This window comes from Amycolatopsis sp. lyj-108 (assembly GCF_046549005.1).
Taxonomy (GTDB): Bacteria; Actinomycetota; Actinomycetes; order Mycobacteriales; family Pseudonocardiaceae; genus Amycolatopsis.
Map to the genome: position 1 here is coordinate 1 of NZ_JAJPWQ010000015.1, position 57,500 is coordinate 57,500.

The 57,500-nt window shown below is 69.0% G+C and carries 49 protein-coding genes (1 of these 49 running past the window's edge); 22 read left to right on the forward strand and 27 right to left on the reverse strand.

Translation table 11 applies throughout. From position 1 onward, the window contains the following. Nucleotides 1-436: 436 nt before the first annotated feature. The 7 genes from ACLJO0_RS38635 to ACLJO0_RS38665 all read right to left on the reverse strand — a co-directional run bounded on the left by ACLJO0_RS38635 (nt 437) and on the right by ACLJO0_RS38665 (nt 6,656). The gene (locus tag ACLJO0_RS38635) at nt 437-1,174 is read right to left on the reverse strand and encodes an SIR2 family NAD-dependent protein deacylase (RefSeq protein ID WP_410584533.1); all 738 of its coding nucleotides are present in this window, start codon (nt 1,172-1,174) and stop codon (nt 437-439) included. 15 nt (nt 1,175-1,189) lie between these two features. Continuing rightward, nucleotides 1,190-2,380 (reverse strand): L,D-transpeptidase, encoded by a 1,191-nt coding sequence (locus ACLJO0_RS38640; RefSeq protein WP_410584535.1) that lies wholly within the window; start codon nt 2,378-2,380, stop codon nt 1,190-1,192. A gap of 107 nt (nt 2,381-2,487) precedes the next feature. Continuing rightward, a complete protein-coding gene (locus ACLJO0_RS38645; RefSeq protein ID WP_410584537.1) occupies nt 2,488-3,354 on the reverse strand; it encodes a patatin-like phospholipase family protein in 867 nt (288 codons plus the stop codon). Between the two features lie 9 nt (nt 3,355-3,363). Next, nucleotides 3,364-4,026 carry a DedA family protein gene (locus ACLJO0_RS38650; RefSeq protein WP_125794814.1) on the reverse strand — a complete coding sequence of 221 codons (663 nt, stop codon included), beginning with the start codon at nt 4,024-4,026 and terminating at the stop codon, nt 3,364-3,366. 61 nt (nt 4,027-4,087) lie between these two features. Beyond that, complete coding sequence (gene lipA, locus ACLJO0_RS38655; protein WP_410584540.1) at nt 4,088-5,089, reverse strand: lipoyl synthase; 1,002 nt, start codon at nt 5,087-5,089, stop codon at nt 4,088-4,090. 37 nt (nt 5,090-5,126) lie between these two features. Next, nucleotides 5,127-6,083: an oxidoreductase gene (locus ACLJO0_RS38660; protein ID WP_410584542.1), complete on the reverse strand. Its 957-nt coding sequence runs from the start codon at nt 6,081-6,083 to the stop codon at nt 5,127-5,129. 42 nt (nt 6,084-6,125) lie between these two features. Beyond that, nucleotides 6,126-6,656 (reverse strand): hypothetical protein, encoded by a 531-nt coding sequence (locus ACLJO0_RS38665; protein ID WP_410584544.1) that lies wholly within the window; start codon nt 6,654-6,656, stop codon nt 6,126-6,128. Between the two features lie 132 nt (nt 6,657-6,788). Here ACLJO0_RS38665 and ACLJO0_RS38670 point away from each other — a divergent pair, with 132 nt between their 5' ends. Both ACLJO0_RS38670 and ACLJO0_RS38675 read left to right on the forward strand, forming a co-directional pair. Further along, nucleotides 6,789-7,406 carry a TetR/AcrR family transcriptional regulator gene (locus ACLJO0_RS38670; RefSeq protein WP_125787950.1) on the forward strand — a complete coding sequence of 206 codons (618 nt, stop codon included), beginning with the start codon at nt 6,789-6,791 and terminating at the stop codon, nt 7,404-7,406. Between the two features lie 24 nt (nt 7,407-7,430). Continuing rightward, nucleotides 7,431-8,366: an LLM class F420-dependent oxidoreductase gene (locus ACLJO0_RS38675; RefSeq protein ID WP_410584546.1), complete on the forward strand. Its 936-nt coding sequence runs from the start codon at nt 7,431-7,433 to the stop codon at nt 8,364-8,366. 81 nt (nt 8,367-8,447) lie between these two features. Here ACLJO0_RS38675 and lipB read toward each other — a convergent pair whose 3' ends face one another. The 7 genes from lipB to lpdA all read right to left on the reverse strand — a co-directional run bounded on the left by lipB (nt 8,448) and on the right by lpdA (nt 15,669). Further along, a complete protein-coding gene (lipB, locus tag ACLJO0_RS38680) occupies nt 8,448-9,191 on the reverse strand; it encodes a lipoyl(octanoyl) transferase LipB (RefSeq protein ID WP_410584548.1) in 744 nt (247 codons plus the stop codon). Nucleotides 9,192-9,201: 10 nt separating this feature from the next. Beyond that, entirely contained in the window at nt 9,202-9,816 is a 615-nt protein-coding gene (locus tag ACLJO0_RS38685) for a phosphatase PAP2 family protein (protein WP_410584550.1), read from the reverse strand. Continuing rightward, on the reverse strand, nt 9,813-10,697 hold the full coding sequence (locus ACLJO0_RS38690; protein ID WP_410584552.1) for a TIGR01777 family oxidoreductase: 885 nt from the start codon (nt 10,695-10,697) through the stop codon (nt 9,813-9,815). Before ACLJO0_RS38690 ends, ACLJO0_RS38685 begins: the two co-directional genes overlap by 4 nt. A 14-nt stretch (nt 10,698-10,711) precedes the next feature. After that, a complete protein-coding gene (locus tag ACLJO0_RS38695) occupies nt 10,712-11,212 on the reverse strand; it encodes an ArsR/SmtB family transcription factor (RefSeq protein ID WP_125794822.1) in 501 nt (166 codons plus the stop codon). A 22-nt stretch (nt 11,213-11,234) separates the two neighbouring features. Then, nucleotides 11,235-12,305 carry a serine hydrolase gene (locus ACLJO0_RS38700; protein WP_410584555.1) on the reverse strand — a complete coding sequence of 357 codons (1,071 nt, stop codon included), beginning with the start codon at nt 12,303-12,305 and terminating at the stop codon, nt 11,235-11,237. Between the two features lie 155 nt (nt 12,306-12,460). Further along, entirely contained in the window at nt 12,461-14,239 is a 1,779-nt protein-coding gene (gene sucB, locus ACLJO0_RS38705; protein ID WP_410584557.1) for a 2-oxoglutarate dehydrogenase, E2 component, dihydrolipoamide succinyltransferase, read from the reverse strand. Nucleotides 14,240-14,295: 56 nt separating this feature from the next. Then, nucleotides 14,296-15,669, reverse strand: coding sequence for a dihydrolipoyl dehydrogenase (gene lpdA, locus ACLJO0_RS38710; protein ID WP_125794825.1), 1,374 nt, complete (start codon nt 15,667-15,669; stop codon nt 14,296-14,298). 214 nt (nt 15,670-15,883) lie between these two features. Here lpdA and ACLJO0_RS38715 point away from each other — a divergent pair, with 214 nt between their 5' ends. Then, nucleotides 15,884-16,228: an oxidoreductase gene (locus tag ACLJO0_RS38715; protein ID WP_125787941.1), complete on the forward strand. Its 345-nt coding sequence runs from the start codon at nt 15,884-15,886 to the stop codon at nt 16,226-16,228. Between the two features lie 96 nt (nt 16,229-16,324). Here the strand turns inward: ACLJO0_RS38715 and ACLJO0_RS38720 are convergent, their stop codons facing one another. After that, nucleotides 16,325-17,308, reverse strand: coding sequence for an SMI1/KNR4 family protein (locus ACLJO0_RS38720; RefSeq protein ID WP_410584559.1), 984 nt, complete (start codon nt 17,306-17,308; stop codon nt 16,325-16,327). A 196-nt stretch (nt 17,309-17,504) separates the two neighbouring features. Here ACLJO0_RS38720 and ACLJO0_RS38725 point away from each other — a divergent pair, with 196 nt between their 5' ends. The 6 genes from ACLJO0_RS38725 to ACLJO0_RS38750 are packed head-to-tail and all read left to right on the forward strand — an operon-like array spanning nt 17,505 to nt 35,662. Then, entirely contained in the window at nt 17,505-20,054 is a 2,550-nt protein-coding gene (locus tag ACLJO0_RS38725) for a hypothetical protein (protein ID WP_410584561.1), read from the forward strand. 1 nt (nt 20,055) lies between these two features. Then, nucleotides 20,056-24,756, forward strand: coding sequence for a DUF6603 domain-containing protein (locus ACLJO0_RS38730; RefSeq protein ID WP_410584563.1), 4,701 nt, complete (start codon nt 20,056-20,058; stop codon nt 24,754-24,756). Between the two features lie 20 nt (nt 24,757-24,776). Beyond that, a complete protein-coding gene (locus tag ACLJO0_RS38735) occupies nt 24,777-25,931 on the forward strand; it encodes a Kelch repeat-containing protein (protein ID WP_410584565.1) in 1,155 nt (384 codons plus the stop codon). After that, entirely contained in the window at nt 25,928-28,954 is a 3,027-nt protein-coding gene (locus ACLJO0_RS38740; RefSeq protein WP_410584567.1) for a hypothetical protein, read from the forward strand. Before ACLJO0_RS38735 ends, ACLJO0_RS38740 begins: the two co-directional genes overlap by 4 nt. After that, nucleotides 28,935-33,851 (forward strand): hypothetical protein, encoded by a 4,917-nt coding sequence (locus tag ACLJO0_RS38745; RefSeq protein ID WP_410584569.1) that lies wholly within the window; start codon nt 28,935-28,937, stop codon nt 33,849-33,851. Before ACLJO0_RS38740 ends, ACLJO0_RS38745 begins: the two co-directional genes overlap by 20 nt. After that, nucleotides 33,848-35,662, forward strand: a complete 1,815-nt coding sequence (locus ACLJO0_RS38750; protein ID WP_410584571.1) for a hypothetical protein — start codon at nt 33,848-33,850, stop codon at nt 35,660-35,662. Before ACLJO0_RS38745 ends, ACLJO0_RS38750 begins: the two co-directional genes overlap by 4 nt. 349 nt (nt 35,663-36,011) lie before the next feature. Here ACLJO0_RS38750 and ACLJO0_RS38755 read toward each other — a convergent pair whose 3' ends face one another. Further along, the gene (locus ACLJO0_RS38755; RefSeq protein ID WP_410584573.1) at nt 36,012-37,514 is read right to left on the reverse strand and encodes a leucyl aminopeptidase; all 1,503 of its coding nucleotides are present in this window, start codon (nt 37,512-37,514) and stop codon (nt 36,012-36,014) included. A 133-nt stretch (nt 37,515-37,647) separates the two neighbouring features. On the opposite strand from ACLJO0_RS38755, the gene ACLJO0_RS38760 reads away from it, so the two are divergent. Together ACLJO0_RS38760 and ACLJO0_RS38765 are read left to right on the forward strand one after the other, a co-directional pair. Next, complete coding sequence (locus tag ACLJO0_RS38760; RefSeq protein WP_410584575.1) at nt 37,648-38,502, forward strand: hypothetical protein; 855 nt, start codon at nt 37,648-37,650, stop codon at nt 38,500-38,502. Next, nucleotides 38,495-39,121, forward strand: a complete 627-nt coding sequence (locus ACLJO0_RS38765; RefSeq protein WP_410584577.1) for a DUF402 domain-containing protein — start codon at nt 38,495-38,497, stop codon at nt 39,119-39,121. The genes ACLJO0_RS38760 and ACLJO0_RS38765 overlap by 8 nt, the downstream gene beginning before the upstream one ends. On the opposite strand, the gene ACLJO0_RS38770 is transcribed toward ACLJO0_RS38765, so the two are convergent. Further along, nucleotides 39,118-39,429 carry a hypothetical protein gene (locus tag ACLJO0_RS38770; protein WP_410584579.1) on the reverse strand — a complete coding sequence of 104 codons (312 nt, stop codon included), beginning with the start codon at nt 39,427-39,429 and terminating at the stop codon, nt 39,118-39,120. The two genes, ACLJO0_RS38765 and ACLJO0_RS38770, sit on opposite strands and share 4 nt — an antisense overlap. A gap of 117 nt (nt 39,430-39,546) precedes the next feature. Between ACLJO0_RS38770 and ACLJO0_RS38775 the strand changes: the two genes are divergently transcribed. Next, on the forward strand, nt 39,547-40,650 hold the full coding sequence (locus ACLJO0_RS38775; protein ID WP_410584581.1) for a branched-chain amino acid aminotransferase: 1,104 nt from the start codon (nt 39,547-39,549) through the stop codon (nt 40,648-40,650). A 173-nt stretch (nt 40,651-40,823) separates the two neighbouring features. Here ACLJO0_RS38775 and cobT read toward each other — a convergent pair whose 3' ends face one another. Next, nucleotides 40,824-41,900 (reverse strand): nicotinate-nucleotide--dimethylbenzimidazole phosphoribosyltransferase, encoded by a 1,077-nt coding sequence (gene cobT, locus ACLJO0_RS38780; RefSeq protein ID WP_410584583.1) that lies wholly within the window; start codon nt 41,898-41,900, stop codon nt 40,824-40,826. A 93-nt stretch (nt 41,901-41,993) separates the two neighbouring features. Here cobT and ACLJO0_RS38785 point away from each other — a divergent pair, with 93 nt between their 5' ends. Further along, nucleotides 41,994-42,662 (forward strand): 2-C-methyl-D-erythritol 4-phosphate cytidylyltransferase, encoded by a 669-nt coding sequence (locus tag ACLJO0_RS38785; protein ID WP_410585004.1) that lies wholly within the window; start codon nt 41,994-41,996, stop codon nt 42,660-42,662. Here the strand turns inward: ACLJO0_RS38785 and ACLJO0_RS38790 are convergent. Next, nucleotides 42,659-43,063: a hypothetical protein gene (locus ACLJO0_RS38790; RefSeq protein ID WP_125794838.1), complete on the reverse strand. Its 405-nt coding sequence runs from the start codon at nt 43,061-43,063 to the stop codon at nt 42,659-42,661. The genes ACLJO0_RS38785 and ACLJO0_RS38790 overlap by 4 nt on opposite strands. 170 nt (nt 43,064-43,233) lie before the next feature. Here ACLJO0_RS38790 and ACLJO0_RS38795 point away from each other — a divergent pair, with 170 nt between their 5' ends. The 3 genes from ACLJO0_RS38795 to ACLJO0_RS38805 are packed head-to-tail and all read left to right on the forward strand — an operon-like array spanning nt 43,234 to nt 45,051. After that, nucleotides 43,234-43,983: a GntR family transcriptional regulator gene (locus tag ACLJO0_RS38795; RefSeq protein WP_410584586.1), complete on the forward strand. Its 750-nt coding sequence runs from the start codon at nt 43,234-43,236 to the stop codon at nt 43,981-43,983. Next, nucleotides 43,980-44,831 (forward strand): phosphoribosylaminoimidazolesuccinocarboxamide synthase, encoded by an 852-nt coding sequence (locus ACLJO0_RS38800; RefSeq protein ID WP_125794840.1) that lies wholly within the window; start codon nt 43,980-43,982, stop codon nt 44,829-44,831. Before ACLJO0_RS38795 ends, ACLJO0_RS38800 begins: the two co-directional genes overlap by 4 nt. Continuing rightward, nucleotides 44,824-45,051, forward strand: coding sequence for a hypothetical protein (locus tag ACLJO0_RS38805; RefSeq protein WP_039795309.1), 228 nt, complete (start codon nt 44,824-44,826; stop codon nt 45,049-45,051). Before ACLJO0_RS38800 ends, ACLJO0_RS38805 begins: the two co-directional genes overlap by 8 nt. 62 nt (nt 45,052-45,113) lie before the next feature. Here ACLJO0_RS38805 and ACLJO0_RS38810 read toward each other — a convergent pair whose 3' ends face one another. Both ACLJO0_RS38810 and ACLJO0_RS38815 read right to left on the reverse strand, forming a co-directional pair. Then, complete coding sequence (locus ACLJO0_RS38810; protein ID WP_410584589.1) at nt 45,114-46,103, reverse strand: aldo/keto reductase family protein; 990 nt, start codon at nt 46,101-46,103, stop codon at nt 45,114-45,116. A gap of 55 nt (nt 46,104-46,158) precedes the next feature. Then, nucleotides 46,159-46,815 carry a DUF3043 domain-containing protein gene (locus tag ACLJO0_RS38815; RefSeq protein ID WP_410584591.1) on the reverse strand — a complete coding sequence of 219 codons (657 nt, stop codon included), beginning with the start codon at nt 46,813-46,815 and terminating at the stop codon, nt 46,159-46,161. A gap of 143 nt (nt 46,816-46,958) precedes the next feature. Between ACLJO0_RS38815 and ACLJO0_RS38820 the strand changes: the two genes are divergently transcribed. Then, nucleotides 46,959-47,336 carry a HesB/IscA family protein gene (locus ACLJO0_RS38820; RefSeq protein ID WP_125794843.1) on the forward strand — a complete coding sequence of 126 codons (378 nt, stop codon included), beginning with the start codon at nt 46,959-46,961 and terminating at the stop codon, nt 47,334-47,336. Nucleotides 47,337-47,422: 86 nt separating this feature from the next. Here ACLJO0_RS38820 and ACLJO0_RS38825 read toward each other — a convergent pair whose 3' ends face one another. Then, a complete protein-coding gene (locus ACLJO0_RS38825; protein WP_125794844.1) occupies nt 47,423-47,611 on the reverse strand; it encodes a hypothetical protein in 189 nt (62 codons plus the stop codon). Between the two features lie 141 nt (nt 47,612-47,752). Here ACLJO0_RS38825 and ACLJO0_RS38830 point away from each other — a divergent pair, with 141 nt between their 5' ends. Beyond that, a complete protein-coding gene (locus ACLJO0_RS38830) occupies nt 47,753-48,742 on the forward strand; it encodes a carbohydrate kinase family protein (RefSeq protein ID WP_410584594.1) in 990 nt (329 codons plus the stop codon). Between the two features lie 291 nt (nt 48,743-49,033). Here the strand turns inward: ACLJO0_RS38830 and ACLJO0_RS38835 are convergent, their stop codons facing one another. Next, nucleotides 49,034-49,687 (reverse strand): alpha/beta fold hydrolase, encoded by a 654-nt coding sequence (locus tag ACLJO0_RS38835; RefSeq protein WP_410584596.1) that lies wholly within the window; start codon nt 49,685-49,687, stop codon nt 49,034-49,036. Between the two features lie 56 nt (nt 49,688-49,743). Continuing rightward, nucleotides 49,744-51,678: an asparagine synthase (glutamine-hydrolyzing) gene (asnB, locus tag ACLJO0_RS38840; protein WP_410584598.1), complete on the reverse strand. Its 1,935-nt coding sequence runs from the start codon at nt 51,676-51,678 to the stop codon at nt 49,744-49,746. A gap of 193 nt (nt 51,679-51,871) precedes the next feature. Here asnB and ACLJO0_RS38845 point away from each other — a divergent pair, with 193 nt between their 5' ends. Both ACLJO0_RS38845 and ACLJO0_RS38850 read left to right on the forward strand, forming a co-directional pair. Beyond that, on the forward strand, nt 51,872-52,810 hold the full coding sequence (locus ACLJO0_RS38845; protein ID WP_410584600.1) for a cytochrome c oxidase subunit II: 939 nt from the start codon (nt 51,872-51,874) through the stop codon (nt 52,808-52,810). Between the two features lie 40 nt (nt 52,811-52,850). Beyond that, the gene (locus ACLJO0_RS38850) at nt 52,851-53,270 is read left to right on the forward strand and encodes a cytochrome c oxidase subunit 4 (protein WP_410584602.1); all 420 of its coding nucleotides are present in this window, start codon (nt 52,851-52,853) and stop codon (nt 53,268-53,270) included. 67 nt (nt 53,271-53,337) lie between these two features. On the opposite strand, the gene ACLJO0_RS38855 is transcribed toward ACLJO0_RS38850, so the two are convergent. After that, complete coding sequence (locus ACLJO0_RS38855; protein WP_410584604.1) at nt 53,338-54,231, reverse strand: DMT family transporter; 894 nt, start codon at nt 54,229-54,231, stop codon at nt 53,338-53,340. Between the two features lie 82 nt (nt 54,232-54,313). Between ACLJO0_RS38855 and ACLJO0_RS38860 the strand changes: the two genes are divergently transcribed. Then, entirely contained in the window at nt 54,314-55,276 is a 963-nt protein-coding gene (locus ACLJO0_RS38860) for a GlxA family transcriptional regulator (protein ID WP_410584606.1), read from the forward strand. Here the strand turns inward: ACLJO0_RS38860 and ACLJO0_RS38865 are convergent. Further along, nucleotides 55,273-55,662, reverse strand: coding sequence for a cupin domain-containing protein (locus tag ACLJO0_RS38865; RefSeq protein ID WP_410584608.1), 390 nt, complete (start codon nt 55,660-55,662; stop codon nt 55,273-55,275). The two genes, ACLJO0_RS38860 and ACLJO0_RS38865, sit on opposite strands and share 4 nt — an antisense overlap. Nucleotides 55,663-55,714: 52 nt before the next feature. Between ACLJO0_RS38865 and ACLJO0_RS38870 the strand changes: the two genes are divergently transcribed. Next, nucleotides 55,715-56,680 (forward strand): helix-turn-helix domain-containing protein, encoded by a 966-nt coding sequence (locus ACLJO0_RS38870; RefSeq protein ID WP_410584610.1) that lies wholly within the window; start codon nt 55,715-55,717, stop codon nt 56,678-56,680. A 79-nt stretch (nt 56,681-56,759) separates the two neighbouring features. Here the strand turns inward: ACLJO0_RS38870 and trpD are convergent, their stop codons facing one another. Further along, on the reverse strand, nt 56,760-57,500 hold the 3' portion of the coding sequence (gene trpD / locus ACLJO0_RS38875) for an anthranilate phosphoribosyltransferase (RefSeq protein WP_410584612.1). The gene runs 291 nt beyond the window's last position; 741 of the gene's 1,032 nt are visible here — the last part of the coding sequence; its start codon lies beyond the right edge, outside the window — the gene reads right to left on this strand; it ends in the stop codon at nt 56,760-56,762.

A 57,500-nucleotide genomic window follows, 5' to 3' on the forward strand; every position in this document is an offset into this window, starting at 1 on the left:
CCTGACAGCGCCGATGGTACTGCAACCGAAGGGTTGTGGGAGAGTAGGACACCGCCGGACTAACATTGAAAAAGAAACGGGCCCAGGCCGGTTGAGAACCCAGAGTTCTCCCGACCTGGGCCCGTTTTTTCATACCCAAAACCCGCGACACCCGTGACCAGACGGACGACACGGCATGGCGACTCCGCGACGTCGTGTCGTCCCTCTGAACACGCGAGTTACGCCCCTGATCACGTGAGTCACGGGTCCAGACACGCGAGTTACGTCCCTGATCACGCGAGTTACGCGACTGGACAGGTGACCAAACCCGGAACACACGTGACTGAACCCGTGACTCACGTGATCAGAGACGTAACTCGCGTGATTGAAGCCGTAACTCACGTGATCAGAGGCGTAACGGCTCTGGGGGCGGGAGTGAAGGGGGACGCCTCGGGGGTTAGGGGATCAGGGCGGGGAGGGTTTCGCTGAGGGGGCCGCGGACGACGGCGGAAGCCATGGAGTCGTAGGGCGTTTCGGAGCCGTTGCAGATCACCACGTCGGCGCCGGCCCGCGAAGCGACGCTCACCAGCGAGGCGGCCGGCTGCACGCTCAGGGAGGATCCGGCCACCAGCAGGAGGTCGCTCTCGGAGACGGCGGTTCGCGCGGCTCGGAGCAGATTTTGGTCCAGGTGCTGGCCGAAAGACACGGTGGCCGACTTCAGGATGCCGCCGCATAGCAGACAGGGCGGATCGGTCGCACCCGCTCGGACCCGCTCCAGCGTCGAGCGCATGTCCCGGTGATCGTCACAGGACAGGCAGACGGACTCGAACATCGTGCCGTGCAGTTCCAGCACCCGATCCGGCGCGAAGCCCGCCTTCTGGTGCAGCCGGTCGATGTTCTGGGTGACGACATGCGTCGGAGCCAGGCGTACGAGCGCGTAGTGCGCGGCGTTCGGTGCCGCGTCCCAGCCGGGGTGCACCAGCCGTGCCTGCCACGTGCGTTCGCGTACCTCGCGACTTTCTCGGTACGCCTGGAGGTTCGACATCTTCTCCGCGGTCGGATCGCGGGTCCACAGGCCCTGCGGGCCGCGGAAGTCGGGGATCCCCGAATCCGTGGAGATCCCGGCGCCGGTCAGTGCGACGACCCGGCCGGCGCCGGCCACGAGTGAGCGGGCGGTGCTCAGGGTGCTGGTCACCCGCCCATCATGCCTCTATTTGAGTGCGCTGCCCGCTTGCCAGTCCGCCCACGACTTCGACCAGTCGCCGTAGAGGTCCCAGACCGGCAGCTGCGGGCCGCCGGAGTTGGTCACCTCGACGACATCGCCGAGCCCCATGTTCTGGTAGAACCACTGGGCGTTGGCGGCGTTGAGGTTGATGCAACCGTGCGACACGTTCGAGCTGCCCTGCGCGCCGACGCTGTTCGGGTTCTCGTGGACGAACTCGCCGTCGTTGGAGATCCGCAGCGACCACTTCTCGTTCGCCTTGTAGTACCCCGGCTGGCCCTGGCAGACGCCGTAGGTGCACGAGTCCATCGTGTAGTTCTCGTGTTTGTCCGAAATGACGTGGGCGCCCAAATGTGTCGGCGTGGCGTCCTTGCCCATGGAAATGGGCATCGATTTCGCCAGCGCGCCGTTGTGGAAGATCTGCATCTGCTCGGTGTTGCCGTCGGCTTTCGCGACCCAGGAATCGTGCACTTTGTACGTTTCCGTGCGGTCGGTCGCGCCGTAGACGCCATTGCCGAAATCGACGCCGTAGATCGTCGCCGAAACCTTGAGCGTCGTCCCCGGCTGCCAGTACACCTTGGGGCGGTAGTGGACGTTCTTGTCGTCGATCCAGTACCAGGAGCCCTCCTGCTTCGGCGTGGACTCCACCGACAGCTTCTTCTCCACCTCGGCCTTGTTCTTCACCGGCTGGCCGAAGGCGAACACGATCGGCTGCCCGACGCCGACACCACCGGACGTGACCGCGGCGGGTGCCGGGATCAGGTTCGGGTTCGCCTGCTGCTTCGGGCTCAGCGTGGAGACCCTGCTCTGCTGCTCGACGGGCTTCCCGTCGGTGCCCTGGGCGTGCGCCACGATCTTGTAGGTGCTGCCGTAGCCGAGCGGCTCGGTGGTCTTCCAGCTGAGCCCGTCGCCCGCCAGTTCGCCCTTCACCTGGTTACCCTTGTCGGCGTTGCTGACGGTGACGTCGATCAGCTTGCCGTGCTCGGCCTTGACCGTCACCGGGGTCGCCGGATTGACGTTCGTCCCACCTGCCGGGTCGATGGTCACCGAAACCGGGTTCGTGTCCGACTTGGCGCTGGTGTCGGGTGAATTGGTGCCGCCCGAGGGCGAACAGGCCGCGATCACCAATATCGCGGCGAGTATTCCGGCCGTCGAAAGTAATGTCTTCTTGGCAAACATATGGGTCTCTCTTTAAAATGTGACCAGTTACGTCGCGCGATCAGCGGAAAGTTCTCTTTCAAAACTACGCGACGAAGAAGACGTGACCGATGCCGGATGGTTGCCTGTCAGGCAACGACGAGACCGGGCGCACCATAAAGTCCGGGGCCATCGACGCTCAATTCGCCCAAATAGGTCTTCGCGGCCGCATAAGCCTCGGCGGTGAGTGTCGTGGTGTGGCTGAAGTCCAAGGGGCTGACTCGCACCGGCTTCGGCCCCGGCACGTAGACCACGGGCACCTCGGCCGCGGCGATGGGCGCCTCCAGCACGGCCTGGTTCCGCATGCTGATCATCGCGGTGAACATCATCACCTCGGCGAAGGTCTGCGGGGTGCCGGGCATCTTGCCGGGGAAGGCGCAGTCGAGGACGACGAGCGACTTCGCGCCCATGGCGAGTGCCTGGCGCATCGGCACGTTGGCGACCAGGCCGCCGTCGTAGAGCATGCGGTCCCCGAACGGCACCGGCGGATAGATCCCCGGGATCGCGCAGCTGGCCAGCAGGGGCGCCAGAACGGGCCCTGAACGGATGAGCAGCGGTTCGGCGGTGTCGACGTCGGTCGCGACGACGCCCAGCGGCAGCGCGAGATCCTCGAACCGGACGCCCTCGCCGATGTGCTCGTCGATGATCGCGGCGAGGCCGGTGTTGGGGAACAGGTTGGTCTTGCTGTGCCGCAGGGTCCGCACCTGGCTGAGCACGCCGCCGGGGAACGCCTCGTGCCGCGTCATCCGCGACCAGATCCGGTCGAGCCGGGCGCCTGCCTCACCTTCGAGCGCGAGGACGGCGGCGTTCAGCGAACCCACCGAGGTGCCGACGACGAGGTCGGGCGCGATGCCGCTTTCGGTGAGGGCCCGCAGCATCCCGACCTGCATGGCGCCGAGACTGCCTCCACCGCCGAGGACGAAACCGATCGGCTGGGGCAGGTTCAAGGCGGCCATGCCCGGAATCTAGTCCTCCGCGCCGACCTTCGCCGGAGTGGCGTCTTCGACCGTGACGGCGAGCGCCTTCTTCTTCTTGTAGCGCAGCAGGAAGAACACGGCGACTCCCACCAGCACCCCGACGATCACCAGGCCGCCTGTGTTGAGCACGCCTTCGACCTTCTTGGCGGCCTCGCCGAGGGCGGCGCCGATACCGATGTGGATGGCCGACCAGCAGGCCGCGCCCGCCGCGGCGGCGGGCAGGAACTTGCGGAACGGCAGGCCCGACGTCCCGGACGCCGCTGGGGTCAGCGTGCGGATCACCGGGAGGAACCGCGCGAAGAACACCGCCCACGCGCCTCGCCGTTCGAGCACGCCGGTGGCCTTGTCCCAGGCGTCGAGGCCGTACTTGCGGATCAGCTTCGTCTCACGCAGGCGCGGGCCGAAGCGTTTGCCGATCGCGTAGCCGAGTGAGTCACCGAGTGCGGCGCAGACTGTCACGACGGCCCACAGGGTCAGGAACCGGGAGACCGACGTCGCCGTCGTGGCCGCGACCAGCAGCCCCGATTCACCGGGCGCGATGAAGCCGAGCCCGATGGTGCATTCGGCGAACACCAGTCCGCCGGTCGCCGCGACCAGTCCCGGTTCCGGGAGACTCTGCAGCCAATTGAGAAGATCAGTTACCAACGCCACCAGGTCACTTTACTGATTCGTGACCTGGTGGGTGGCGATGTCGCGGAGAGGGTGACCGGAGTCACCGTGCCAGCAGCGAGCTGGCTTCCTGCGCGGCGGGTCCTTCGGCGGCGAGATGGGCCAAGTTCTCCGACAGCGCTTCGCCGCGGTGGCGCTTCGTCTGCGCGAACAGCCGCCCGGCGCGGTACGAGGAGCGGACCAGCGGCCCGGCCATGACGCCGGCGAAGCCCATCGCCTCTGCGGCGTTCGAGTGCTCGACGAACTCTTCGGGCTTCACCCACCGGTCCACCGGGTGGTGACGGGGCGACGGACGCAGGTACTGGGTGATCGTCAGGATCTCGCAGCCGGCGTCGACCAGGTCCTTCATCGCGGGCGCGACCTCGTCGGGGGTCTCGCCCATGCCGAGGATCAAGTTCGACTTCGTCACCAAACCGGCCTCACGGGCCCGCGTGATCACTTCGAGCGACCGCGCGTACCGGAAACCGGGCCGGATCCGCTTGAAGATCCGCGGCACCGTCTCCACGTTGTGCGCGAGCACCTCGGGGCGGGAGCCGAAGACTTCGGCCAGCTGGTCGGGGTCGGCGTTGAAGTCCGGGATCAACAGCTCGACACCGGTGCCCGGGTTCAGCGCGTGGATCTGGCGCACGGTCTCCGCGTACAGCCACGCGCCGCCGTCTTCGAGGTCGTCACGCGCGACACCGGTGACGGTCGAGTAGCGCAGGCCCATCGCCTGGACGCTTTCGGCGACCTTGCGCGGCTCGGTGCGGTCCAGCTCGGCAGGCTTGCCGGTGTCGATCTGGCAGAAGTCACAGCGCCGGGTGCACTGGTCGCCACCGATCAGGAACGTGGCCTCACGGTCTTCCCAGCATTCGTAGATGTTGGGGCAACCGGCCTCCTCACACACGGTGTGGAGGCCTTCACGTTTGACCAGGCCCTTGAGCTCGGTGAACTCCGGACCCATCCGCGCGCGCGTCTTGATCCACGGCGGCTTCTTCTCGATGGGAGTCTGGGAATTCCGGACCTCGAGCCGCAACATCTTGCGGCCATCTGGGGCAGCACTCACCCCGTCACCCTACGCCCGCCGGAGCAGTGGTCGCCGCTCACGCGGGGTCGGGGGTGACGCCCGTCAACTTGGTGGTCACGTCCCACAACGCGGCGCCGAGCGATTCGCTCCTCGCGGCCGTCAGAGGGCGCACCTTGACCGGTGCGCCGCGAAGTCCGCCGAGCCCGCGAGGGCCGATGTAGTCGCCGCCTTCGACCTCGGGGGAGGTCGCCGCGAACAGCTGCGGGAGCGTGCCCTGGCGGGCGTTCTGCGCGATGAAGATCTCGCCGATCCGGTTGCCCGCGCCGACGAGCGCGCGCACCACCGGGTTGCGGTAGGAGCGGGCCATCCCCGAACCGAGTCCGGTCCAGGTGTAGCCGGGGTGTGCCGCCACGCTGACGACGTCCTCGCCCGCGGCGCGCAGCCTGCGGTCGAGTTCGAGCGCGAACACCTGATTGGAGAGTTTCGACTGGCCGTAGGCCGAACCCGGGTTGTACATCCGGCGTTCGAAGTTCGGGTCGGCGACGTCGATGCGCGCACCTGTCGCCGCGACACTCGACAAGGTCACGACACGCGCTCCCGAGCCATTGCGCAGCGACGGCATCAGCAGCCAGGTCAGCACCGCGTGCCCGAGATGGTTCGTGCCGAACTGGGTCTCGAAGCCGTCCTTGGTGTGACCACGCGGCGTCGCCATCACGCCCGCGTTGTTGACCAGGACGTCGAGTTCGCCGCCCGTCAGTTCCTGGACCTTCTTCACGGCTTCGCGGACCGAGTCGAGATCGGCGAGGTCCAGCCGGACGAGTTCGGGGGCTTCCCCGGTCGCGGCCGCGCGAACCTGCTCCAGTGCCTTGGCGCCACGTTCCGGTGACCGGCAGCCGAGCAGCACGCGGGCCCCCTTGCCCGCGAGCACCTCGGACATGCGCAGCCCGAGCCCGGAGTTCGCCCCCGTGACGAACACGGTCCGGCCGGTCTGATCAGGGATGTCGGCCTCGGTCCAGCGCGCGTGAGCAGCCATGTCGGTACCTAACTACATCGTCGGCAGCGTCGCTACGCCGGATCACGCACTCGGCGCGAGCAACCGGAGCAGGTGACCCATGGGGCTGCGGCGGCGGGCGGGTTTCGCGTGCCGTCCGTGCCGGAGCAGGGTGGCGAACGCGCTGCCGACCTTGGTGATCTCTCCGGCCGGCTCGTTGCCGTCGGCCAGTCCCGCCGTCAGCGCGAGAGTGCGCAGTTCGGCTTCGTGCGACGGGATCAGCGCGGGGCACCGTTCGAGGGCCGCGTCGAGAACGGCGCGGAGGATCTCGTGCTCGGCGGTGGCGCTGTTCCAGGCGCGGGTGACGGCTTCGACCCTGTCGAGCGCGAGGTCCTGGTCGGCGTAGTCCGGATCGGTCATCTCCGCGCGGAGGTGACCGGCGAACACCTGGTTCCACTTGTACCGAAGCGCGAGCAGAAGCTCTTCCTCGGTGGCGAAGTACTTGGTGGCACCAGGGATTGCTTCGAGTGAGATCGCGTCGGACAGGTGATGACCCGCCTGGCGCAGTGCGGCTTCGAGGATGTCGCGCCGCTGGTAGAAGTCGTTCCAGCTCATGATCATGGCTCCCCTCCGTGACGCGGTTCATACCGCAGGTTTGCGGCATACTCCCGGTACGGACCTGACAGGAGCCAACATACCATGGGTATGGAGTGGGGCCGGCGGCGTAAAGTTGTGAAGGTGGCGACAATGAGGTCAAGGCGGCTGGACTATTCCGAGTCCACCCGGTCGGCACTCGTCGAGAGTGCCGTGGAGCTGTTCACCAAACGCGGATACGCCGGCACGTCTCTCGACGAGATCGCCAAGCGGGCCAGGGTGACGAAGGGCGCGCTCTACCACCATTTCAGTGGGAAGCAGGCGCTGTTCGAGGCTGCCTTCGACACGGTCGAGAGCCAGGTCTTCGACCGGCTCGAAAAGATCATGAACGGCCCGGCCTCGCCGTGGGAGCGGGCGCTGTCGGGGTTGCGCGGCTTCCTGCAGAGCTGCCTCGACCCGGCGTACCAGCGCATCGCGATCCACGAGGCGCCGGTGGTGATGGGCTGGGAGCGCTGGCGCGAGGCGGAGGAACGGTGCAGTTTCGGCCTGGTCCGCACCGGGATCCAGGCGCTCATCGAGGTCGGCGAGGTCGACGACGTCCCGGTGGACGTCACCGCGCGGCTGCTGTTCGGCGCGCTGTCGAGCGCGGCCATCGAGATCGCGAGTTCGCCGGAGCCGAAGAAGGTCAGCGCTCAGGTCGAGGAGGTCCTGGTGCGGCTGCTCGTCGGATTCCGCCGGGTTCCGCCCGCCGAGCACGGGAAAGCGAGCTGACGAAGCCGTCTATATGGTGGCTTCGTGGACCTCAGGATCTTTACCGAGCCCCAGCAGGGGGCCAGCTACGAAGACCTGCTCCGGGTGGCCAAGGCCACCGAGGACGCGGGCTACGACGCCTTCTTCCGCAGCGATCACTACTTGAAGATGGGTTCGGCGACCGGCCTGCCCGGGCCGACCGACGCGTGGATCACCCTCGCGGGTCTCGCCCGTGAGACCAGTCGTGTCCGGCTGGGCACCCTCGTCACCGCCGCCACCTTCCGGCACCCCTCGGTGCTGGCGATCTCGGTCGCGCAGGTGGACCAGATGTCCGGTGGCCGCGTCGAACTCGGCCTCGGATCGGGCTGGTACGACGACGAGCACACCGCGTACGGCCTCGACCTGCCGCCGATCAAGGAGCGCTTCGACCGCTACGCCGAGCAGCTCGCCGTCGTCACCGGGCTGTGGGAGACGCCGGAGGGGGAGACGTTCTCCTTCGACGGCGAGCACTACAAACTCGTCGACTCGCCAGGCCTGCCCAAGCCCGCGCAGCGGCCCCGGCCGCCGGTGATCATCGGCGGTGGCGGCAAGAAGCGCACCCCGGCACTCGCCGCTCGCTACGCCGACGAGTTCAACCTGCCGTTCGTGGGGCCCGACTTCGCCGCCGAGCAGTTCGGCCGCGTCGACGACGCCGCACGCGAGATCGGCCGCGATCCCAAGGAGATCCTCCGCTCGGCCGCGCTCGTCGTCGCCGTCGGCCGTGACGACGCCGAGGTCGCCAAGCGCGCCGGCGTGATCGGCCGTGAGGTTCCGGAGCTGCGGGAGAACGGGCTCGCGGGGACGCCGTCGGAGGTCGTCGAGAAGATCGGGCAGTGGCGGGAGAAGACCGGGATCACCCGGCTCTACCTTCAGCTGCTGGACCTTTCGGACCTGGACCAGATCGAGCTGATCGCTTCCGAGGTCGCTCCTCAGCTGGACTGAGGCGGGGGCTGAAGGGCGCTTTCCCCGCATCTCATGCGGGGAAAGCGCCCTTCACCGCGTCCTATGCGGGGAAAGTCCCCTTCAGCTCTGCAGGGCGAAGGTGACGCCGGGGGCGGCGGGTGCCTCGGGACGCGGCAGCCAGCGCTCGTCGTTCACCGGGAGGTCGCCTTCCAGCGCGGCGAGCACGGCTTCGCGCGCCATCGGCAGCACGGAAGCCACGGTGACCTCGCGGTCGAGCTCGTAGGAAAGCGAAGTGACGCCAGCGTCCCGGATGCCGCACGGGACGATCTTGTCGAAGGCGCCGAGGTCGGGGTTGCAGTTCAGCTCGAAACCGTGCATGGTCACGCCGCGCTGGACGCGGATGCCGATCGCGGCGATCTTCCGCTCGACACCGCGGTCGTCGGCCGGGATCCAGACGCCGCTGCGGCCCTCGACCCGGCCGGTGTGCACGCCGAGCTGATCGCAGACGGTGATCAGGGCCTCTTCGAGACGCCGGACGTAGTGCACGACGTCGATCGGGTCGGCGAGTTTGACGATCGGGTACCCGACCAGCTGACCGGGCCCGTGCCAGGTGATCTTGCCGCCGCGGTCGACGTCGATCACCGGGGTGCCGTCGGTCGGCCTGTCCTCGGCTTCGGTGCGCTTGCCCGCCGTGTACACCGACGGGTGCTCCAGCAGCAGCATGGTGTCCGGGCCGTCACCGTCGGCACGGGCTGTGACGTGCTTTCGCTGGAGTTCCCAGGCTTCGGTGTAGTCGATCGTCCCGATCTCGCGGACGTCGACGGGCTCGGCGGAGGCGCGGCATGACGTGGTCGAAGAGCTCACGTCAGCGACACTACGCCGGGTCTTCCGGCAGGGGGAGCAGGCCCAGCGCGGCCGCCGAAATCAGGCCCACGCCACCCACCGCGAGTACGGATCCCGCGGTGTCGGTCAGCCAGTGCACGCCCAGCACGATGCGGCAGAGCGCACCGAGCACCGTCGCCGCGGCGGCGATCGTCATCGCGAGCCGCGCCAGATGCGGGCGGGTCCACGCGCACAGCAGCACCGCGACGAACCCGGTGCACGCGACGGCGACCACGTGTCCGCTCGGATAACTCAGATCGGGGAATTCGCGAGGCCGTTCCCGGTAGAAGACCGGTTTCGCGATCAAGCTGGTCATCCGGCACAACACCAGGACGACGGCCAGTTTGACGCACAACACGGTCAGGTCCCGGCGGCGCCAGGCGAGCACCGCCAGCACCGCGCCCAGCACGAACGGGAGGACCGGGCCGAGGACGTTCGTGACCAGGCCCGCCACCTGCCCCGCGGCCTGGGTGTGCTGGCCGCGGAACGCGTCGGCGAGGGCGACGTCCACCGGCGGCGGCCGCTGGTCGACGTAGGACCCGAGGGTGACGAAACCGATCAGCAGCAGCGTTCCGGCGAGGGAGTACAGGCCGCGCCGCACGGTCATGTCGCGGCGGCCAGCGCGTCCTCGAGGGTCGGATGGCGGAACGCGTAACCCGCCTCCTCCAGCACCCGGGGCAGGGCGCGCTGCCCGAACAGCGCCATCTCCTCGGCCGCCTGCCCGAGGGCGATCTTCATCGCGAAACCCGGCACCTGCCAGATCGCCGGCCGGTGCACGGCTCGGCCCAACGCCTTCGTGAAGGCGGCGTTCGTGGCGGGCTGCGGTCCGCAGAGGTTCACCGGACCGGACAGCGATTCGTTCTCCAGCGCGAAAACGAGTGCGCCGACCTCGTCGTCGAGCGAGATCCAGGGCATGTACTGCCTGCCGCCGCCGAGTTTCCCGCCGAGCCCCAAACGGAACAGCGGCCGCAGGACGTCAAGGAGCCCGCCCTCGCGCGCGAGCACCAGCCCGGTGCGGACGCGCACGACCCGGGCACCCGCGGTGGCCGCGCTCTCGGTGGCGCCCTCCCACGCGGTGCAGAGCCCGGCGAGGAAACCGCGTCCCACCGGACTCGATTCGTCCACGATGGAGGGACCGGGATCGCCGTAGTAGCCGACGGCGGAGGCGTTGACCAGCACGGGGGTCCCGTGCTCGGCGACGGCTTCCGCGAGTACCTCGGTCGGTTCGACCCGGCTGTCGAGGAGTACTTGTTTGCGGGCCGCGCTCCAGCGCCCCGGCAGCAGTGGCGCGCCCGCGAGGTTCACCACGGCGTCGACCCCGTCGAGCGCGCCGTCGGCGATCTCTCCGGCCGGGGGATCCCAGCGGCGCTCGTCGGCCGCCCGCTCCTCCCGGCGCACAAGGCGGACCACTTCGTGCCCGGACCGGCGTAACCGGGTCGTCAGGGAGGTGCCGATCAGTCCGCTCGCGCCCGCGATCAGAACTCGCATGATCCGATCGTGTCCTATCCGCGATCCGGTCGCACGCTCAGGTTCTTCAGTTGCCCGGCGACGTCGGAGGCGGCGGTGAGCAGCACCAGCACCGGGATCGTCGCGGCGGGCCGGAGCCGGTAACTGCCGCGTTTGTCCTGCTCGACGATTCCGGCGCCGGTCAGCGCCTTGAGGTGGTGGTACAGCTGGCCGGGAGACCCGAGTTCGGCGGCTTCCTGCAGGGCGGGCGCGGTCTGCGCACCCTTCTCGGCCAGCGTCCGCACGAGCGCCACCCGCGCGGTGCTGGACAGGGCCGCGAGCACTTCGACCCGCGGCCCGTCCGCGAACGCCAGCATCGGGCCGGGCGTGACGTTGATCGCCCAGCTCAGTTCGAGGGGCTCGGTCAGTTCGCCGTGGTAGCCGACCAGGCCGCCGGGGCTCGCCGCGGGCTCGGCCTGCTGCTCGCTGTGCCGACTTTCGAGGGCGGCGACCCGTGCTTCAAGGGCGGCGATCCGGTCGGCGAACTCAGCGTTCATACCGGTTATCTATACCGTCGCCTCAGCGGAGCGCCCGTTCCAGGGCGGTGAACCGCGCCGGGTCGGACAGCGCCGCGAGCACGAGATCGATGAGCGGCAGGGCGTTCTGCATGTCCTGGTCGCTCACGCCGGTGAGCAGGACGGCGGCCGTACCCGACCGTCCGCCAGGCCAACGGACGGAGAGCCCGATGGTCAGCGAACGCGGCAGGCTTCCGCCCTTGAAGAGCACTTCGCTCGCTCCGGGCGGTACGCGGTCTGCCAGCGGCTTCGCGAGGATCTCGCGCGCGCGTGTGTAGAGGCCCTTCGCGATACTGCGGTGAAGCGAGAACAGATCCGACGCCGAGCCTTGGCCGTGCCCCTTGATCCACGGCCACTGGGCGTCGGACGTGCCCGGCATGTCCGGCCAGCGCTTGAAGGCTTCGGCGCGGAACCGCGGATCGCGGACGAACCGGCGCGCGACCGCGTCGCCCATCGCCCGCCGGACGGCGACCGGGCTGCCGGGCGGGGGCGCGTACTCCGGCATCATCAGCATCAGGACCTCGCCGCCCAGCGATCGGGTGTCCGGCCGGAACCAGCCGCCCCGCGCCGCCGCCCGCTGGAGGGCGGGATCGCCGAGGCGGGTGCGGAGGTAGTCCGTCGCGGCGTTGTCGCTGAAGAGGATCATCGCTTCGGCGAGCCTGGCCAGGGGGACACGCTGTTCGGGGTCCTTGGCGATGCCGAAGTCGTCGCAGGGAACGCCCAGCCAGTTGAGCGCCTGGAAATGCGCGCGGCCGTCGGCGACGAACGGGTGGTGGGCGTCCCAGTCGCCCACCCGGATCTGTTCCTCCGGGTCGAGCCGGCTTTCGGCGTACGCGCTGAGGTGCACGACCTTGATCGACGAGGCCAGAACACGCCGGACGTCGGCGTTGCGCGAGGCGCGGCGACCCGCGCCGTCGTCGATCAGGACGGAGACGTCGCCGCGGTGGGCGGCGATCCAGTCGAGCCAGCCCTGTTCGGTCGTCGTGTCCGGCTGGGCCGCGGTCGCGGTTCCCGGCAGCAGCAACGCGGCCGACCCCGCGGCGGCAGCCGCCAGCAGATGGCGTCTGGTCAGCATGGGTGACATCCTCCCTCTCGTTTTCCGTAATTCCGGAATACTAGAGTTCGGGCTGTGTGTCAAACCCTCGCAAGTAGGTGACGAATTGCGGAGAGAAAGAAGAAGGCCCCCGCCCCGCCGAAGCGGGACGAGGGCCTTGATCGACTACCCGAGGATCAGAGACCGAGCTCGTCCTCGAAGTTGCCCTCTTCCAGGCGTTGCTTGATCGTCGTGACGAAGCGGCCCGCGTCGGCCCCGTCCACCAGGCGGTGGTCGTAGGTCAGCGGCAGGAACGCCATCGATCGGACGGCGATCGTGTCGTTGCCGTCGGCGTCCGCGATCACGACCGGGCGCTTCACGACCGCGCCGGTACCGAGCATGCCGGACTGCGGCTGCACGATGATCGGCGTGTCGAACAGGGCGCCGTTGGAGCCGATGTTCGTGATCGTGAAGGTGCCGCCCGACAGCTCGTCCGGCTTGATCTGGCCCGAACGCGCGCGGCCCGCCAGGTCGGCGATGCGGTGCGCGAGACCGGCGAGGCTGAGCTCACCCGCGTCGTGGATGACCACCGACAGCAGACCCTTTTCGGTGTCCACCGCGATCCCCAGGTGCACCGCACCGTGGTAGGTGATCTCCTTCGTGTCCTCGTTGTAGGACGCGTTGACGTTCGGGTGCTGCTTGAGCGCCTCGACGGTGGCCTTCGCGAAGAACGGCAGGAACGTCAGGTTGACGCCCTCGCGCTCCTTGAAGGCCGCCTTCGCCCGCTGACGCAGCTTGGCGACCTTCGTGACGTCCACCTCGTGGACCTGCGTGAGCTGCGCGGAGATCTGCAGCGACTCGCGGGTCTTCGTGGCGGTGATCTGACGGATCCGGCTGGCCTTCTGCACGGTGCCGCGCAGAGCGGCGAGCTCCGGCGAAACCGCGGCCTTGCGCGGAGCCGACGGGGCGGCGGCGGGAGCCGGGGCGGCGGCGGCAGCGGGCTGCGCGGCGGGAGCCTGGGCGGCCTTCTGCTTGGCCTCGGCGGCCGCGAGCACATCCTGCTTGCGGATGCGGCCACCGACACCGCTGCCGGTCAGCGACGACAGGTCGATGCCGTGCTCCGAAGCGAGCTTGCGGACCAGCGGCGTCACGTACGGCGCGTTGTCCGAACCGTTGTCGCTGCTCGCCGCCGGCTTCGGGGCCTCGGCCTTGGGAGCCGGGGCGGCCTGAGGAGCCGGGGCGGGCTTCGGCGCGGGAGCCGCTTCGGCCTTGGGCTCGGGCTTCGGTTCCGGCTTGGGTTCCGGCTTCGGCTCGGGCTTGGGTTCCGGCTTGGGCTCGGCCTTCGGCGCCGGGGCGGAACCGGCGGCACCGATCACCGCGAGTACACCGCCGACCTCGACGGTCTCGTCCTCACCGGCGCGGATCTCCAGCACGGTGCCGGCGACCGGGGACGGAACCTCGGTGTCGACCTTGTCCGTGGAGATCTCGAGCAGCGGCTCGTCGACCTCGACGCTCTCGCCGACCTGCTTGAGCCACCGGGTGACGGTGCCCTCGGTGACGCTCTCGCCCAGCTCGGGCAGCTTCACCTCGGTGCCTTCACCACCCGAAGCCGGCGCGGTGTCCGGCTGGGACGGCGCGGAGGCCTCCTCCTGCGCGGGCTCCGGCTCGGGCTCGGGTTCGGGCTGCGCCTCTTCGGCGGCGGGCTCGGCGGAACCGGAGGACTCCGGCACCCCGCCGGTCCCGTCGTCGATGACGGCGAGCTCGCCGCCGACCTCGACGGTCTCGTCTTCCTGCGCGCTGATCTTCACGACCTTGCCGGCGACCGGGGACGGGACCTCGGTGTCGACCTTGTCCGTGGAGATCTCGAGCAACGGCTCGTCGACCTCGACGGTGTCGCCCTCCTGCTTCAACCACCGGGTGACGGTGCCCTCGGTGACGCTCTCACCGAGCTCCGGCAACGTGACGGAGTAGGCCATCGTTCGCTGACTCCCTTGATATGTCTTGCTTGGTCTGATTCTTCGACGGTGAGACGTCAGCTGTGGACGTGCAGCGGCTTGCCCGCGAGGGCGAGGAACGCTTCACCGAGGGCCTCGGTCTGGGTGGGGTGCGCGTGGATGAGGGGAGCCACGTCCTCGGGGAACGCCTCCCAGCTGTAGATCAGCTGTGCTTCGCCGATCAGCTCGCCGACGCGGTCGCCCACCATGTGCACGCCGACGACCGGCCCTTCCGGAGCCTTGATCAGCTTGACCCCACCGGAGGTCTTGAGGATCTGGCTCTTGCCGTTGCCACCGAGGTCGTAGGTGAAGGTGGTGACGTCGGAGCCGTACTTCTCCTTCGCCTGAGACTCGGTGAGCCCGACCGAAGCGACCTCGGGGTGCGAGTAGGTGACGCGCGGGATGCCGCTCTCGTCGATCACGCGCGGCTCCTGGCCGGCGATCTCTTCCGCGACGAAGATGCCCTGCTGGAACCCGCGGTGCGCGAGCTGCAGGCCGGGGACGATGTCACCGACGGCGTAGACGTTCGGCAGGTTGGTGCGCAGGCGGTCGTCGGTGAGGACGAAGCCGCGCTCCATCTTGACGCCGGCCTCCTCGTACCCGTGCCCGGCCGAGTTCGGGCCGCGGCCCACGGCGACCAGCAGCAGGTCGGCTTCCAGCGTCTCGCCGGACTCCAGCGACACGCTCACGCCGTTGTCGTCCTGCTTGGCACCGGTGAACCGGACGCCGGTCTTGAAGCCGATCTTGCGACGACGGAATGCGCGCTCCAGCTGCTTGGACGCGTACTCGTCCTCGTTCGGGACCAGGCGGGGCAGCGCCTCCACGATGGTGACGTCGACGCCGAAGGACGCCCAGACGGACGCGAATTCGACACCGATGACACCACCGCCGAGGACGATGACCTTCTTCGGGATGTAGTCCAGCGAAAGCGCCTGCTCGCTCGCGATGATGCGGCCGCCCAGCTCCAGGCCGGGCAGCGTCTTCGAGTACGAGCCGGTGGCGAGGATGACGTTCTTGCCGGTGTAGCGGGTGCCTTCGACCTCGACGGTCGTGCCGCCGACGAACGTTCCGGTGCCCTCGACGAGGTTCACCTTGTGCGCCTTGGCCAGGCCCTGGAGGCCCTTGTACAGGCGGGAGACGATCCCGTCCTTGTACTTGTTGACCCCGGCGATGTCGATGCCTTCCAGCACGGCCTTGACACCGAAGGTCTCGGCGTCGCGGGTCTCGTCGGCGACCTCCGCCGCGTGCAGGAGGGCCTTGGTCGGGATGCAGCCTCGGTGGAGGCACGTCCCGCCAAGCTTGTCCTTTTCGATCAGGGTGACGGAAAGGCCCAGCTCGGCCGCGCGGAACGCGGCGGCGTAGCCGCCCGATCCGCCACCCAGGATCACAAGGTCGGCGGAGGTGTCGGTCACTTCAATAACTCCTCGGCAAGCGGTAGGGGTGGAGCTCTGGCGCCGCTTCGCGCGGTATACGCGCGCGCGGACACTTGCCATCTTGTCACTACGTGTGGAGAGCCTGCGACCTAGGCCGCGTCCTGTGACCCACGGGACACGGCCCGCGTGGGTCACCACGGGGAGCACACGCCCGAGTCGGGATAATGGACATCGGACACGAGTGGGAAGTGAGGTGGTCGGAGTGGGTCTGTTCGACTCGCTGCGCCGGCGCTCCAAAGGCGGGCAAAAGCCCGGTACGCTGCGGAAAGCCTCTTCAAACGACTTCAAGCATCTCGAAGAGTGGGCCTCTTCGAGGACCGGTGTCGAGGCCTATGTGGAGCCCAAGACCAACGTCACGGAGACCACCGTCGTCCTCATCGCCCATGACGGCGAGTGGACCAGGCGCCGGATCGAGAGCCTGGACGCGGCGCAGCAGTTCGGCCGCAAACGGTCCATCCCCGTGTACGAGGTCGCCCGGGTCGGCTACCCGAAGCGGATGCGGGAGTACACCGAGCGTAAGAAGCGCGGCGAAGCCTGAGGCCTCGGCGTCGAGCTCTTATGTCGTGAAGGGCCTCTTTGAGACGATCACCGTCTCAAAGAGGCCCTTCACGACATCCCCACGACCGCGAAACACTCACGAGGCCTGTGCCAGCAACAGCAGGTGCCGCTCCAGCAGCGCCCGGAACGTCGGGTGCACGGTCGTGCCCAAAGCCGGGTCGATCTCGACCGTCCGCCACTGCTCCCCGGCGGCGGTGAGCAACACGACCGCCGGGTCCGCGATCACGACGACGCCGCCTTCCGCGCGGAGTTCCGCCGTGCCGAGCAGGCGCGGGAAGACGACGTCGGCGGGCAGGCCGTCGCAGGTCAGCAGGAACTCTCTGTAGTCGGCGGGCAGCCGGAGTCCGAGGCGTGCTTCGGCCGAGTCGATGTTCCTGGCCGAGGCCGCCGGGGGCGCGGTGCCGCCGCCGCGCAGCCGGAGGATGCCCGCGATCATCTCGCGCCACGACCCGGTGTCCGGCGGGTAGCGCTCGTACAGCGCCGCGACCAGCGCCCCGGCACACAGCCCCGTCCACTCGCCGAGCCCGAGCGGGTCGGCTCCGGCGGCGAGACGCGGCGTGAGCCGTCGTGTCGCGGCGAGGACGGCGACGTCCGGGCGGCCCTGGCGTGAGGCGATCCCGGCCCAGCCCTCGAGGTCGCCTCGCGAGACGGCCTCACGCAACCGATCCGGCCGCGACGGCCCGAGATGCGAGACGGCCTCGCCGATCGGGGAGCCGCCGAGCAGACCGTCGAGATCGGACACTCGCCGGGCGAGGTACTCCTCGTGGGCAAGTTCCTCGGCGTCGAGATCGAGCGGAGTCAGCGCGGCCGCCCATTCCGGCCGCGCGCCGTACGCCTCGAAGAGCATCGCCCACGCGCGCGCCTGCACGGCGCCGGGGACGAGCGCGGTGACGGGACGTTCGGTGAGCGCGTGCCAATGCGTGATCAGTCTGTCGGCTTCCGCCATCGCCCCGGACGCGGCGAACAACAGCGCCGCGTGCGCGATCCGGTCGTCGAGCGTCGCGTCTTCACCGCTCAGCACATCCTTTATCGCACCTTCGAGATACGCGTCCCTGTCCACGGAAACGACCTTGCCACAACGAGGTTCGCCCTGCCCGCCGCCTCATGGGGCAGTTCATCGGGCCATGCGTTGACGGCTGCTCCGTTCGGCGGCCACGCTGATGAGCATTCGCATCGAAACGCATTCGCCGGCCCGCACCGCGGTCGCCGGGCGGTTGTCCGCGCGCGGATGACAATGGGCGACAAAGGGGTGGGGAATGGCCGTCACGACCGCCGGTATGGTCTTTTTTCCGCACGGCGACCTGCATGTCGCGCGCACCGGAACACCTCCGCTCAAGGTTTCCTTCCACGCGCAGGTGTTCGACGACACGAAACCCGACCGCTATCAGCTCTCGGAAGTCACCAAGGATTGCGTGTTCGACTTCTTCGCGCCGCACAAACCGGTCGGGCACCGCTTCGACGGGCTGCCGTCGATCAATCCGGCGACGGGCATCGTCACTCCCGGTGATCCGGGAGTATTCCTGTTCCAGGTCCGCTGGGGAACCGTCTATCTGGTCGGCCGTCTGCAAGTGCACGAGGGGATCACCGCGTGGTGGTTCGGGAACGACTCGATCACGACGGCGCTCGACACCGAATTCGGCCACGCCCAGCCGTCCCTCTACGCGAAATTCACCGGCGACGCCACGGGTGCCGACCGGATCGGCGACATCACCGGGCACGGGTACGTGACCTTGACGCCGGACGATCCGGCGAAGCTCAAGATCACGCCGCAGGGCAGGGTGCAGGGACTGGCCGAGACGGCCGTGCCCACCGGGATCAAGGGGACCTTCCTCGGCGTCACCAATCCTTTGCCGGTCAGGGTGGTCGATTACGGGAAGACGCGCCAGAACCTCGAGCCGGTGCAGACGCCTGACGTGGCCGGTGCCGACGAGATGGTCGACATCCTGTTCATCCCCGAGGGGTTCCAGGACACCGATGAGGACAGGGAGGCCTTCGATCTCATCGTCGCCGGCGTCGTGCGGGATCTGTTCGACAAACCGAGGCATCAGCCGTACGCGATGCTGGAAGCCGGGTTCAACATCTTCAAGGCATACCTGCCTTCGCGCGATCACTACCTCACCTGCGGGTTCAGGGTCACCGACGACGACTTCAACAACGCGAAACCCATTCCCTTCAACGGGAATCTGGGGAGCGAGAAGACCAGCTACACCATGCAGGAGCTCGTCTCGACGGTCGGTCTGCCGATGCACAACGAGAGCCGGTTCGATCTGGTGACGATCTGGCAAGGGCAGAGCCTCAAGGGCTTCGATCCGTCGCGCGTGGATCCGAAGCTGATCGCCGAATGGCGGGCGCACGAAGCCGTCGGGATCCTGCACGCGCGTGACTCGGTGTTCGGCATGTACCTGGGACGGCGGATCGGCGACCGGCCGTACGGAACCTCGGAGCCGCCGGTGAAACCGCCTCCGCTGGGTGACACGACCCATGTCGATCTGAGCGCCTTCATCGCGCGGCTGTACGAATTCTACAGCCCGGGCGTGACCAGGCTCCTCACTCCCGATCCCCGACGGCACCCGCCGGAACGGTACGTGCCGGGGCGGGCGAACCCGGGCGCGGCCCTGTCACGGTTCTTCAACGGATCGCAGTACGCCTTCGCGCCGTTCCATCCGATCGGAAAGAACTGGGTGCCCGACCCGGCGAAGTTCACCCGGAGCCGTGGGCTGGTCGCGATGATCTGTTACGACGATCTCGACGGCGGTACCAATTTCGACGGATCCGCCACCGCGCAGACCATGGACAGCGTGCGCACGGTGGCGTTCACCTACGCCGACGTGGTCGACAAACGGGAAATGCGACGGCGTGACCCGCTGGCCGGGGTCCCGGTCACCGCCGCCGCCGTTCTCGAGATCGCCAACACGGTGGCCCACGAGTTCGGGCACAGTTTCAACCTCGGCGACGAGTACGAGGACTTCGCGGGTGACGGCACCGCGGCCGCCGCGACCAAGGATCTTCCGGCCGACAACCTTTCGGTGCTGGGATTCCTGCGTGACCCTGGTTCACCGGCACCGGGAAGGCTGATCGATCCGGCGAAGGTCAAATGGCTGGATCTGCCTCGGATGATCCTTTCGGCGAAGATCACAGTGCCCGCTCGGCCCGCCGGAGGCGCCATCACCGTGATGATCGATCCCCGGTACACCGGAAAATGGGTCCAGGCGCAGAAGGACGGTACCGAGGTCTGGCTGCGCAATTTCTCCATCACCTCCGACGGTGTCCAGTTGCCGTTGGCCAAGGGCCCGGGTGAAGTGCTCACCGGGCTCAGGATCGGGGCCATCGACGCCGCCGCGGGCAAGATCACCCTGTCCGGAGTCGTTTCGCCCTTGCCGGAGTACCGGACCGGTTCCGTACTCCACGTCCCGTTCAAGGGCCCGGACGGCAGCCTGGTTTCGGTGGTGGACAAGAAGGTCAAGGAATTCCTGTTCCTCACGAAGACGCCGTTGAACCGGGACACCGTCACCGACAAGGTGCGCAAGGAAGACGACGAACCGGTGGACGTCACCGGGTTCGCGCCGCCGTGCAACGCCAGCAAGACCGTCGGCGTATTCGAAGGCGGCGGTGCGTTCTCCGGTGGCCATTATCGTCCAGCCGGATCGTGCAAGATGCGGAATCACTACGGCACGGCGAACCTGTGGACCGAGGTCGGCCAGGACGCCGGTGCCTTCTGCTACGTCTGCAAATGGCTGATCGTCAACCGGGTCGACCCTGGTTACCACGCGATCCTCAGCGCCGCCTTCTATCCAGGGGAGCTGTGAGATGGCCGGGACGGGTCTGTTCGAAAAGGTGCTCGCCGGGGTCGGGCAGGCGGCGCTCCCGCTGCACGAAGCGGTGCGTTCACCCGGTGCCTGTGTCGCCCTCCTGCAGAAACTGGGCTGGCGGGTGGACGCCGTCCCGCCCGCCTTGTCTGCGTTGGGTGGGGCACTCGACACGCTGACGGATTCCCTTCGCCGATTGCTCGGGGACGGCGGCCTGAACGTGGGCGGTGGTTCCGCCGGTGGAGTCGAAGTCGAGTTCTCGGTCGACGACGCGGCCCGCGTGCTCAGCGCGCTGCAAGCCCTCATCGAAGGAGTCGAAGGCATCGCCGCCGCGCCGGACTCCGCCATCCCGGAAGCCTTGCGAGTGGACGGGTTCCGGGAAAAGTTCCCCCGTCAACTGCTCGACTTCCTGATCGTCACCTACCTCCAGCGACACCATCCGGCCGTCGGGTTCGGGTTGCGCACGCTCGGCGTCATCAAAGGGAAGTACGCGCCGCCGTCCGGGAATCGCCCCTCGTACCTGCAGCTCACGCTCGACCTCACGGACATCCCGCGGCTGCTCGGTGACCCCGGGCAGGTGCTCAAGAAGGCCTTCGGCTGGGGCGGGCCGGACTTCGACTTCGCGTCACTGGCCTCCCAGCTCGACAACCTGCTGATGAGCGTCGGCGTCGACGTCGACCTGAAGTCCTTGCCGTCGAAGGGCGCGGCGGCCGTACAGGGGACACCCGAAGATTTGACGGCTCCCGTCGTGAAAGCCGTCCGTGGCACCGTGTTCGAACGGTTTCTCACCAAGGACAAGCGTTTGGCGGCCGAAATCAGGCTTGTCGAACTGCCTTCGGTGAACGGTGCGCCGGCGGGTCTGGCGCTGCTGCCGTACTTCACCGGTTCCCTCGGCGCCAACCTGCCCTTGACCGACGACCTCATCCTTCTCATTCGGAGCGACCTTGATTTCGAAGGTGGGATCGGCCTCAGGATCCGTCCCGGCCAAGGGATCGAAACCATCGTCGGCTTCGAGAAAGGCTCACCCGCGGAGATCGACGGCACCATCGAGGTGACCGTCGTGCGCGGGGAGAAGGCGGCCGAGCCCACTCTCCTGATCGGCTCGAAGGACGGCACGAGGCTGCAGTTCCACAAGATCGCCGCGACCGGGGGCGTGCGGATCGCGGACGGTGTCGACGTTTTCGCCGAGTTCGAGATCAAGGGGCTCGAGTTCGTCTTCAAACCGGGCGGGGCCGACGGGTTCATCGCGAAGCTCCTGCCGGGCGACGGATTCACCGTCGGCGGCGACCTTGTCGTCGGGATTTCGCACGCGCACGGGTTCTACTTCCGGGGTTCGGCGAATCTCGAGGCGAACTTCGCGGCGCACCTCAAGCTGGGGCCGCTCGAGATCCAGGGATTCACGATCTCCGCGTCGCCGTCGGGGGACGGGATCCCGATCGGTCTGGGGACGACGTTCAAGGCCGAACTCGGCCCGATCAAGGCGGTGGTGGAGCAGATCGGGCTCACCGCCGACCTCGCCTTCAAACCCGGCAACGACGGCAACCTCGGGCCGGTCGACCTGTCACTCGGGTTCAAACCGCCCAAGGGGGTCGGGCTGTCGGTCGACGCCGGCATCGTGTCCGGCGGCGGATACCTGTACTTCGACCCGGATCGCGGGGAGTACGCGGGCGCGCTGGAGCTGGAGTTCGCCGGACTGGTCGAACTCAAGGCCATCGGGCTGATCACCACGCGGATGCCGGACGGTTCCGAGGGATTCTCGCTGCTGATCGTGATCGCCACCGAGTTCGGGGGCGGCGGGATCCAGCTCGGGTTCGGGTTCACGCTGCTGGGGGTCGGCGGGGTGCTCGGGCTGAACCGCCGGATGGACTTCGCCGCGCTGCTCGACGGCGTGGTCAACGGCGGCATCGAATCGGTGATGTTCCCCAAGGACGTCATCGCGAACGCGCCGCGGATCATCAGTGACCTCAGGCGGTTCTTCCCGCCGGAGGAGGGCCGGTTCCTGATCGGCCCGATGGCGAAGATCGGCTGGGGGACACCGGCGCTGGTCACCGTCTCGCTCGGGGTGATCGTCGAGATCCCGCCGGGTAACGTCGCGATCCTCGGGGTGCTGAAATGCGTGCTGCCCAGTGAAGACGTCGCCCTGCTGAAACTGCAGGTCAACTTCATCGGCGCGCTCCAGGTCGACAAGTCGAGACTGTGGTTCTACGCCCAGCTCTTCGATTCGCGCATCCTGTGGATGACCATCGAGGGCGGGATGGGCCTGCTCGTCGACTGGAGCGACAACCCGGACTTCGTGCTGAGCGTCGGCGGCTTCCACCCGTCGTTCAAGCCACCGCCGCTGCCGTTCCCGGTGCCGCCGAGGCTGTCCATCGACATCCTGAACTCACCGGGACGGCTGATCCGCGTCTCCGGCTATTTCGCGGTCACCAGCAACACCGCCCAGTTCGGCGCCAAGGCCGAACTCCGCCTGGGTTTCGGCGGGTTCGGCATCGAGGGGCATCTCGCCTTCGACGCGCTGTTCCGGTTCTCGCCGTTCTCGTTCATCATCCAGATCTCCGCGGGTGTCTCGCTGAAGGCGTTCGGGGTCGGTGTGTTCGGCATCGACCTCGACTTCCAGCTGGAAGGGCCGACGCCGTGGCGCGCGCACGGCCGCGGGTCGATCTCGTTGCTGTTCTTCGAGATCTCGGCGGACTTCGACATCACCTGGGGCGAGGAACGCGACACGGCGCTGCCGCCGGTGGCGGTGCTCGGGCTGCTGGAGAACGAGGTCCGCAAGACCGAGGGCTGGCGGACCCGGCTGCCCGCCGGCGGGTTCAACCCACTGGTCACCCTGCGGCAGCTGCCGGGGACCGGTGATCCGGTACTGCACCCGCTGGGCTCGCTGTTCATCCATCAGCGCGCGATCCCGCTCGACGTCCGGATCGATCGCGTCGGCGCGCAGCGGCCCAGTGACGGCAAACGGTTCGGTGTCGTCCCGATTCCCGGCAGCGGGATGGAACGGGCGTCGATCACCGGTGACAAGTTCGCCATGGGGCAGTTCCAGGATTCCGACGACGCGGCGAAGCTTTCCCGTGCCGCCTACGAGGATCAGAACGCCGGACTGGAGCTGGTCGCGGAAAAGGGCGCCATCGCCTCGCCGAGGTCGGTACGCCGCAGCGCCAGGTACGAACTGTACATAGTGGACAATGAGCGGCCGGAACCGGTGACCACGCTGGGTATGCGGCGTCGCCGGGTCCGGATGGCGGTCAAGGCGCCCGCCGCGCCGAAGCTGTACAGCCCGCCGCCAGCGGTGTTCCGGACGCTGCTCGATGGCAGCAGCACCGCGCGTTCGCCGTTGTCCCAGCACGAAACGCGGTTGCGTCAGCCGTTCACTCCGGACGAGACGGTGCTCGTCACCGGTGATCGTTTCGTCGTCGCGTACCGCCGTAACAACCTGCAGGCGTTCCCGCCGTCGAAGGCCGGGTCGACGCTGGCGAACTTCCGGAGCGAGGCGAGCGCGGCCGACGCGATGGCGGACTGGATCGTCGCCGACGCGAGCCTCGCCGGGCAGCTGCACGTCCTGCGCCGCACCGAGGCCGGAGGCGCGGGCGTGACCGAGCCGGGCACCTGGTCGTCCGCGGGCCAGCCGCCGTCCCCGGCTTCCGGTGCCGACGCGGTTCGCCTCGTCGCGGGCAAGGTGCTCGTCGTCGGCGGCGCCGACGCGTCCGGGAAACCGGTGACCACCACGGCGTTGTTCGATCCGGTCTCGGTGAGCTGGGAAGCAGGGGTCTCGCAGTTGAAGTCGGCCAGGGTGCGGCACGGCACCGCGCGATTCGCCGACGGAAGGGTCGTGGCGGCGGGCGGACAAGGCGCGGACGGCACACCGCTGGCGTCGGCCGAGGTGTTCGACCCGGCCACCAAGGCCTGGGCGGACGCGGGGAACCTGACCACCGCCCGGTCCGGCCACACCGCGACGCCGGTCGGCGCCCAGGTGCTCGTCACCGGGGGCGTATCGGCGCGGGGCGCGGCGCTGGCCTCGGCCGAGCTGCTGGACCCCCGGACCCTCCAGTGGACGCCGATCCTGCCGATGACCGACGCCCGCACCGGCCATCAGGCCGTCCTCCTCACCGACGAGAAGACCAAGAAGGTGACGGGCGTGCTCGTCGTCGGTGGCGCGGTGCCGACGGGACAGGGCGAGCGGGCACTGGCCACCTGCGAGATCTACGACCTCGCCACGAAGGAATGGCTCCCGACCGGCGGCCTCGCCGTTCCCCGCAAGGGACACCAGGCGACCGTGTTGCCGGACGGGCGCGTGCTCGTCACCGGCGGCGACGCCGTCGGAGGGCTCCCGTACCGGCCGGAAAGCGTTGCCACGGCGGAGATCTACTGCCCGGGCGACCGAACCTGGACCAGGGTCGCCGATCTGCCCGGCGGCGGCCGGAGCGGGCACCGCTGCGTCACCACACCGATCGGCGCGGTCGTGATCGGGGGCGTCGGGCGTCCCGGCGCGACGGCGGGCTACCGGGCCACGGTGGCGTTCGATCCCGGCTCCGGCACCTGGCGGGCGACCGGCGCACCCGCCGACGGCCGCCGGGACTTCGCGGCCGTCGACCTGGCCGACGGCCGCGTGTTCGTCGCGGGCGGCCTGACCCGCACCGGGGCCTCCGCGCCGGGGCCGGAACCCGCCGAACTCTCCGCGACGGCCGAGATCTACCTGTCATGACCAGCGAAGGGACCGCTTCCATGACCAGTCCGACGCTCGCGGCCGAACCGACCGCGCCCGAATATCTCGCGGCCGTGACCTGGGCGGGTCAGCATGACGGCCCGATTCTGCTCGAAGGCGGCAAGAAGGCACTCTTCGCCGGAGGCTCGGACTCCCTGTCGGCAGGGGTCAGACAAAGCGCCGTCTTCGACTTCGACACCACCAAGTGGTCGGACCCCCTCACCCTCGGCACCGCGCGGCAACTGCACGCGCTGACCCCGTTGCCCGGCGGGAAGGCGCTCGTCACGGGTGGGATCAGCGCCGCGGGCGGTCCCGCGCTCGCGACGGCCGAGCTGTTCGACCCGGAGACGGGCAAATGGACGCCGGTCGCGACGCCGATGAAGACGGCGCGCTGGGGACACAGCGCGGTACTCGTCGGCGGGAAGGTGCTGGTGGCCGGCGGCAGCACGCTCCGGCCGGACGGGAAGGCCGTGGCGTTGCGCTCGGCCGAACTGTTCGACCCGGCGGGCACGGGATCCTGGGCGACGGCGGGGGAGATGACCGACGCGCGCACGGGGCACATCGCGGTGGTCCTCGGCAAGAAAGTCCTGGTGTGCGGCGGAAGTGTGCCGGTCGGCACGGCGGAAGACCCGGCGCTGGCCTTCTGCGAGCTCTACGACTCCGAAGCCGCCGCGGGCGCGTCGCCGTGGTCGCCCGCGGCGACCATGCGCCATCCCCGTAGCGGCCATACGGCGACGGCGTTGTCCGCCACCTCCGTGCTGGTCACCGGTGGCAAGGCGCCGGGAGTGACCGGAGACGGCGCGTTCGACCCGTTCGCGCGTGCTACCGCCGAAGTGTTCGACCTGATCGGCGCGGCGGGTTCGTGGAAGGACGCCAAACCACTGCCTGGCGGCCGGGCCTTCCATCGGGCCGTCGCGGTCGACGGGGGAGCCGTCGTCGTCATCGGGGGCGCCGACGACCTCGCGAACGAGGCCGGATACCGCAGTGCCCTGCGCTACACGGCGGGTGAGTGGAAACCGTTGCCAGGGCTGGTCGAAGGACGGTGGGGCTTCGCCGCCGTCGCCGCCGGGAACACCGTCCTCGTCGTCGGCGGCGTCGCGCGGTCCGGGCAGGCGGCGGCCGGGCAGAAGGCCGAGCTGACGAAGAGTTCCGAGAAGTTCGGAGGCGGTTCGTGAGCGCGAACGCCTACTCCTTCCTGCCGTGGTTGCGGACCGGGCTGACCACCCGGATCTCGGGTGACACCGTCGGGCCGCGCGCGACCATCCCGATCGGACTGAGACTGACCGGCGACGCGATCGAGGACGGAAAGCCCGCGCTGGTCAGCGAATTCACCCAGCCGCTGCAGCTCTACGGTCCGGGAGACGTCGTCGGCGTCGATCCGCGGGCCGTTTCCCGTACCGAGCCGAGGCCGGGCATCACCAATTTCGAGCCGAACTTCCTGGCCCACATCGAGTTCTACGACGAAGACTTCCCCTGGCGGTACAGCCCCGCGAAACCGGTCGACACGACGAAACGGCTGGCACCGTGGCTCGCGCTGGTCGTGCTGTCCGAGAACCCGGCCGAATTCGAGGACGGCCTCGTCCCGGACAAACCGTTGCCGTTCATCACCGTGAAGAACCCGCAGGCGCTCCAACCGCCGGGCGAACTCGGCGCGTGGGCGCACGTCCACGTCAACGGGGAACTCGACGGCAGGATCGCCGTCGAAGGCGAGGACATGGCGCGGACGCTGGGAAACCTGGCCCGGGTGCTGCGCGAGGCACCGGACAGCGCCTGCTCGCGGGTGCTCTGCCCGCGGCATCTGAAGCCCAGCACGACCTACCACGCCTTCCTCGTGCCCGCGTTGGAAGCGGGCAGGCTCGCCGGGCTCGGCGAGCCCGTCCCCGTCGACCTATCCGCGACGAAACCGAGCTGGGGCACCGGATCCGGCGACGTCGTGCTGCCGTACTACCACCGCTGGTCCTTCACGACGAGCACCGTCGGCGACTTCGAGTTCCTCGTGCGGCTGCTGAAGCCCTACGAGGCCGACGACCCGGTCGGCAGGCGTGACCTCGACGCGCACCGCAAGATCTACGACCTTCCCGAGCTCACCACACCGACCAAGCCGAGCGGGGTGCTGAAACTCGGTGGAGCACTCCAGCTCCCCAAGACCGACGGCCATCCCGACGACTACGAGAACTGGGACGGCTACCACACCGAACAGGCCTCGCCGTATCCGAACCAGTGGCAGCGGGCGATGGCCGGGTTCATCAATCTGGCCGACGCGTACCGGAAGAAACCGCCGCAGGAGGCGAACTCCGAAGCCGCTGATGCCGGGGTCTCCGCGGTGGAGAACGAGCCCGATCCGGTGATCACCCCGCCGTTGTACGGCTGCTGGCCCGCGCTGACCCAGACCCTGCTGACCGAGAACGGCCAGCCGGTGGAGGCCGAGCGGCTGCGCAACTGGGTGCACCGGCTCAATCTCGACCCGCGCCACCGCGTCGCCGCCCAGTTCGGCACGAAGGTCGTCCAAGCCAGGCAAGAGGAGTTCATGGCGGCCGCGTGGAACCAGCTCGGCGACATCCAGCGGGCGAACGCGCTCATCCGGGCCGCGCAGCTGGGCCGTCAGATCGGGAACGCGTTGCACGGCAAGCATGTCGAGCCGTATGCCCCCAGCACGGCGGCGCTTGACGACGGGCCCGTGCCCGCGAAGGCGCTGACGCTGACGGCACCGGCGCACGGGCGGGTGCTCGAACGAGCCACGACCGCGTTAGCCAGGGCCGCGGCCGAGGACGCCGAGCCGGAGCTGTTCGCCGTCGGGTACAAAGTGGACAGAAGCAGGGTCGCCGCCGCGCCGATGTCCGCGCCGATGCGCCGGATCACCCGGCCGGGTTCGAGGCTGCGCAAACGATTGCTGACCGACGGGAACCGGTTCGACCTGCTGGTGGACCGGATCGACCGCAAGGAGGTCTTCGCCGCACGGCCCAAGGTCGCGCCGCCGGTCACCACCGCTTCGTTCGGCATGGCCCGGCGCGTGGCCGCCGAACCCGTCGATGAAGCGCTCGGCGTGATCGAGACGATCGACGACATGCTCGACGGTCTGCGTGCGGAGAAGACCGTGCTGGAGAACCTGGTGGCGTCGATGAACCTGCCGGAGCGGCTGAGGCTCGCCATCGGCGCGGACACCGGCAAGGACCTGGTCGAAATCCTCGCTTACCCGGTGTTCGACATGCCGATGTACGAGGAACTGCTGAAGTTCTCGGTCGAGACCTTCGTGCCCAACATCGGCCTGCTGCCGGAGAACTCGATCACCCTGCTGGAGAACAACCGCCAGTTCATCGAGTCCTACCTGATCGGGCTCAACCACGAAATGGCGCGCGAAATGCTCTGGCGCGAGTTCCCGACCGACCAGCGCGGGACACCGTTCCGGCAGTTCTGGGACCCGCGGCCGGTGGTGCTGCAGCCAGGTGAGTCACGGGAGGCATGGCGGGAAAGGCTCTACGACATCCCGCCGCTGCATCGCTGGGGCAAGACCGCGAAGCTCGGCGAGAACAACCATCGCCGGCTGCCGCCGAAGCCGGGTGAAAAGCAGGAGAAGGACCTCGTCCTGGTGATCCGCGGCGAGCTGCTCAAGAAGTACCCGAACGTCTCGATCTACGCGCACAAGGCCGTCTGGCCGCTGAAGCCGGACGGCACTCCGGACATGTCCGGCGAGCGCACCATCGCACCCGTCCCGGCGAACGTCCCGCTGAGCGACGACCTGGTACGCCTTCCGGTCTACGAAGCCAAAGTCTCCCCGGATCTCTATCTGCTCGGCTTCCCGCTGAGCGAGAAAGACGCCCGTTCCGGCGGAGCGGACGGGCTCGGCTGGTTCTTCGTGCTCAAGGAACGGCCAGGCGACCCGCGATTCGGCCTGGACGAACCACCGCCCGGCGAACTGCCCGAAATCGAGGTCTGGAACGACGCCACCTGGGGGCACCTCGATCCGGGGACGCCCGGCAGCGGATTCGTGCGGTTCGATCGCGGGGTCGTGGTCCACCTCGACGAGCTCCTCGAAACAGAGGACCAGGAAAAGATCCGGCAGCGAAAGGACGACGAGTTCATCACCGAGTGGGCGCCCGGCGTCAGTGCCGCCGACGTCGCCTACATCCTTTTCCAGGCACCGGTCCTGGTGGCCGTGCACGCACAGGAGATGTTGCGGGATGCCCGACCTCAAGCTTGATTTCCCGGTGCTGCTCGGACCGGTGCGGGTCGAAACCCGGTACGTGGGGCGAGAACTGCTCGTGCGGGTGTTCCCCGACGAGTGGTCCGTCGACAAGTTCGAGCCCAAACCGACCCGCGCCGAACTCGCCGCGCTGGACGCGTACCGGACCACTCTCTGGGCTTCCGGAGGTGCCCCGGCCGGCGAGCAGGCGGCGTGGCGGCACTTCGTCGCGCGTGTGCCGGCCGGACGGGCGGCCTGGCTGGCGCGGACCTACGAACCCGCCAATCCGGCCGACCGGCCGACCGGGGTCCCCCTCGACACGGCGGTGCTCGTGGTCGTCACGTCGCAGCCTGTCGTGGCGGAAGACCGCCCGCCGACGGTGACGTACTGGACCGCTGTCTGGAGTGCGCACGGCGACCAGGAGAAGGTCCGGGACGCCGACATCGCGTTGATCGCCGCCGTCGGGTCCGCGCGGGCGAAAGCGATCCGCGACCGTCGTCCGTCCGGTATGGACAGTGCGCCGTCGGCGACGGGCAACAAGGTGGTGGTGTCGTTCCTGGAACTCACCCCGCTGCCACCGGGCGAGATCGCGGAGGAGTCCTGGACCGTGGCCGCGACGGCGAAACTGCTGCCGGACAAGTTCACCGCGTACGGTTATGTCGGTGGTACCCGCGTGTTCGCCGTGAGCGGCGGGCCGGTCAAACCGGAACTCGCGGTCAGCCCCGACCCGGGAACCGACAAGGACAAGCAGCTCAAAGTCACCGAGGAGACCGGCGCGCTGCGGATCCCGGACGCGCTGGCCTGGCTGACCGACTTCAAGGCGGCCGAAGACGTCGGGATGGGTATCCGGATCGGCCTGGAAACGTCCTTCGAGCAAGGTCTCGACAGGCTCGTCGTGCTCGGCCTCCGTGAGCAGGCGACCCCGGAGAAGTCGGCGTCGGACTGGGGTGGGCTGCTCGCCGACCAGATCCGCACACCCGCCGGGTTCGCCTTCCTCCTGCAGGGCACGCCGACGAACAACTCCGAACAGGCGTCGGCGGGTCAGGATCCGAAGACCGAGGCCGAATCCGCGCTCGCCACGGCGTCCGGGTTCGCGGCGGCCGCCGAGGACTGGACCACCAAGACCGACGGCGAGTGGTTCGCCGAACTGCTCGGCATCGACCCCGCGGTACTGGCCGGAGTGCCGAACGCCGAGGGCGCCGACCGCCGTGACGCCCGGGCGGCGCACACCGCGCTGTGGCCCGCCACCTGGGGTCACTACCTCACGGCGCTGCTCAACGGCGTGCTCACCGAGGAACAGCTCGCGCAGACACGGAAGTTCTTCGTGGAACACGTTTCCGGACGTGGCCCGCTGCCCGTGGTCAAGATCGGCAGGCAGCCGTACGGGATCCTGCCCACGACGGTGTTCACCAAACTCGTCTTTCCCGCCACCGCCCCGCATCGTGCGGCGCTGAACGAGGTGCTGAAGCAGGTGTCGGCGCACTGGGAGGCCGCGCTCGGGCGGGTCCAGTACCTCGACTCGCCCGGCGGCGACCCGCACCAGAAGCTCCTCGACATCCTCGCGCTGCACCCGACGTCGGCCGAGTACCACAGCCGCGACACCCAGGGCTTCGAAGATCCGCGATGGGTCGCCGAACTGACCACGACGCTGGCCCGGTTCGGACACCACGACGGCGACCCCGACCTCCTGAAGCAGGTGTTCGAGGAGGAAGCGGAGCTCCTGGGGCTCCCGGTCGTCGACGACCGTCCATTGTCCGAAGTGGACACGATCCGGGCGTACGCGCCTGAAGGAAACTACCTGGACTGGCTGGCCCACTACGGCGGAACCGACCTCGAGACGGTGCGCGAACAGGAGGGCTTCACCGACAACGTCCTGCCGGCCGCGTTGCTGTACCTGCTCGCGCGGCACGCCGTGCTCCTGGGCCCCGCCGCCGACCGGTCCGAGCAACTCGCCGCCGTCGACCTGCTCGCGGACCTGCCGACCGCCAGGCTGGAGCGGGTGTTCGCCGAGCACCTCGACTGCGCCACCTACCGGCTCGACGCCTGGCGCCTCGGGCTGGTCAACGAGCGGCTGGCGGAGCTGCGCCGCGACCCTGCCGGTGGCGCGCCGAAACGAGGCCTGCACCTCGGGGCATACGGCTGGCTGGAGAACATCACGCGCGGCCCGGCTCCGGCCACGAAGCCGCTTCCCCCTGGCCTGCCCGCGATCTTCGGCACGGAGCCGTTGCCGTACGACGAGAACAACGGCGGCTACGTCCACGCGCCGTCGCCCGCCCACGCCCGGACGGCGGCGGTGCTGCGGGCGGGTTTCCTCGCCAACGGCAAGCAGCGCGTGGACAGCACGTTCGCGGTGAACCTGAGCTCGGACCGGGTCCGCGTCGCGGTGTCGCTGCTGGACGGAATGCGGCAAGGCCAGTCGCCCGGCGCGTTGCTGGGATACCGCTTCGAGCGCGGGCTGCACGACCGGCGGATCGGGCTCGACAAGATCATCGCGGGGCTTCGGCTGAACTTCCCGTTGATGGCGAACAAGATCACCGAAACGGCTCCGCCGTCGGAGGGGCCGGAAGCGCCGACGAGTATCGAACAGGTCGACGCCGGCAACGTCGTCGACGGTCTCGCCCTGATCCGCCACCTGGAGACCCTGACGGAGGACGAACGGGTCTACCCGTACGAGATCAAGGGCTTGCCCGAGGTCACCGACCCCGGCGAACTCGCGGACATCGGCATCGAGGTCGACGCCCTGCTGAACGCGCACGACGCACTGGCGGACCTCGTCGTCGCCGAGGGCGCGCACCAGGTGCTGCAGGGCAACACCGAACGCGCGGCCGCCACGCTGGACTCCTACGCGAAGGGCGGTGTCCTGCCCGAGCCCGCGGTGGTCGAAACGCCACGCAGCGGGACCACGCTCACCCACCGGCTCGGGTTGCAGTTCACCCCCGGCCTCGGTCCCGACCACGGCGCGCCGCTGCTGGGGCGGAACAACCCGCGGGCCAGGGCGGAACCGGCGGTCAACCAATGGCTCGGCGACGTGCTGCCGTCGCCGTCCGAAGTGGCCGCGCTGGTCACCTGGAAGGATCCCGCCCGCCCGGACGAGGCCGAGCCGGAGAGCCGCGTGGTGACCCAGGCCGAGGCCGGACTGCAGCGGCTCGACCTGCTGTGGGCGGTTCCGCCGGCGGAGAACGCGGAGGCGACCGACCTCGACGACCGGATCCTCGGCGTGGTCATCGAGAAGTCACGGCCGCGGCCGGACGCGAAACTCGAAATCCACTACACGCGAAGGGTTCCCCGCAAGGTCAGCTTCTTCGAGCTGTCCCCGCTCATCGGCGCCCTGCGGTCGCTGCTGACGACGGCCAGGCCGTTGCGGCCGACCGACCTCGTCCCCGCGGCCGGTACCGCGAAGGTCGAGAGCATCGCGGACGAGGCCGTGTCGCTGAGCCGGGAACGCCAGGTCGCGGTGCTGGAGTCCCTGACGGGCCTCGGCGCCGACGTCACCGAATTCCTGACCGACCTCGGCGCGCACTATCCGGACGGTGGTGAAATCCTCGACGAGATCGACGACTTCCTCGCCAGGTACGCGAAACTGGCCAAGGCCGCGGGCGACTTCGGCGTCGTGGTCAGCGGCTGGGGTGAGCTTTCGCTGTGGCGTGGTGGCGTCTTCGCCGCCGTTCTCGACGCGGTCGCCGAGGTGGCGGCCAGGATGGGCCGCGCGCTCACGGCCGCGAACCTCCTGCTCGACCAGTACGAAGCCCTGCCTTCGTCCACATCGGACGGTGAACGGTTCAGGATCCTCGAACAGGCGGAGCGGTTGCTCGTGACCAAGCCGGAGCCGCGTGAGCCGACGCCGTTCCGGATGCGGGTGCGGGTGCGTGCGGCGCGGACGAGGTTCGAGATCCGCCTCGACCGCTTGGCCGAGCTCAAGGAGACGTCGGAGCCGACCCTGAGCGGACTGCTCACTGCCGTGGCGCGGCAGTTGCCGCTCACCGACATCGATCCGGCAGGCCTTTCGCTGAAGCCGTTCGAAGACCAGGTCGTCGCCTACGGCCGGGAACTGCTGGCACGAGCGGGAAAGCTCGAGACCGAGCTCATCGGCGAGGGCGGCCGGAAGCAGGCCGCCGAGAAGCTGCTGGTGGTCCGCGACAAGGCCGTGACCGGGCCGGACCGGGTGCGGGCCGGCATCGACGTCCTCAAGGCATTGCTCGGCGAGGACGTCTTGGTCGTCCCCGAATTCACGCCGTCCGAGGAGGTCCTCGACCGCTGGCGTGACGCGCGCGCCGACAGCCGGGAGCTGATCGCTCACCTGAAGCCCGACGACATCGACGACCCGAACGGCCGCGACTTCCCGGTGGACGACTGGCTGCACGGAATGGCGCGGGTTCGCGAAAAGCCGCGGCTGTGGGAGAAAACGGTGCAGCTGGCAGGCGCGTTGCTCGCCCCGGGCGGGCTGCTGGGCACCGAGATCCTCGGCTGGGAGGAACCGGTACTCACCCCGGTCCAGCTCCCGTACGTCGAGGACGACCACTGGCTGGCCATGGAATTCTTCGATCCCGCCAAGGTGGACGAGCAACTCGACCAGGACAGGCTGCTGTACACCGCGCACTACAAGGCTTCGCTGGGCAACGACAGCCAATGCGGGCTCCTGCTCGACGAATGGACCGAAGTGATCCCCGCCGTCCGCGAGACCACCGGGATCGCGCTGCACTACGACGGGCCGGATTCCGAACCGCCGCAGACCATGCTGCTCGTCGTCCCGCCGGTACCGGAGCCGGGTGGGAACTGGACTCCGGAACTGCTCCTCGAAGCGATCACCGAAACCTTCGGCCTGGCGAAGATCCGCGCGGTCGAACCGGATCACCTGGCGGACACCGAACTGGGGCAGCTGCTCCCCGCCGTCGCGCACCGGAAGGCCACGTCATGACCGAACCGCCGTCGTTCACCAGGCTGGAGGGCAGGCCCCGCACCGTCGGCTTCGACCGGGCGTTGCGCGCGGAGGTCCGGGATCCGTTGTGGATGCTCACGCGGCAGTGGCAGCTCGGCGAGTTCCGTGGCGCGAACGCGGGGAGCCCGGTCACGGTGACCTACGCCGTCTCGCCGTCACGTCCCACGCGGTTCCGGTCGCCGCAGGGGCAACCACAGGATCTGATCGGTGACCGTCCACTTGAGACAGTCGCGGAGCGGCGACGGCTGCCACTCGCGTACGGCACCCCCGGGAGCGAGAAGGTCGCGTTCGATCTGCGGCTCGCGATCGGCCGCCACTGGCTGAAGCTGCTGGACTCCGCCGGGGGCCCGCTCGGCCCGGTGCTGGGGTTCAAGAAGTTCTACGTCGAGCGGTATCCCATCGCGCTGCCCGATGCCGCGCGTGCCGACGACGTCGCGAAGCTGGCGCATCCCGAGGTCTGGGCCACCATGCAGGCGATCTCCGGGCGCCGGATGGACGGCTACCTGTTCTACCAGCACCTCAAAGCCGGACGGGACGCCGACGAAGGGCTCGGTCTCGGCGCGATCCTGCACCGCCCGACGCTGCGGAAACTCGGAAAGCGCCTGGTGACCTGGTACGAGAAGCTGATCGACCAGCCGTCGGCGGCCGACGCGACCTGGGATCCGGGCAGGCTCGAGCACCGGTTCTCGGTGGCCGCTTCGACACCGGGCGGGGAGAAGAAGCTGGCCGCCCCCGAATATCCCGGCGGAACCCTGGAGTGGCACGCCTTTTCGGTCGACCCGAAGAATCCGCTCGGCGGGACGAAACCACCGGAGCCGACGCTCACGCGGACGGTGTTCCCCGCCCCGGTCCGCTATTCCGGGATGCCGTTGCCGCGCTGGTGGGCGCAGGAGGACGGGAAGACCAACTTCGCCGCCGTCCGCCCGGACAGCACCGACCTGGCGCGGCTGGTCTTCCTCGAATTCGCCCTGGTGTTCTCCAACGACTGGTACCAGGTGCCGTGCGACCTCCCGGCGGGCACGCTGTCCAGGATCCAGGGACTGTTCGTCACCGACGTGTTCGGGGAGAAACAGTGGATCACCCCGGCGGGCGACGGGCGCGACGAGGAGTGGAAGCGCTGGTCGATGTTCACTCTGGACACCCTCGGCCCCGAGGACGTCCGGGCGGACACCGATCTCTTCCTCCCGCCGAGCGTGCCGAAGGTGACCGAAGGGCCCGCGCTGGAAGAGGTCCTGCTGATCCGCGACGAGAACGCGAACCTCGTCTGGGGCATCGAACAGACCGTGAGCACGCCCGCCGGCGAACCGCGCCGGGGAAGCGAGGCGGCCGCGGAGGTCACCACGTTCCGGCAGCGGCTGCACGACGCCGCCCCCGCCGCGGCCGCCGAAGACCCGCCGCGCGCGCCGAACTCGTACGTCGCGATGAACTCCGTGCCGGGGCACTGGATCCCGTTCATCGCGGTGCACGAACCGGGGGACAACCGCGAGGTCCGGTTGCAGCGGGCGGCCATGCCGAGCGTCGTCGACGCGACACCCGTGCGGCCGCGGACGAGCCTGCTCCGGGTGGGGCTCGACGAACTCCCGGCCGGCGGGAAACCGCAGTACTTCGTCCACGAGGAGGAGGTGACCCGCGCGGGCACGCGAGTCACCCTGGCCTACAACCGGACACGCTGGCACGACGGGCGCGCCGTCGTCTGGCTCAGCGCGCGGCGAGGTGTCGGCCGGGGAGAGGGCTCCAGCGGGCTGGCGTTCGACCTGGTGGTGGACACGCCGGTTCCGCCCGCGCCGTGAAGCGCGTGAAGGCCCCCTTTTGGTTCAGGGGCGTGAGCTACTCAAGGCATGCGTCAAGCCCCGGAGTGTCCACAAGGGACACTTTCGAGCGGTGAAATGTCTGATTGATGGGCTAAATGTACGGTTCTCGATGGGGGTCGTGAGTGGCAATGATCGTTAGAACGATCATTGCCACTCACGACCCCTTCACAAGGCGCCCGAATCAGGCACTGTTACCTGGAAAGTGTCCCCTGTGGACAGTCGAGGAGGTGTCCAGCCACTGTGACGAGCCCCCACCAGCGGTTATGCGACTTTGCCGGGGCACTGACCTAGGCGCAAGGTAGGTGCCTTCACGCGCGTTCAGGAAAGGTCAGCCGTTCGCGGCGATGTCCGCGAGGACCGCGGCGATGGTGCGGACCGGGACGCCGGTGCCGCCCTTGCCGGTGTAGCCCCACGGCCCGGCGGTGTTGAACGACGGGCCCGCGATGTCGATGTGCGCCCAGGGCAGGCCCTCGGTGACGAACTCGCGCAGGAAGATGCCCGCGGCGAGCATGCCGCCCCAGCGGTGCCCGGTGACGTTGGCCAGGTCCGCGAGGCGCGAGTCGAGGTCGGCGCGCAGTTCCTCCGGCAGCGGCATCGCCCAGCCGCCTTCACCGGTCGCCTGCGCGATCGAGGCGATCCGGTCGCGGAACTCGTCCGAGCCCATGACGCCCGCGGTGCGGTTGCCGAGCGCGACGACCTGCGCGCCGGTCAGGGTCGAGGTCTCGATCAGGTAGTCGGGGTTCTCCTCGCCCGCGCGCACGATCGCGTCGGCCAGCACGAGTCGGCCTTCGGCGTCGGTGTTGAGCACCTCGACGGTCTTGCCGCCGTACATGCTGAGCACGTCGCCCGGCCGGTACGAGGTGGCCGAGGGCAGGTTCTCCGCCAGCGGGATGTGCGCGACGACCTCGAGCGGGTACTTCAGCTTCGCGGCCAGCACCACGGAGGCGAGCACGGCGGCCGCGCCCGACATGTCCGAGGTCATGTGGTCCATGTTCGCGGCGGGCTTGATCGAGATGCCGCCCGAGTCGAAGGTGATGCCCTTGCCGACCAGCGCGACCTTCTTCGACGCCTTCGCGGGCTTGTAGGCGACGCGCAGCAGGCGCGGCTGGCGGGCCGAGCCGCCGCCGACGCCGAGGATGCCGCCGAAGCCCTTGCGCTTGAGGGCCTTCTCGTCGAGGACCTCGAAGTCGAGGTTGTTCGCCTCGGCCAGCGTCTTCGCGCGGTCGGCGAAGGAGGCCGGGAACAGGTCGTTCGGCGGGGTGTTGATCAGGTCGCGGGCGATGATCACCGACTCCGCGATCAGGCCGGCGGCCTTCAGTGTCGCCTTGTGGTCCTTGGCGGTGCCCGCTTCGGGGCTCACGAAGTCCGCCTTGGCGAGCGGGCCGTCACCCTTCTCGGAGCGGTACTCGGTGAAGGAGTACGTGCCGAGCGCGGTGCCCTCGACGGCGGCCTGGAGGTCGATCGCCGACAGCGTGACGAACGCGCGGTCGGTTCCGCTCAGCGCCCGCGCGGCGGCACCGGCGCCCCGGCGGACCTGCTCGGCGGTGACGCCGTCCGCGCCCGCCTTGCCGAGGCCGACGGCCAGCACGACACCGGCGGGCAGCTTGCCCAGCGTCGGTACCTTGACGACCTCGTCGGCCTTGCCGGACGCGCCGAGGCTGCCGAGGACTTCGGCGAGCTTGCCGTCGAAGGCGGCATCGGCGACAGAGGAGCCGGCGGCGAGCGCCAGGCCGTCCTCACCCTGCAGGGTTCCGATGACGACGACGTCGGCGCGCGTCTTGGCAAGCGCCGCTTCGGCGTTCTCGGTCAGGGCAAGCTTCGGCACGGTCACTTCTGGCTCCTCGCGCGTTCGCGGTGGTACCGGGCGGCCGCCCGGTTGGATCGTGAGCCATGCTAATGACAGCAGGACCTGGGGTAACAGCGGGGCCGACCGGGTCACTCGGTGCAGGAGGAAGGGAGACGGCGTGCGGCTGGCGGGCGGGCTGCTCATCGCACTGGCGGTGGGCACGTCCGGAGCGGACTACTGGGTACTCGTCGCCGCCGTGTTCGCGGCCGTGGCCGCCGTCGCGGCCGAGGCGCTGCTGCCGCCGGTGGGCGACACCCGGCCCGAGCGGATCGCGAGCTCCGTTTCGCGGCTGGGCCTGGTCTTGGTCTTCGCGACGACGTTCGGTCAGTACCTCTTCCCGTCCGCGCCGGGAGCCGCCGCCGCGGTGTTCGCCGTCGTCGTGACCGTCGCCGACCTGGCCGGTGTCCGCCTCGGTGACTACGCCGCCCGCTGGGTCACCGGCCTGTCGCTGGCCGCGGCCGTGTCCCTGATCGCGATCTGCGTCGGCATCCCGCCGCTGGCGCAGTTCATCGCGCCGGATCCGCCGTCCGTGCCAGGGCTCGGCCTCGCCGTGCTGGTGCTGCTGCCGTTCCTGCTGCCCCGCCGCCCCGGTGCGGGCCGCGCGGCCGCGGTGGGCGCCGTGGCCGTGTCGATCACCGCCGTCGCCCTCTACCAGCTCGGACCGGTCCGGCTGGGGCTGTCCGCGACGTCGTTCCGCGAGCTCCTCGCCGCGGCCGACGCGGTCTCGCTGCTGCCGGTGCTGACCGTGGTGGTCGCCGTGGCGACCGTGCCCGTCGCGGTGGACGCCTTCACCGACGGCCGGGAGCGGCTTTCCCCGGAACGTCCGAAGGCGACACTCGCTTGTGGACTGATCGTGGCCGTCGCGGCCGCCTTCGCTGGGCCGGTCGTGGCCCTCGGGCTCGCGGGAGTGGGAACGCTCGCCGAACTGGTTCTGCGGGTCCGTGCCCGTCGGTACCGTGCAAGGCGTGCGTGATCCTCTCTGGACCCCGGGCGACACGGTCGTCGAACGCTTCCTGCGACCGGACGGCTCGATCGGCCAGCATCACCCGCTGCGCGTCCTCGCCGACGACGGCACCGTGCTGCTCGGCTGGCTGCCCGCGGACACCCCGATCATCGGCAGCAGGCTCGCCGACGGGCGGCTCTTCCGCGAGGCGCCCTTGGCGGAGCGGTTCCGGGTGCCGAGGGTGCGGGTGGCCGACTTCTGGCGCGACACCTCGACGCTGCGCCGCATCGCCGACGACGAATGGTCGTCGGTCTGGTGGTTCTTCGACGCCGAGGGCCGCTTCCTGAACTGGTACGTCAACCTCGAGGTCCCGCTGGGGCGCACGCCGTCCGGACCCGACCGGATCGACGGCATCCTCGACGTCGCCGTCCAGCCCGGCGGACGCTGGCAGTGGAAGGACGAGGACGAGGCGGAAGAGGCCGTCCTCGCCGGCCGCATCACCGCCGGTCAGCTCGAGCGGCTGCGCGCCGAGGGCGAGCGGATCGGGGCACTGGCGGACGCCGGGCGTTTCCCCTTCGACGGGACGTGGACCGACTTCCGGCCGGAGCCGGACTGGCCCGCGCCCGCCCTCCCCGAGGGGTTGCTCTAGCTCACCTGGAGGAGCAGGAGCAGCACCAGCACGACGTTGATCACCGTGAGGATGACCACCGCCTTGGTGGACAGCTCGCGCGGGAACACCTTGCCGTGGATGCTCTTCCACCAGAAGATGCCGAAACCGCCGGCGACCAGGCCGAGGAACGCGCCGAAGCCGCTGTCGAGCAGGGCCCAGCCGTCCATCATCAGCACGCCGGTGCCGAAGGTCAGCAGTACCGCGGTCGCGAACGTCTTGATGTCGGGCCCCGCGCCGGAGGTGGCCGGTTTGGCAGGCTGGGCGGGCTGCATGGGGTTTAGCGTCACGCCGCCATCCTAGGGGCGCGAGGCCCCGCGTGTTCGTCCCGACGGACAGATCGCGGAAGGTAAAGATATGCGGACGTCCGACTAACGTGGGTCCGACCAAGCGTTATCGTCTTAGTCATGACGACCTCGACGCAGTTCACCCACCTCCCGCACCCGAGCCCCGCGAGCCCGGAACGCGTCGCGGACGTATTGGCCGCACCCGGCTTCGGCCTGCACTTCACCGACCACATGGTGACCGTGAAATGGAGTGCCGAGCAGGGCTGGCACGACGCCACCGTCGGGCCGTACGCGCCCTTGACGCTCGACCCGGCGACCTCCGTGCTGCACTACGGCCAGGCCATCTTCGAGGGCCTCAAAGCATACCGCCAGCCGGACGGCACGATCGCCGCGTTCCGGCCCGACGCGAACGCGATCCGGTTCCGCAACTCGGCCGAGCGCCTCGCCATGCCGCAGCTGCCGGTGGAGGTCTTCCTCGACTCGATCCGCGAGCTCATCGCCGTCGACTCCCGCTGGGTCCCGACGAAGCCGGGCGAATCGCTGTACCTGCGGCCGTTCATGATCTCCACCGAAGCCGGGCTCGGCGTCAACCGGCCCGCGAACGAGTACCTCTACGCGCTGATCGGCTCGCCCGCGGGCTCGTACTTCTCCGGTGGCGTGAAACCGGTGAGCGTGTGGCTCTCGACCGAGTACGTGCGCGCCGTCCCCGGCGGCACCGGTGAGGCGAAGTGCGCCGGCAACTACGCGGCCTCCTTCGTCGCGCAGGCGCAGGCCGTGGAGAAGGGCTGCGACCAGGTCGTGTGGCTCGACGCCGTCGAGCGGCGCTGGGTCGAGGAGATGGGCGGGATGAACCTGTTCTTCGTCTTCGGCTCCGGCGACGACGCCCGCGTCGTCACCCCGGAACTGACCGGCTCGCTGCTGCCGGGCGTGACCCGCAAGTCGCTGCTGGAGCTGGCGAAGTCCTTCGGGCACCAGGTCGAGGAGCGGCGCGTCTCCACCGACGAGTGGGAGAAGGCGGCGGCTTCCGGCGAGCTGACCGAGGTGTTCGCCTGCGGGACCGCGGCGGTCATCACGCCGGTCGGGCACGTGAAGCACGCGGGCGGCGAGTTCTCCGTCGCGGGCGGGCAGCCCGGCGAGCTGACGATGAAGCTGCGCGGCGCCCTGACCGGGATTCAGGAGGGCACCCGGCCCGCTCCGGAAGGCTGGATGTACCCGCTGGGCTGAGCCGGCCGGCGAGTCCGTGAAGGCCTCTTTCCCTACCTTGAGCGTAGGGAAGGAGGCCTTCACTACTTCGGTGGTTAGAGGTGCGCGGGATGCAATGAAAGGCTCTTTCCTTGCAAAATTTGCAAGGAAAGAGCCTTTCATTGCATCCCGGACCCGGCACGGCCGGAGACGCGTCAGGTGGCGGGAGTCTCGATCAACGGCCCGCTCACCCCGGCCTGCTCGTGCGTGGCCATCTCCGCGAGCACCCGCGTCGCCATGAACACCAGCGGCAGCGCCGCGACCGCGCCCGTCCCCTCGCCGAGGCGCACGTCCAGATCGAGGATCGGCTCCAGGTCGAGGTGCTCCAGTGCCAGCGCGTGCGCGGGTTCGCCACCGCGCTGACCGGCGGCCCACCACTGCCGCGCGCCGGGGACGAGTTCCTCGGCGACCAGCGCGGCCGCGGAGGCCACCAGGCCGTCCAGGATCACCGGCGTCTTCCGGAGCGAGGCTTGCGCGAGGAATCCCGCCATCGCGGCGATGTCGGCGCCGGCGGCCGTGCGTAGCAGCGCGACCGGGTCGGCAAGCACGGTCCTCGCCCGCCGCAGCGCGTCACGGACGGCCGCGGCCTTGCGCATCCAGGCGTTGTCGTCGATGCCAGAGCCGCGGCCGACGACGGCCACCGGTTCGCTGCCGGTCAGCGCCGCGACCAGTACCGAGGCCGGGGTGCTGTTCCCGATTCCGAGGTCGCCCGCGATGAGCAGGTCGGCCCCGCCGTCGACCTCGGCGTCGGCGATCGCCCGGCCCGCGCGGACGGCGGCACGCGCCTCCTCGTCGGTCAGCGCGTCCTCGACGTCGATCGAGCCGGACCCGCGCCGCACCTTGAACTCGCCGATCGACCGCGTGGCGGGGGCGTCGCTGTCGACGGCCATGTCGACGACGCGGACGCTCGCGCCCGCCGAGGCGGCCAGCACGTTGATGGCCGCGCCTCCGGTCAGCATGCTGCCGACGAGTTGCGCGGTGACCTCGCCCGGATAGGCCGAGACGCCCTTCGCGGCGATGCCGTGGTCTCCGGCGAACACCACGACCCGCGGCCGGGTGAACGGACGCGGCGGTGACTGGCCCTGGCAGGCCGCGACCCACACGCCCAGTTCTTCGAGCCTGCCCAGTGACCCGGCCGGTTTGATCAGTTTCGAGTGCAGGGCGATCGCCGCCGAGCGTGCGTGTTCATCAGGCTGCTCGACTTCGGCGAACTCGAGGATTTCGTCGTCCAACGCCCTGCCCCTTCGGATCGCTTCGGTGGCCGGGCCCAACCTACCCACCCGCCTGTGCCAGAGTTGCCTGTGGCTCAGACGAAGGCCGCCGGGGTGGTGCTCGCGAGCGGAGCGGGCACCCGGGTCGGCGCCAAGCTCAACAAGGTGTACCTGCCGGTGGCGGGCAAACGGGTCGTCGCGTGGTCGCTCGACGCCTTCGCCCGCGTGCCCGGTATCGACGTGCTCGTGCTGGTCATCCGGCCACAGGACACCGAACTCGCGCGGGAGGTGCTCGCCGCGCATCCGGGCGAGGTCGAACTCGTCCACGGCGGTGCGACGCGCCAGGGTTCGGAGCTGAACGCCTTGCGGCACTTGACTTCCCGCATCGAGAGCAGCGAGATCGACGCGGTACTGCTGCACGACGCGGCCCGTCCGCTCGTCACCCCCGAACTGATCGCGGACGTCCTCGCCGACACGCGGCGGTACGGGGGAGCGGTGCCCGGGGTCGCGGCCGACGACATCGTGCGCGTGGACGGTGACACCGTTTCCGGTGCGCTGCCCGGCGCGATCCGCGTGCAGACACCGCAGGGTTTCCGCGCCGCCCCGTTGCTCGAGGCGTACGAAACGGCCGAGCGTGAGGGTTTCGTCGGCACGGACACGTCTTCGTGCATGGAAAGGTTCTCCGCGCTGCCGGTGCGGTGGGTTCCGGGCAGCGCGGAGAACCTCAAGATCACCTACCCGCACGACCTCGTTGTCGCCGAGCAGGTGATCGGCCGAGGTTAGGGATCTCCCTGGTCGGCCTTGGTCGGTATGGCGGGCAGGATGGTGACCGGCTGGCGCGCCTCCATCGGGATCACGCAGTCCGGATGTGGTTGCAGCAACTGGATCGGCGCGGCGGCGTCGCCGGGAGGCGGGATCGTGAGCACCGCGCGCAGGGTCCAGTCGGCCGTCGAGTGGTACTGCCAAGAGACGAGTGCCGGCTGGAAGACGTCCGTGTCGGCGAGGGTGGTGACGCGGAAGGCGCTCGCCCGTTCCTCGCCGCGGAGGATGAGGACGTCGGCGCAGGTGTCCCACTGGAACACCGCGGCACAGACCTCCGGTTCCTCCCGGGGACCGAAGATGTAGACGACCCACCGGCGTCTTCGAAGCTCTTCGAGCAGTTCGTCGATGCTCAGGTGGTTCATCGAGCCCCCTAACGGGTTTCGGGAACTCTGCGGAGAGTAACAGGTGTACTAGAGCACCGTCCAGAATGTGTACTAGTACGTAATAATGGGGTGTGAGCAGGATCCTTGGTGCTCGCCCATTGGTGTGCTAGAACGCTTGTGCGCACCGCGCGACCTTGTGAGGAGTCACCTTGCCCGCCGTCGATCGACCCGAACCGCCGTATCTCCAGATCGCGGGAAGCATTCGCGACGACATCGTTTCGGGCAGGCTCAAGGAAGGCGACACGGTCCCGTCCGCGCGGGAGATCGCCAGGAACTGGAACGTCGCGATGGCGACGGCGATGAAGGTGCTCTCGACGCTCCGCGCCGAAGGTCTGGTCCGCGCGGTACGCGGCATCGGGACAGTGGTGCAGACCAGGGCGCTGCACCGCTCCGCGCACGATCGGACGATCTCGATCGCGCGAACCGGCAAGGTCTATCCACCGGGCCACTACGCGAAAATCCGCGAAGCAGGCCTTCTGCCCGCACCGGACCGGGTGGCGGGTGCGCTCGGAATCGATGAAGGTACTCCGGTGATCCGTCGGCGACGGACCACGTATGCGGGCGAAGGCCGGCCGGTGTCGACGTCGGTCTCGTGGTTCGACGGCGCTGTCGCGGCGAAGGCTCCTTTGCTGTTCGAGCCGGTGCGGATCGTCGAAGGCACGGTCAAATACGTGGCGGACCGGACAGGTCGTGTTCTGGCGTCGACTCATTCTCAGCACGCCGCGGGGCTGGCGGGTGCCGAGGAGGCGGCGGAACTCGGCGTGGCCGAAGGTTCGGCGATTCTGTTGAGTCGCAACAGGTTCTTGTCCGCCGAGGGTGACGTGCTCGAGTACGGCGAATCGGCGGCCTTGCCGGACCACTGGATTTTTTACGAATACAACATCGAGGACGGGGCATGAAGCACATTCACGCGGGTAAGGTCCGGGACCTTTACGAAATCGACGGCGACATTCTGCTCGTCGCGTCGGATCGCGTTTCGGTCTACGACGTCTCGCTGCCGACCCCGATCCCGGACAAGGGCGCGCTGCTGAACCAGCTTTCCGCCTGGTGGTTCGAAAAGATGGCCGACGTGGTGCCGAACCACGTCCTCTCCACGACCGACGTCCCCGCGGAATTCGCCGGGCGTGCCACGCGCTGCAAGCCGCTGAAGATGATCCAGGTCGAATGCATCGCGCGCGGCTATCTCACCGGTCTCGGAATGCGCGAATACCAGCGTGACGGCAAGGTCTCCGGGGTCGAACTGCCCGCCGGTCTCGTCGAGGCCGACAAGCTGCCAGAGCCGATCTTCACGCCCACCACGAAGATCTCCGACACCGGCCACGACGAGTTCATGACCTTCGCCGACGTCGTGAACGACATCGGCAAGGAGACCGCGGACCGCATCCGCGACCTGACCCTCGAGGTCTATACCAAGGGTGCGGAGCACGCGGCGAAGAACGGCATCATCATCGCCGACACCAAGATCGAATTCGGCTTCGACGCCGACGGCGTGCTGACGCTCGGGGACGAGGTCCTCACTTCGGACTCGTCGCGTTTCTGGCCGGCCGACGACTACGAGCCCGGCCGCACGCAGCACGCGTTCGACAAGCAGTTCGTCCGCGACTGGTCCACGACCACCGGCTGGGACAAGACGCCGCCCGGCCCCGCCATCCCGGACGAGATCGTCGAGGCGACCCGCAAGCGCTACACCGAGGTATACGAACGGATCACCGGGAAGACCTGGATTCCCGGTGGTGGTCATGCCTGAACAGCAGGTCTACGACCCGTACCGGCTGATCGACGACGTCGAGGGCCTGCTGATCCAGCGCGGCCACCGGCCGGAGCGGCTCGACGGCCGGACCGGTGACCGGGTCGCCGGCGCGAGCAGGTTGTTGCGGGGCTTGGGAATCGATCCCTTGCGCGCCCCCGGCGACGCCCTCGACCTCGACGGTCAGATCGCGTACCAGTCCCGCGTACACGGAGATTAGCCGCAATCAGTCACCTACTTGCGCGGAAAAGCGTGCGCAAGTAGGTGACTGATTGCGGGGGATCAGGGGGAGCGGGTCAGCGTCGGGTCGGTCTCGGTGACGCCGTCGAGGGCCTCGTCGATCGCGGCGAGCAGATCCGCGTCCAGCTTCACGCCGGCCGCCTTGACGTTCTCGTGCACCTGCTCCGGCCGCGAGGCCCCGATGATCGCCGAGGCGACGTTCGGGTTCTGCAGCACCCACGCCACGGACAGCTGGGCCATCGTCAGGCCCGCCTTGTCCGCGATCGGCTGGAGCCGCTGGACGCGCTCGAGGACGTCGTCGTTGAGGAAGCGGGCGACCATGTTGGCGCCGCCCTTGTCGTCGGTCGCGCGGGAGCCCTCGGGCAGCGCCTGACCGGGCTTGTACTTGCCGGTGAGCACGCCCTGCGCGATCGGCGACCAGACGATCTGGCTGAGGCCCTCACGTTCGGAAGCCGGGATGACCTGCGCCTCGATGACCCGCCACAGCGCGTTGTACTGCGGCTGGTTCGAGATGAGGGGCACCTTCAGCTCGCGGGCGATCGCCGCGCCCTGGGTGATCTGCTCGGCGGTCCACTCCGAGACGCCGACGTAGAGCACCTTGCCCTGGCGAACCAGGTCGGCGAAGGCGAGGAAGGTCTCTTCGAGCGGGACGGTCCGGTCGAACCGGTGCGCCTGGTAGAGGTCGACGTAGTCGGTGCCGAGGCGCTTCAGCGAAGCGTTCGCCGACTCGATGATGTGCTTGCGGCCGAGCCCCTGGTCGTTGGGACCCTTCGGGCCGGTCGGCCAGTAGACCTTGGTGAAGATCTCCAGGCTTTCGCGGCGCAGGCCCTTCAGCCCGCGGCCGAGCACCGATTCGGCGGCCGTGTTCGCATACGCGTCGGCCGTGTCGAAGGTCGTGATGCCGACGTCGAGCGCCGCCTTGATGCAGGACTGGGCCTGGTCCTCTTCCACCTGGGACCCGTGGGTGAGCCAGTTGCCGTACGAGATCTCACTGACATTGAGGCCGCTGCGGCCCAGTCGTCGAAACTCCATGGGCGCGACTCTACCCCAGGCCGTTAGGCAGGCTAACGACCTGGGTTTCGCCTGATCAGACCTTGTCGCCGGGCTTCACGCGCGGCTTCGGCACCCGCAGCTTGCGGATCTGGCTGGCCCGGATGAACGAGTACCAGCCGACGGAGGTGCCCTTGACCGTCTCGTTCGGGAACTTCAGGCGGACCATCTTCGCGATCCGGCGCCCGCTCAGGAAACCCTCGACGATCATGCCGAGCAGCATCACGGTGCACAGCAGCGTCGCGTACCGCTGCACGTCGGGGTACGGCAGGATCAGCGCAACGAACACCAGGATCGCCAGCGGCATGAACAGGCCGAGCAGGTTGCGCCGCGAGTCGACCAGGTCACGGATGTACGCCTTGACCGGGCCGCGGTCGCGGGGGAGCAGGTACTTGTCCTCGCCCGCCATCATCCGCTCGCGGCGTTCCTTGGCGGCGTTGCGCTGCTTCGCCTTGTACTCCGGGTCGGCCTTCGCGGACTTGCGGAGTTCCTTGTTCCGCTTCATCGCCTCCCGCATGGTGGTCGGCGGGGGCGCCACCGGGCCGCGGCGCTTGGCCTCGGCCTCACGCCGCTTGGGCGTGGCCTTGCCCTTTCCGGGCGTGTACGCCTTGGCCTGGACCTCGACGACCTCGTTACCGGGCGTCTCGGTGTCCGTCGTGGCGGAGTCTGTGGTGCTACGGCGCAGGAACCTCACCCCACCAGGGTAGTCGCGGGCGTCACGGTGCCACGCACCAGGCCGAGCGATATGTCACCATGGAGGGGAACAGATCGGGACTCCGACGTGTTGGACCATGTGCAAGACGAGTACCCGCAGCGAGTTCGACCAGAGGGAGAACCATGACGACCGCTGAGCAGGCAGCCGCAGCTCAGGCCGAAACCGCCGAGGAGACCCACGGCGTCACGTTGACCGACGCCGCCGCCGTCAAGGCGAAGGCCCTGCTCGAGCAGGAGGGCCGTGACGACATGCACCTGCGCATCGCCGTCCAGCCCGGTGGGTGCGCCGGCCTCCGTTACCAGCTGTTCTTCGACGAGCGCACGCTCGACGGCGACCTGTTCCGTGACTTCGACGGGCTCCGCGTCGCCGTCGACCGGATGAGCGCGCCGTACGTGACGAGCGCCGTGATCGACTTCGTCGACTCGATCGAGAAGCAGGGCTTCACGATCGACAACCCCAACGCGACGGGTAGCTGCGCCTGCGGCGACAGCTTCCACTGACGCACGCCGGGCATGAAGAAGGGCCGCGAACCTCACCCAGGTCGCGGCCCTTCTTCATGCCCGCAGCTCTTCATGCCGCGGCGGGATCAGACGTAGGCGTCCAGATCGGCGACCTGGGCGAGGCACCGCTCGTCCACGGTCCACGGCGGCGCGATCTGCCGGGGCAGCGGCATGTTCTCGGCCTGGAGGGACGACGGGATACCGGCACAGTCGGCGATGAGTTCGCCGATCGATTCCGGCTCGAGGTGATACGCGGAAGTGGTCACGAACGACAAGTTAATGACTCGTGGTGGAGTAGGACACCACTACCAACCGGTAGTGTTGATGGCCGTGCTCGAAGCAACCCGTATGGGGCATGACCTGCGGGTAACTTAGCCGTCCTCGCCTCGGCGAGGCCGACCGATCAAGGAGAACCGGTGGCAGACAGCGCCAGGATCGCAGTATCCGGCAGTATCGCAACCGATCACCTCATGCACTTCCCGGGCAGGTTCGCCGAGCAGCTCGTCGCCGAGCAGCTGCACCGGGTGTCCCTGAGCTTCCTGGCCGATGACCTCGTCGTCCGGCGGGGTGGGATCGGCGCGAACATCGCCTTCGGTCTCGGCGTGCTCGGCAAGCGCCCCATCCTGGTCGGCGCGGTGGGCTCCGACTTCGCCGACTACCGCTCGTGGCTCGAACGGCACGGCGTCGACACCGCCGGCGTGCTGATCTCCGAGGTCGCGCACACCGCCCGCTTCGTCTGCACCACCGACGAGGACCTCTGCCAGATCGCCACCTTCTACGCCGGTGCGATGTCCGAATCCCGCAACATCGAACTGGAACCCGTCGCCGCGCACGCCGGTGAACTGTCGCTCGTGCTGATCAGCCCGGACGACCCCGAAGGCATGGTCCGGCACGCCGAGGAATGCCGCCAGCGCGGCTACACCTTCGCCGTCGACCCCTCGCAGCAGCTGGCGCGGATGGACGGCGCGCAGGTGCGTTCCTTCGTCGAGGGCGCGAAGTACCTGTTCAGCAACGACTACGAATGGGAACTGCTGCTCCAGAAGACCGGCTGGTCCGAGGCCGACGTCCTCGACCGCGTCGGCATGCGGATCACGACGCTCGGGGAGAAGGGCGTCGAGATCGTCGGCAAGGACGGCCTCGCGCTGCAGATCGGCGCCGTCCCGGAACGCGGCAAGGTCGACCCGACCGGCGTCGGCGACGGCTTCCGCGCCGGGTTCATCGCCGGTATCGACGGCGGCCTCACCCTGGAGCGTTCGGCGCAGCTGGGCTCGCTGATCGCCGTGCTGGTGCTGGAAACCGTGGGCACGCAGGAATGGGCCTTCGACCGCGCTGACGTCCTGGGCCGCCTCAAGGACGCCTTCGGCCCGGAGTCCGCCGAGGAGATCGCGGCGATCCTGCCGGAGTGAGCTTGAGCTGCTCGCCCCCGTGGGGCAGCCGTGTCGCGAAAGCCACTTTCGGGACCTCAGGCGTCGCGAAAGTGGCTTTCGCAACCTGCCACCTTTGCCCTACCCGTCAATAACCCCTCAAGCGGGTGCAGCGAAGGGGCCCTTCACCGCGTGAGACGCGGTGAAGGGCCCCTTCATACAATTCCCAGGCTCGTGAGCGTGCCGGGTTCCGGCGGCACGTGTGTCTGGAGCCGGATTTCGTGTGTTTCAGGCCGGATCACGCGTGTTCGCCCTGGCAGGCGGCCGAGGTCTTCACGCGCGCCGGGTCAGGATGGCGGCGATTTCCGCGGGCCGCGAAACGTGGGGGCAGTGCCCGGCGTCGATCTCGATCGCGGTCACGCCGAGCCGCTCCCGGGCGGCCCGGCGCATCCACTCCGGCTTCAAAGTGCGGTCCCGGGTGGGGACGATCACCGTCGACGGGATCTCCGGCGGGGGTCCGTCGGGATGCGTCGCGAGAACCGCGGGGCTGAACAGCCGCAGGCTCTCCAGCGCCAGCCGTTCGGTCTCGGGATCGCAGTCGTGGAAGAGGAACTCGGCCGCTTTCGCGGGGTCGGCGGTCGGGTCCACGCCGATCCAGTCCGGTTCGAGCACGGTCCTTGCCTCGTCCCGCAGGCTCTTCCCGCCCGCGAAATCGGGGATGTAGGCGGCGACCCACACCATCGCCCGCGCGTCGAGCGCTTCGGCGATCGCGGGAAGGAGCACTCCGGATCCGGAATGGGCCACGACGACCGGCCGTCCGCCGTCGTACTGCTCCCGCGCGTGCTGCGCGTAGCCCTCGATCGGCAGATCCGCCGGGGTCAGCAGGTCCACGGCGATCGCGCGGTGCCCGGCGGCGGTGAGCAGCTTGGCCACCCGGTCCCAGCCCGACGGGCCCTGCGTCGTGCCGTGCACGAGGACGAAGTCCATCCCTCCATGCTGGCCTTCACCGCGTGAACGGTGAAGGCCGGCGAAGGGAGTCGTGACTAGAGCTTCACCGGGTAGACGGGTTCCGGCACCTCGGGCTTGATGCGGTTCTCCACGAAGATGCCGTGCCACAGCATGAACATCAGCAGCGCCCAGAGCTGGCGGCTGCGGTCGTGCTGGCCCTCTTTGTGCTCGTCGAGCAGCGCCAGCGCGGCCTTCTTGTCGATCAGCTCGTCGGTCCGGGAGTCGGAGATGATGCCCTTGGCCCAGTCGTACATCTCGTCGCGCAGCCACAGCCGGATCGGCACCGGGAAGCCGAGCTTGCGCCGGTTGAGCACGTGCCCGGGAATGATCTTCGCCAGTGCCTGGCGCAGCGCGTACTTGCTGGTCCCGTGCGTGAGCTTCTGGTCGACGGGGATGGTCGCCGCGACCTTGAACACCTCGGGGTCGAGGAACGGGACGCGCAGTTCCAGCGAGTTCGCCATGGTCACCTTGTCGGCCTTGACCAGGATGTCGCCACGCAGCCAGGTGAACAGGTCGACGTGCTGCATCCGCGCGACCGGGTCCCAGCCTTCGGAAACGCGGTACCAGGGAGCGGTGACGTCCTTGAAACCGACGCCTTCCTGGTAGGTGCGCAGCACCTTCCGGAGCTGCTCGTCGCGGAAGTTGCGGGCGTTGCCGTAGTAGCGGTCCTCCAGCGGCAGCGCGCCCCGGCGCAGCAGGTCCTTCCCGCGGGTGCCCTCCGGGATCTTCGTGGAGACCTTCCCGAGGATCTTGCGCACCCCGCCGGGGATCTTCTCGAACGGCGCCAGTGAGATCGGCTCGTTGTAGACGGTGTAGCCACCGAAGAGCTCGTCGGCGCCTTCGCCGGACAGCACGGCCTTGACGTGCTTACGCGCTTCGCGGGCGATGAACCACAGCGGTACGAGCGCCGGGTCGGCCACCGGATCGTCCAGGTACCAGACGATCAGCGGCATCGCCTCCATCATCTCTTCGGCCGACACCACCCGGACCACGTGCTTCACCCCGATCGCGGCGGCCGTCTCGGCGGCGACGTCGACCTCGGAGTAGCCCTGACGGTCGAATCCGCTGGTGAACGCGATGAGGTTCGGGTTGTGCTCCTTCGCCAGCGTCGCGGTCGCGGTCGAGTCGATACCGCCGGAGAGGAACGCGCCGACCGTGACGTCCGGGTCAGAGATCATGTGCTTGCTGACCGAGTCGCGCATCACGTCGGCGATCCGCTCGTACAGCGCGTCCGCCTCCGCCTGGCCGTTGACCGGCTTCGCGGTGAACTGCGGGTGGAAGTAGCGGGTGAACTCGACATCGCCGCCCGGCACCAGCCGGAACGACGTGCCGGACTCGACGCGGCGGATCCCGGTGTGCAGCGTCTCGGGCTCCGGCACGTACTGCAGCACCAGGTAGTGCTGCAGGGCCGTCTTGTCCAGCTTCTCCTCGACGCCGAGCACGCTCGAAAGCTCCAACAGGCTCTTCTTCTCACTCGAGAAGGCGACCTTGCCGGGGCCGGCGGAGTAGAACAGCGGCTTGATGCCGAACGGGTCGCGCGCGCCGAAGACGACCTTCTCCTGGGAGTCCCAGATCATGAAGGCGAACATGCCGCGCAGCTTCTTCACCGCGTCGTCGCCGAGGTAGTGGTACGCCGCGACGATCGCCTCGCCGTCACCCTCTGTGGCGAACTTCGCACCGTGCCCGGCGGCCAGCTCGTCGCGCAGCTCTTTGTAGTTGTAGATCTCGCCGTTGAAGTTCAGCGTGTAGCGCTCGGGAGCCTCCGGCGGGCCCCAGATCAGCGGCTGGTGGGCGTGGTCGACGTCGATGAAGGCCAGCCGGTTGAAGCCGTAGACCACCTCGGCGTCGGCCCAGGTGTCGTGCTCGTCGGGGCCGCGGTGCCGCTGGCAGCGCATGGCCGCGTCGACGGCGTCACGGGCGCTCGCAGCGTCGGCTTCGGTCGAACAGATCAGTCCAAGCAGGCCGCACACGTCTAGTTCACACACCTCTTGTTGGCCGAGCGGGGAGAAGGGCCCAGTATGCCGGTGGGCGTGTACCCCCGGATGTGGTGGGGGATACGCGTGTTGGGGTCACCCCTTGGTCAGCGCGGCCCCGTAACTCGGCTAGGCTCCGCGTGAACAAGAAGATCGGTCGAGGAGGCTCTGGGTGAAAGGGCAAGGCGCAGTGGGAAATCCAGAGCGCATCCCGGTTAAGCGGGCTGGTCGCGTCGCAGCGCTGGCCGCGCTGGTGATGCTGACCGCGACGGGCTGTTCCGGGGACGAGATCCTCCGCTTCGGCTGGCCTGTCGGGGTGACCCCGCAGGCGCACGACATGCGCACCCTGTGGACGTGGACGGTCGTCGCCGCGCTGGTCGTCGGTGTCATCGTCTGGGCGCTGATCTTCTGGACCGCGATCTTCCACCGCAAGAAGAAGACCGCCGACGGCGCGGAAGAGGAACTGCCCCGCCAGTTCCAGTACAACATCCCGCTGGAGATCTTCACGGTCGTCGTCCCGACGATCATGGTCTGCGTGCTGTTCTTCTTCACCGCGACCACCGAGAACCGCGTGCTCGCCGAGACGGACGACCCGGACGTCACGGTCGACATCGTCGCGTTCCAGTGGAACTGGGAGTTCAAGTACAAGAGCGACTCCAAGAACCACGACGACCCCGAGATCACCACGGTCGGCAGCTCGACCGAGATCCCGCTGCTCGTCCTGCCGACGAACAAGACGATCCAGTACAACCTGCGGTCGGCCGACGTCATCCACTCCTTCTGGGTGCCGGAGTTCCACTTCAAGCGGGACGTCATGCCGGATCCGGAGAAGAACAACCAGGACTTCACCTTCCAGAACTCGATCGACAAGGAAGGTTCGTTCGTCGGCCGCTGCGCGGAACTGTGCGGCACCTACCACTCGGGGATGAACTTCGAGGTCAGGGCGCTGTCGCCGGACAAGTACGCGCAGTACATCCAGCTCCGCGGCACGGTGAACCCGAAGAGCGGCAAGCCGAACACGGCTTCCGAGGCGCTGACGGCGATGAACTGCGGCGACCTGTGCTCGCCCTACGCCGTCACCACCACCCCGTTCAACACCGACCGCACCGCGCGGGTCGCGTCCAACTGACCCGGCTGTTCGAGCCCGAAACAGGAGTGAGGCAACGTCCATGAAGGTCGAAGGACGGATTTTCTTCCTCGTCGCGGTCTTCTCCGTCGTCGTGGCGGGTATCTACGCGTACATGACCGGAACGATGACCCGGGACGGCGTCGAGCCGGTCGGTGTGGTGGCCCTGATCCTCACCGGTGGCCTGGCCTTCCTGGCCGGGAGCTACCTGCAGTTCGTGGCGCGGCGCATCGAGCCGCGCCCGGAGGACCGGGAAGACGCCGAGATCAGCGACGGCGCCGGCGAGCTGGGCTTCTTCAGCCCGGGCAGCTACTGGCCGATCGGTCTCGCGGCGGCCGCCGCGCTGAGCGGTGTCGCGCTCGCGTTCTTCCACATCTGGCTGCTCATCATCGCGCTGGCCCTGGTGATCGTCGCCATCGGCGGGCTGGTGTTCGAGTACCACACCGGTCCGAACCACGAGTGATGTTCTGACGCCGAAGCGGCGCCCTGTTCCCTTATGGGAGCAGGGCGCCGTTTTCGCATTCAGAGGACTAAACGCGGGCGGGTAGCGGTTCTTCCTTCGCTTCGGGCTTGGCCGCTCGCTTCGGCGCCAGCGCCGCCGCCAGGACGGCCAGCATCCCCGCGACCTCCGGCCATGTCGGCCGGTGCCCGTAGGCGAGGACGTCCACCACCACCGCGACCACGGGATAGACGTAGGACAGCAGCGCCACCGTCGTGGTCGGCAGCTTGCCGATGCTCGCGTACATCAGGACGTACATCAGCGCGGTGTGCACGGTCCCGAGCAGGACCAGCCACAGCAGCCCCGAGGTGTCCGTGGGCAGCGGCGTGACCAGCAGCGCGGGGGCGAGCACGATCGTCCCGGTCACCAGCTGGACGGCCGCCAGGACGTGCGGGCGCAGGTGCTTGAGCTGCTTCGCGATGAACGAGGCGCCGGCGTAGAGCGCGGCCGCGCCGAGGGCGAGCGCGATCCCCGCCAGCCGTACCGGTTCGCCGTCGGCGCCGTGCGCGGAAAGGGAGATGAGGGCCACCCCGCCGAACGCGATCAGCGCCCGGACCAGCTGGCTTTTCGCCACCTTCTCGCCGAGGAACGCGGCGGCGAGACCGACCAGCATCAGCGGCTGCGTGTGGTACACGACGGTGCTGACCGAGATCGACGACAGCGCGTACGAGGCGAACAACAGCACCCAGTTCCCGACCAGGAACAGTCCGCCGAGGACGGCGAGCAGGAGGTCGCGGCGGGTGAGCGTCCACGGGCGGAGCCAGCCGCGAGCCGCGCTCCACACCAGGAGCAGCAGGCCGCCGACGAGGCTCCTGGCGAACGCGACGGCGGGTGCGTCGGCGCCGCTTTCGAGGACGACGGCGCCGATCGTGCCGGACAGCGCCATCGCGGCCGTCCACTGCAGCAGGGGGTTGTTCTTGTTCATGGCGACCACTTTCGCCCTCGCGCTCGCGTTCAACCAGTGTCAGAGATGACATCGACCGCAAAACTTATGACACACTGCGCGGATGGATGTGAAGAAGGTCGCGGTGGTGCTCGCCGACCAGGTCTCGCCGTTCGAACTCGGCGTCGCGTGTGAGGTCTTCGGCACGGATCGCAGCGCAGACGGCATCGAGGGCTGGGACTTCGGGGTCTGTTCGCCCGGCGGCGAGAACGTCCTGAGCTGGTCCGGATTCGGGCTGGATGGCTTGGAGAGCCTGGATTTCGCGGCTTCGGCCGACCTGCTGATCGTGCCGACCTGCGCCCCGCGTAGCGCGAGCCCGCCGGGGCCGGTGCTCGAAGTCCTCCGCGACGCGGCGAGCCGGGGCGCCTGGGTCGCGGGCTTCTGCGCGGGCGTCTTCTCGCTCGGTTACGCGGGGCTTCTCGACGGGCGCAACTGCACCGTCCATTGGGTCTACGAGCAGGAGTTCCGGTCGCGCTTCCCGACCGCGAAGGTCGACCCGAAGGCGTTGTACGTCGACGACGGTGGCGTCCTCACCAGCGCGGGAACCGTCGCCGCCGTCGATCTGTGCCTGCATCTGGTGCGGGAACTGCGCGGTGTCGCCGCGGCCACCACGCTGGCGCGGCGGATGGTCGCGGCGCCGCACCGGGTCGGCGGGCAGGCGCAGTTCGTGCAGGCGCCGGTGCCCGAAACCGCCGCGCCGGACGACACCGTGCTCGCCGAAGCGCTCGAATGGATCGAGCGGCGGCTGGACCGGCCGTTCACCGTCGCGGAACTCGCCCGGCGCAGCGGTTTGGGGGAGCGCACGTTTCTGCGCCGGTTCTCGGCGGCCACCGGTACGACGCCGCACCGGTGGCTCACCGAACGCCGCCTCGATCGGGCGCAGTCGCTACTCGAAGAGGGTCGTCTGTCCATTGAGGACATCGCGGTCGCCTGTGGATACGCCTCCGCCGCGGCACTGCGGCATCAGTTCGGCAAGCTGCGCGGGACCAGCCCGAGCGCTTACCGCAGGACGTTTTCCCCTCGCTAGATTTCCTGCCCCACGGTGACATGGACATGGTCGGGGACCTCGTCGTGCTTGTCGCCGACGGTGAGCGTTCCGGTCGGCTCGAACAGCAGCAGCGACGCACCGTCCACTGAGGACGGTTTGTGATACGTCCCGCGCGGGACGACGAACACGGAGCCGCGGGGGAGCGTGACGACCCGTTCACCCGTGTTTTCGCGCAGCGCGATGTCCAAAGTGCCGTCGAGGACGAGAAAGAACTCGTCGGTGTTCTCGTGAACGTGCCAGACGTGCTCGCCGGCGACCTTGGCGAGGCGGACGTCGTAGTCGTTGACGTGCGCGACGATCCGCGGGCTCCAGATCTCGTCGAAGCCGGCCAGCGCGGTCTTCAGATCGATCGGTTGCTTGCTCATGATCCGATACTGGCCGCTGGACCGCCGGAGCGGTGAGTGCTAGGAATCGCATATGTCGCATGATTTCTCGCACGAGGTCGCCGTCCTGGTGGACGAGGGGTCCAACCCGTTCGAAATGGGGGTCGCGACCGAGCTCTTCGGCCTGCGGCGGCCGGAACTGGATCGCCCCTGGTACGGCCTCACGCTGTGCGCCGCCGAGCCGTCCGTGCGCATGCACCTGGGGATGTTCACCCTCACCGGCATCGCCGGGCTCGAAGCCGTGGAGACCGCCGACACGGTGATCGTGCCGAACCGGCCCGATCCGGAGAGCCCGGTCCGGGACGAGGTGCTGGCGGCCATCCGCGACGCGGCCGCGCGGGGAGCCCGGCTGGTGAGCTTCTGCACCGGTGCCTTCACCCTCGCGCGGGCGGGCGTGCTGGACGGACGGCGCGCGACGACGCACTGGAAGTGGGCGGGACTCTTCCGCGAGCTGTATCCCGAAGTCCTGCTGGAGCCGGACGTCCTCTTCGTCGACGACGGCGACGTCCTGACCGCCGCGGGCAGCGCGGCCGCGCTCGATCTGGGCCTGCACCTGATCAGCCGCGACCACGGCGCCGAGATCGCCAACGCGGTGAGCAGGCGGCTGGTGTTCGCCGGGCACCGCGACGGCGGCCAGCGGCAGTTCGTCGAACGTCCGCTGCCGCCGGTGCCGGACACCTCGCTCGCGCCGGTGCTCGCCTGGGCGCGCGAACGGCTGGACCGCCCGCTCACCGTCGCCGACCTCGCCGCGCGGGCGGCCGCCAGCCAGGCGACGCTGCACCGGCGGTTCCGCGCCGAACTGGGGACGACGCCGCTGGCGTGGCTCACCACCGAGCGGATCGCGCTGGCGTGCCGGCTCATCGAGCGCGGGGAGCAGCGGCTGGACCGGGTGGCGCGGGCGTCGGGATTCGGTACCGCTGCGAACCTGCGTACACAGCTTCGGCGGGCTACGGGACTGACGCCTACGGCTTACCGGGCGCGGTTCAGTACTGCTTCGTAGTCGGTCGCCTGTGCCATGAAAGGTCCTTTCCTTGCAAATTTTGCAAGGAAAGGACCTTTCATAGCACTTGAGAGGCCTGTCAGGCGAAGGCGATCCACCGGTTCAGCAGGTCTGCCGCCGCACCCGAATCGACGGCCGAGGCCGCCCGCGCGAGCCCGGCGGCCAGGTCCTCTTCCAGCGATCCCGAGAACCCGGCGAAAGCCGCCAGCGCGGCCGCCGAGTTCAGCAGCACCGCGTCCCGGACCGGTCCGGTCTTCCCGGCCATCACCTGCCGGAACACCTCGGCGTTGTGCGCCGCGTCGCCGCCGCGCAGGTCTTCCGCGGTCGCGCGGGCGATGCCCAGCGACGCGGGGTCGAAGCTGCGCTCGGTGATCTCGCCGCCGGAGACCACCCACACCGAACTCGTGGTCGTGGTGGTGATCTCGTCCAGCCCGTCGTCGCCGCGGACGAGCAGCACGGTCATCCCGCGCCGCGCGAACACCTCGGCGAGCACGCGGGTCTTGTCCGCGTACGCGCAGCCGATCAGCGAACTGCGCGGTTGCGCGGGGTTGGTGAGCGGGCCCAGCAGGTTGAACGTCGTCGGCACGCCGAGTTCGCCGCGCGTCGGGCCGGCGTGGCGCAGGGCGGGGTGGAACTTCGGCGCGAAGCAGAAGCCGATGCCCAGTTCGTTCACGCTGCGCTGGACGGTCTCGGGCGGCAGGTCGATGGTGACGCCCAGTTCCTCCAGCACGTCGGCCGCGCCGGACTTCGACGAGGCGCTCCGGTTGCCGTGCTTGGCCACCGGGGCGCCGGCCGCGGCCGTCACCACCGTGGCCATGGT

Bases quoted from the DNA above. Each gene is read 5' to 3' on its own strand.
- ACLJO0_RS38640 (WP_410584535.1), bottom strand. From the start codon at position 2,380: ATGTTTGCCAAGAAGACATTACTTTCGACGGCCGGAATACTCGCCGCG.
- ACLJO0_RS38645 (WP_410584537.1), bottom strand. From the start codon at position 3,354: ATGGCCGCCTTGAACCTGCCCCAGCCGATCGGTTTCGTCCTCGGCGGT.
- ACLJO0_RS38660 (WP_410584542.1), bottom strand. From the start codon at position 6,083: ATGGCTGCTCACGCGCGCTGGACCGAGGCCGACATCCCTGATCAGACC.
- ACLJO0_RS38665 (WP_410584544.1), bottom strand. From the start codon at position 6,656: ATGAGCTGGAACGACTTCTACCAGCGGCGCGACATCCTCGAAGCCGCA.
- ACLJO0_RS38670 (WP_125787950.1), top strand. From the start codon at position 6,789: ATGAGGTCAAGGCGGCTGGACTATTCCGAGTCCACCCGGTCGGCACTC.
- ACLJO0_RS38685 (WP_410584550.1), bottom strand. From the start codon at position 9,816: ATGACCGTGCGGCGCGGCCTGTACTCCCTCGCCGGAACGCTGCTGCTG.
- ACLJO0_RS38690 (WP_410584552.1), bottom strand. From the start codon at position 10,697: ATGCGAGTTCTGATCGCGGGCGCGAGCGGACTGATCGGCACCTCCCTG.
- ACLJO0_RS38695 (WP_125794822.1), bottom strand. From the start codon at position 11,212: ATGAACGCTGAGTTCGCCGACCGGATCGCCGCCCTTGAAGCACGGGTC.
- ACLJO0_RS38700 (WP_410584555.1), bottom strand. From the start codon at position 12,305: ATGCTGACCAGACGCCATCTGCTGGCGGCTGCCGCCGCGGGGTCGGCC.
- sucB (WP_410584557.1), bottom strand. From the start codon at position 14,239: ATGGCCTACTCCGTCACGTTGCCGGAGCTCGGTGAGAGCGTCACCGAG.
- ACLJO0_RS38725 (WP_410584561.1), top strand. From the start codon at position 17,505: ATGGCCGTCACGACCGCCGGTATGGTCTTTTTTCCGCACGGCGACCTG.
- ACLJO0_RS38730 (WP_410584563.1), top strand. From the start codon at position 20,056: ATGGCCGGGACGGGTCTGTTCGAAAAGGTGCTCGCCGGGGTCGGGCAG.
- ACLJO0_RS38735 (WP_410584565.1), top strand. From the start codon at position 24,777: ATGACCAGTCCGACGCTCGCGGCCGAACCGACCGCGCCCGAATATCTC.
- ACLJO0_RS38745 (WP_410584569.1), top strand. From the start codon at position 28,935: ATGCCCGACCTCAAGCTTGATTTCCCGGTGCTGCTCGGACCGGTGCGG.
- ACLJO0_RS38750 (WP_410584571.1), top strand. From the start codon at position 33,848: ATGACCGAACCGCCGTCGTTCACCAGGCTGGAGGGCAGGCCCCGCACC.
- ACLJO0_RS38775 (WP_410584581.1), top strand. From the start codon at position 39,547: ATGACGACCTCGACGCAGTTCACCCACCTCCCGCACCCGAGCCCCGCG.
- ACLJO0_RS38790 (WP_125794838.1), bottom strand. From the start codon at position 43,063: ATGAACCACCTGAGCATCGACGAACTGCTCGAAGAGCTTCGAAGACGC.
- ACLJO0_RS38800 (WP_125794840.1), top strand. From the start codon at position 43,980: ATGAAGCACATTCACGCGGGTAAGGTCCGGGACCTTTACGAAATCGAC.
- ACLJO0_RS38805 (WP_039795309.1), top strand. From the start codon at position 44,824: ATGCCTGAACAGCAGGTCTACGACCCGTACCGGCTGATCGACGACGTC.
- ACLJO0_RS38810 (WP_410584589.1), bottom strand. From the start codon at position 46,103: ATGGAGTTTCGACGACTGGGCCGCAGCGGCCTCAATGTCAGTGAGATC.
- ACLJO0_RS38820 (WP_125794843.1), top strand. From the start codon at position 46,959: ATGACGACCGCTGAGCAGGCAGCCGCAGCTCAGGCCGAAACCGCCGAG.
- ACLJO0_RS38835 (WP_410584596.1), bottom strand. From the start codon at position 49,687: ATGGACTTCGTCCTCGTGCACGGCACGACGCAGGGCCCGTCGGGCTGG.
- ACLJO0_RS38850 (WP_410584602.1), top strand. From the start codon at position 52,851: ATGAAGGTCGAAGGACGGATTTTCTTCCTCGTCGCGGTCTTCTCCGTC.
- ACLJO0_RS38855 (WP_410584604.1), bottom strand. From the start codon at position 54,231: ATGAACAAGAACAACCCCCTGCTGCAGTGGACGGCCGCGATGGCGCTG.
- ACLJO0_RS38860 (WP_410584606.1), top strand. From the start codon at position 54,314: ATGGATGTGAAGAAGGTCGCGGTGGTGCTCGCCGACCAGGTCTCGCCG.
- ACLJO0_RS38865 (WP_410584608.1), bottom strand. From the start codon at position 55,662: ATGAGCAAGCAACCGATCGATCTGAAGACCGCGCTGGCCGGCTTCGAC.
- ACLJO0_RS38870 (WP_410584610.1), top strand. From the start codon at position 55,715: ATGTCGCATGATTTCTCGCACGAGGTCGCCGTCCTGGTGGACGAGGGG.